This window comes from Acidovorax delafieldii 2AN, from assembly GCF_000175235.1.
Lineage (GTDB): Bacteria > Pseudomonadota > Gammaproteobacteria > Burkholderiales > Burkholderiaceae_C > Acidovorax > Acidovorax delafieldii_B.
On the sequence record NZ_ACQT01000014.1, the window covers coordinates 1 to 47,010 of the forward strand.

A 47,010-nucleotide genomic window follows, 5' to 3' on the forward strand; every position below is an offset into this window, starting at 1 on the left:
CGGCTTCTGCTCCTGCGGCAACCTGCTCCGCAATCGCTACCGCATCAGCGCCAGCAATGATGGCCGTTTGCTTTACGCGGGTGGTAGTGTCCAGCTCGTCAAACAACTTGCCCACCAGCCAATCAGCGTCGTCACCGCGTTTATCAGCGATCAGCGCGCGGTACACCGGCACGAACTCTGCGCCCTCGGGGAACTTGCCCAGAAACCAGCGGTAGCCATCGCTGCACGCTGCCCACGATTTCACGCGGTCTTTGGTGATCTGGATGTTGTTGGTGGTCGCGGTCGAATCAGCCATGCTGGCTCCTTGGGTTACGTTTTGCATTGCGCCTCCTGGGCGGGAAAAGAAAAAGCCCTCACGGGGAGGGCTGTGAAGTCGGTCAGGCGGCTGGCTTTTTCAGCGCAGCAAATGCCATTGCCTGCAGGGCTTGTAGGGTCAGCGGCTTGTGAGGATCGCCCGCTGGGGACTTGCGGCTTCGCACGGTGATGTCTGAATCAAGAACATCGATGGTCCCGGTGTCGCCTGCGGATTCGCCGCTCCAGTGGAGGGTTCCGGTTGCCGTTACGCCAAGCGATTTGAGGTGAGCAAGCAGCCAAGTCAGCCAGGGCACGTAGTCGTAGAACTTCTCGTTGCCGTCATAGACGATGTGGTCCAGCGTTTCCGAAGGAACCCACTGCATGTAGCTGCGCGCCGGGCGGTCCTCGGCGGGGATCGTGTCGGGGTCTTCGTTGGCCTCAAGAATCACAGCTGCCTCGGGCAGAGTGAGCGCGCGGGACAGTTTCAAAGCGCCGCTGAATTTCGTGTCGTAGCCCATCGTGTGCTCCAAAGAAAAAGCCCGCGTGGTGCGGGCTGGTTGGAATAAAAAACCCGCCGAAGCGGGGAAGGGCGCTGTGGGGGCGCCGCTGGAGGGAATGAAGATGGGCGATGGCCCCGGCGCTTGGCCGGGACGGTGGGTTACAACGCAGACTTGGCCTTGCGGCGCACATTGGCATCTGTGTCCAGCGTGGAGGGCTTGCCTACGCGCTTGGCTTGCTTCTTGTCGGGGTTCTGCCGGTCCCACTCCTCCATCACCATGGAGGCGTAGTTGGTGCGCTCTGCCACCTTGCGGCGGGCGGTCAGGTCGGTGACTTTCATGCCGCCACCAGTTGGAAACTGTGTGCCCCGTAGCCGTTGCGCTCTTTCCATTCCTTGCTGGCTCTGGCCGCCTTGCCGATGGAGATCACGGCGGCAGTGCTGAGCTTCACTTTCTTGCCCTGGTATCGCTGGCGCAGCACCTTGGAAGCGCAGATGCAGCCCACGTTGAACTCTTCGCCGCACTCATTGCGCACCATCACTGCGCGTGTCAGGTTGGTCTTTCCGCAGCAGTCGCACACCGGGTAATCGCTGGTGCCCGCAACGGTGAATGTCGTGCCTTCTATTGCCATGTCAATCTCCTTGAAAACCACAGCCATGCACGCAAGGCTCTGGTTTTGCCCCGCGTGAGCAGGGCTGCCGGTTACTCAATCCGGCTCCACTGTGGGAAGGGTTAGGCCCAAGCTATGACGCTCTGAGGCGGTGTGCAGTAGGGCGGCTTCTCCTGGCTATCACGGGGTGGGCGCTCCCGCAGCCATCGGCCAACTTGAATCCCATGCCGTCTATCGCGTGGCTTTCGCGTGCTGTTGCTGTACGGCCGGGTTGTCCGGCTCATTGAGTGGTCATGTGTTCTCCTTCGCAGCGCTTGGCTGCCTGGTGGTTAGGTGCTATCGCCCGCACCGGAAAGGGCGGCTCTTTTGTCTCACGCGGTGTGCCCTGCCGCGTCGTCGGCACCTCGCGGCGCCTTCGCTTACTCCGTTTACCCACTTCGGGGACTGGAGACGGTTTCCCGCGCTGCGCGCTGTTGATCACTGCGTGCGGCTATTGCTCATGGTTAGTTTTTAAGGAACCGTTCCGTGGTGACCGCCGATCCGCTCACCCTGTCGCTGCGTTTTGCTGCGATGAGTGTACTTTAGCAATGCTAAATTTAATTGTCAACAGCATTGCTAAATGAATTGCTAAAATTTCTTCACGCCCAATCCGGGCGGGCAACAAAAAACCGCCTCAAGGGCGGTTGGAAGGTTGTTATGGGAAACGACGAATTGCTCTATGAGCTGCGCAGCCTCGAGGGGCATGTGTGGCGCTTGTATTTGGACGGCCGCACTGAGGGGTTCCCTGCAGGCACTCTGGTGTCCAACTTTGCTCTAGCCTGGAATGCGCGGGTGGTCGGGGAAGTGGAAAAGCAATCCGTCTGCCTCGCCGCACAGTAGACCAAGGCTGAACTCATTGTGCGTAGGCTTGTCGCAGGCTGTGGCGCCAAATTGGGTGGCAAGAGCACTTGCTGCTGGTGTGAAGTACATCTCCACGTTGTCTGCGCGCCTGTCGTAGCGTGAGAACAAGGCCCATTCAGGGCGCGGCACGCCGTGAGCTCATTTGAATGCCCTCTCGGGATGGTTGTTGAGGAACTTCCATCGTAGCCCGAGATGGCCTTTCTTTTTCTGGGCCGCACAGGCGAAAAAAAGACCACCTCAGTGGGTGGGCTGACTTGCACTGGTTTCAGTCATGGCGCACAGTCCCGGCATGAACCACACCGATGTGATGCTCAAGATCGTGGAGATGGCGAAGGTGGGCGGTGCGCTGCCGCCGGAGAGCGCCATCGCGCATGTGGCGGCGCTGATCGATGAGCTTGACGTGTGCTCAGACAGCTATGAGCGGGACATGGAACGCCTGGTGAAGATCGGCGCGACGATCTGGGACTTGCACAGCGGGCCAGGCGGGGCCTACGACCCGACGTGGGTGCCTACGTTCTTGCGCCCATGAAAAAGCCACCCGGAGGTGGCTTGCGCGATAGGCGATGTTCCTTTACATGTCATCGAATTTCAACTGCAACTGGTCACCCTTTACTGGAAACGATCGGTCGAGCATTCGCTTGAATTGGTCCCAGTCATCTGCTGCACGCATGAGGCCGGTTACGGCGTGTATGTGTTCGCTAAGAGCTGGATGCCCAACATCCTCTGTAAGCCACTGGTGATGGGCCGCTTTACGACGGCCAGTATCTTCTTTTGGGTTACGCGCTTCGAGTTCTTTTACAAGTCCAGGAGCGAGTCGTTGGTAGACGATATCCATGGTGTACTTTCCAACAACCCCAGGCTTTCCCCCAGATATGGATGGATAGGTCCAGCCGCGCAGTCGGAACATTTCCTTATAAAAGGTGTCAGGGAAGCGCTTCGCCCACTTGGCAAACTCCTGAAGCAGGTACTTGTCGAGCAGTGCAGACAGTGCCTTCTTATCGCGTACCTCTTGGTATCCAGTCGCTTCATCGACAAGCGCCACAATCCCGATACTTGCGAGAGCTCGCACCAGCATGTCTGCGCGCATCGCGATGTGCTCTTGGCTAGAAAGCAGAACACCTTCGTCCCGCGCTGAAAGGTAGACGCGGCACACCTCTGGCAAAAGCTCAGCTGGGTATCCGAACACGCGGGCCCCAGCGGGGGTGACAAATTCAATTGGTGCTGTCGACCGAGAAACTTCCTTATCAATCAACGGCTTAAGGTTTGCTGCTGCCAAAAAAGGAGGGAGGCTGTCGACTGCTGTTCTCACGCCGTGTCCACCTTTTGCCTTGGCGGCACGGCCCAGGACGGTTAGAAAGCTCTCCTGAGTTAGAACGCGAGTTCCATCCTCAAGAACATAGCAGTCGACAGTCAAATCACCGATCTTGAGCGGGCTCTCCTTCGATCCGTAGATGGCTTGCGGTAGCCCAAACTCTTTTGCCCAGCGCAGCCCTGAAGCGCGCTTCGCGATTGCGCGCCGTGTTTGGGGAGTAAGAGATTCCGCTCTAGCCTTGCCTGCGGCTTGGCGTTTTGGATCCTTTGGCAGCATGTTGCTTCCTTTCTTGAGCATGCATGCACAATGTTAATTCAAGCATTCATGCTTGTGCAAGATATTTGCAAGCATTTCAAGTTGGCGATCCTTTGCGCTTTCGCCAGTCCCAAGGCGCCACAGCCTCACCCCGCAGGCCTTCGCGCAGCCCGCTCCAGCTTCCTGCACTCTCTCACATCCACCAGCGTCTTGAACCGGTGGTCTTCCCGAGTGATCCACTGCATGTTCTCGGGCCGGTCTGCGCCGCCTGCGCATAGTGGAGTGATGTGGTCAACGTGGTATCCAGGGCAGGCCCCGCGCGTGCGACCGGTGGCGGGGTAGGGGTTCTCGGCGCGGAAGGCGCGCACCTGGGCGCGGTCGCGGTCGATGCGCGCCGTAGCGTCCAAGCTGGTCAGGGCCAGCAGAATCAGCAGCCAGCGCATCGGTAACTACTCATCCACCGCAAATTGCGTAGTTCGGTGAGCTTTACAGCTTTCGCCCGTTCCAGCACCACACCACGCGACCCAGAATGTCGATGCGGTGGTCCCCATTGAGCACGTCCACCGTCTTCACCGTGGCGTTATCGCTGCTGATCTCCACAACCCCATCCATGCGCTGGCGCACGCGCTTGATGTAAACGCGGTCGTTGGCGGCCATGACATAGACGCCATCAATGATTTTGGGATCTTTGATACCCGTGTCCACCAAAAGAATGTCTCCGTCCTCAAAGGTCGGGCTCATGCTGTCGCCGTAGGCGTGGATAAAGCGGAGGGCGTTCAGCTTCGTCGGCTGCAGGCGCCTGGCCACCCACTGCTCTGACAGAGCGATCTGACCCACCAGGATGTCATCGTGCTGGATGTCTGTGCCTGGGCCCATGCTTCCCGCGTTGGCCAGCAGGGGGACATGAACCACCGGCACGCCTGGCGATGGTGAGGGGCTTAGGGTTTGGACTGTGGTTGTCTGAGCCGCATCAGCTATGGCTTTCGCAAGCCGGGGGCTGAAGTCTTCAACCCGCACCCCTAGGCCAATCGCATAGGCCGTTGCTGCACTCAGACTGATCGGCCGGTGCCCACTCAAATGCTGCGACAGCATGGATGCTCCGCCAGGTACTTTTGCATCCTTGGCAAATTGAGTTTTGTTGCGAGTACCCAAAAGCTCTTTGAGGCGGGCGCCTTCTTGTTCTGGGGTCATGCCTTCATTCATATAGCAATGCTATTTGCATGAGTGTTTAGCATGGCTTGTGTTTTTACTTTAGCAATGCTAAAGTTCTGCTCATGACCTACCAACAAGCCATTCACCAGGCCTGCGAGCAACTGGGTTCGCAAGCAGGCCTTGCCAAGGCGATTGATGTGGCCCCAGCCATCGTGCATCAGTGGCGAAGCGGGGTTCGCCCTGTTCCTGTTCAGCACTGCTTGGCCATCGAACGCGCCACCAACGGCGCAGTGTCCCGCCGCGACCTGCGCCCCGACGACTGGCACCTGATCTGGCCTGAACTGGCCAACCCCGTGCAGGTGGCATGAGCCATGAACTTCCATCTGTGTTTCGTTTTGCATGCCCAGATGGTTGCTTTTTTTTGCCCTGACAGGGTACTCAAATGAACTCAAATGATTCTTTGCCGGTTGAAGTGCCTCTGTCCCAGGGCACTTTTGCCAAGGTCGATCGCGCTGATCTTCCACTGGTAGCGCAGCACCGCTGGCACATGGTCCGATGCGGGCAGCAGCGCTACGCGGCTACCAACGTGCCGAAGGATGGCGGCGGGTACAAGCGGCTGTACATGCACCGCCTTCTGGCAGGCGCCGATGGCTTGTTGGTAGACCATTTCAACCGCGATGGCCTCGACAACACGCGGGCCAATCTTCGCCCCTGCGACTACACCCAAAACAACCTGAACCGCCAATCCGTTCGCGATCTGGCGAAGGGCGTTTACGCCCAAGGCAGCGGATACGTCGTAAAGGCCAAGGTGAGAAAGCAAATGCACTACCTCGGCTTCTTTGCCGATCTTGCGCAAGCAGAGGCAGCTGCCAGCACTCTCTTTGCCGTCTATGGCAACGATGCCCGATTCATTGCCGGCACTCAAGGAGCGCAGCATGTTTCAGCCTGATACCCAGCACGAATTGGCACTTGCCCGCGCGCCGCAGCGGGCCTCAGTGCCACTCGAAATGATCCGCGCCCAGAAGACGGCCGCAGCAGCTTTCACGCTGGCCTGCAGCGTCTCCGGCCTGGAAGACAAGGAGATCTATCTGGCGTTGGGCATTGACGCTGGGTACTTCTCCAACATCAAGAAGGGCAAGGCCACGCTGCAGGCTGATCTGGTGGCCCAGTTCTGTGAGCTGGTGGGCAACACGATCTATCCCGAGTGGGCCGCATTCCAAGTCGGCTGCACGCTGGTGATGATCAAGACCGAGGCAGAGCGCCGCGCCGAACTGGCAGAGCAGCGTGCCCAGGCTGCCGAGGCTGAAAACCGCCTGATGCGCCAACTGCTGGCCGGGAGGGTTGCAGCATGAAGCACAGCCTCCCCCTCAACGCTTTTCAAAGCGTCAGACCACGCGGCCCCGATCTGGACATCACCGCAGCAGCCCCCCGCAAGACCAACCACAGCCGTGCACCCATTGAGGGCAATGTGCAGCAGGCCCTGGATCGAAACGGCCGCCGCACTGTTTCTCTGGCGCCGCGCGCCATGGGCTCTATCCAAATTGAAAGCCGCGAGCAGTCGCAGGCAAGCGCCGACCGGCGTGCTCGCATCAGCAAGGGAGGCACCAAGTGATGCGCACCAGCCAGCACGACCTTTTTGGCGCGGCCCCAGCTCCGCGCAACTTCGACCAGGAGGCATTGGGCTTCTTGATCGCCTTTGCGCGCAAGCACCGTGGCCAGCCATTCAGCGCTGAGCAGGTCACGCTGGCCGCCATGGACCGAGGCATTGCGCCACCTGATTTGCGCGCCTGGGGCTCGATCTTCACGCAAGCCGCCCGCGATGGGCATATCCGCCGCAGCGATGTGCTTTTCTCGCGCTCGCTGGGCAATGGCTCCTTGTCACCAGGATGGGTTACGACATGACCACCACAGATTACGAACTCGCCCAGTTGATCGACAAGCGCCGCGCATTGTCCGCACAGCTTGCCGGCGTAGAGCTGCAGATTGCCATGGCTGTAGGCGACCGCGATGCAGCCCGTAGGCACCTCAAAGAGATGAACGCGCAGACCGAGGCGCGCAAGGCAGCGCGGCTGGCCATGTGCAGCGCCATGGGGGCGCATTGATGTTTTTGCGCTCGGCTAGGGTAGCTCCCGAAAAGGCGGTCTTCCGGCCCGCTCTGCCGATGTGTCTTTTGCCGGGCATGACGGAGATGCAAATGGCCAAGAGCTATTTTGAGAAGCTGAAAGACCCACGTTGGCAGAAAAAGCGCCTGGAGGTGCTTGAGTCGAGCGAGTGGCGTTGTGAGCGGTGCATGGATGCAGAGAACACATTGCATGTCCACCACCGGCAGTATTTCAAAGGGCGTGAGCCCTGGGATTATGAGGTGGGGCAGCTTGCAGTCCTGTGCGAGGAATGCCACGCAGCCACCCACGAAGATGAGGACAAGCTTTTGCTTGCTTGCTCCTATTGCGTTTCGGACGGCCCGTATAGCCGGGACGTGGCGGCTTCTCTTGTGGCTGGTTTCGCGCGGCAAGAGATGAATTCACAGCATGTCGATGACCCCCATACCTACCTTGTTGGGGCCTTGGCTGCCCAGCTTGCTGATTGGCGCCGCGACTCTTTTAGCTGCGATGAACTGGTGGTTTTGACAGATATTCTTCGCACGGACATGGGCGGATTTCGCGCTGCTGTGCGGGATTTCATCAAGTCCAACGCATCGGACGAAAAGCACGATGCCTAGCAGAATCGTCCGCGATGGAATTCTGACAAGCGAGTCTGTGTGCGCGCTGTCATGGGCTGAGGAAGTCTTCTATCGGCGCCTCATGTCGGTGGCAGACGACCACGGCCGGTTCCATGCAATGCCCAAGCTGCTGCGCGCAGCGTGCTACCCGTTACAGATCGACAAAGTATCCGACTCGGACATTGGCAAGTGGACCACCGCATGTGTGGCAGCGGGCCTTGTAAGGGTGTACCCGGCACAGGACGGGAAGCGATACATAGAAATCGTGAAGTTCAGTCAGCGCGTGCAAAGCAAATCTAAGTTCCCAGATCCAGCAGAAGAGCACGGTAATTCAGACGAAGAAAACGCAAATCCACCGTGCTCCACCGTGGACAACCGTCTAGTCGGAGTCGGAGTCGGAGTCGGAGTCGGAGTCGGAGTCGGAGTCGGAGTCGGAGTCGTTAAAGAAGCTATCGCTTCTTCGTCATCGGCAAGCCGACAACTCGATTGCCCTCATGTCGAATTGATTGACCTTTTTGGAAAGCATCTCCCGATGCTGTCTCAGCCGAAGCCAGAGCTTTGGAGCGGAAAGAAGGCGGATGCAATGCGAGCGCGCTGGAAGTGGGTTCTGACGGCAAAGAAGCGCAACGGACAGCCGTATGCGTCAAGCCGCGAAGAGGCTATCGACTTCTTCGACCGGTTTTTTGGTTACGTCTCGAAGAGTGACTTTCTCACTGGTCGAGACGGCAAATGGACCGGATGCAACCTTGGATGGCTGATGACGGAGGCGAAGTTCTCTGCGGTCATTGAGGGCAACTACGACAACCGTGAATTGGAGGCTGCATGAACTTTGAAGATTTCCCCGTGGAAGCCATCCGGTCGATGGAGGCCGAGGCTGGCGTGATTGGCGCGCTGCTGCTGGACAACGGCAGCTGGGACCGCCTGGGCGACAAGCTCAAGCCCGAGCACTTTGCCGACGAGACGCACCGCATGGTCTTTGCCGAGGTGGCCCGCCAGCTGGGCGCTGGAAAGTCGTGCGACGTGGTGACGGTGGCGATGGCGCTGGGCGACCGCTGCAGCATGGAGCAGGTGCACCAGCTGGCCATGTACGTGCCCAGCTCTGCCAACCTGCGCCGCCATACCGACCTGGTGATCGAGCGCTTCAAAAGCCGCCAGCTGCGCGCCGTGAGCACCGAGCTGCTGGAGTTGAGCCAGGACCACAGCACCAGCATTGGCGACCGCGTGGACCGCGCGCAAGGTCAGCTGGCCAAGCTGATCGACGACGCGCCGCGCGATGAGTGGGTGGGCGCTTACGAGGGGATGACCCAGCACACGGGCGTGCTGGAATCGCGCGCTGATGGCACCAACCGGGCCATGCCGACCGGGCTGGTAGACCTTGATGAATACCTGGAAGGCGGATTGCGCCCCGGCGAGCTGGTGATTATCGGCGCACGCCCGAGCATGGGAAAAACCGCCCTGGGCCTGACCATCGGCGTGCACATGGCTGCCGAGTACAGCGTGGGCCTGCTGTCGATGGAAATGTCGCACAGCGAGGTGAATGACCGGCTGACCGCCATGCTGGGCCGGGTGAGCCTGTCGTCGGTGAAGCGGCCAACCCGCGGCGAGGGACTGGCTTGGGATCGGGTGATGGATGGCGTTGACCGCGCAAAGTCACTAAACCTGCATACATCCGACCAGGGCGGTCTGAACATCAACCAGGTCCGCTCGAAGGCCCGCAACCTCAAGCGCGTGCACGGGCTGGATGTGCTGGTGGTGGACTACATCGGGCTCATGTCCGGGATGGACGCGAAGGCCAATCGCAATACCCAGCTGGAAGAAATCAGCCGGGGCCTCAAGACGCTGGCGAAGGAGCTGGGCATTGCTGTGCTGTGCCTGGCGCAGCTCAACCGCAAGAGCGAAGAACGACCAGAGCAGATGCCCATGATGAGCGACCTGCGGGACTCTGGCGCCATTGAGCAGGACGCGGACGTGATTATTTTTATCAAGCGCCCGATCATGGCCAATCAAGACCTGGGGCCAGCCTGGGCCAGCTACGCCAAGCTGAGTGTGGCCAAAAACCGCCAGGGTCGGTGCGGCTACCTGAATCTGAGCTACATCGGAGAGCAAACAACTTTCAGCGAGTGGGTGGGCCCGCCCCCCAGCAAGGCCATTGCAGCGCCGCAGCGCGCGCCACAGCGCGGTATGCGTGATGTGGAGGACTTCTGATGCAGTTTGAAGACCTCACCATCGCTCACATCAAGGACCGCACCGAAGAAGTGGGCGACTGCTGGATCTGGCAGCAGGGAAGCACGAATGGCTATCCGCAAATGAAGGTTCAAGGCCGATGCTGCAAGCTGGTGCGTCGCATGGTCGTGGAGCTCGATGGCCGACCAGCACAGCCGCGGCAACCTGTAGTTGTCACCTGTGGAGAGGCTAGGTGTGTCAATCCGGCGCACTTGAAAGCGACCAGCATCAGCGATGCAGGGAAGCGTGCGGCAGAACGCGGTGCATGGAAGGGCAAGGCCCGCGCCGCAAAGATTGCCCGTACCCGCCGCGCCAATGTCAACAAGAAGCTGGACATGGACAAGGCGCGCGAAATACGCATGAGCACGATTCTGGGCATGGACCCTGGCGCCAATACCGGCGTGGCCACCTTCATTGGCGGCAAGCTGGCGACCCTGGCCACCATCGCCCCCAACGAGATCGAGCGCGTACTGCGCGAGGTGATGCCAGCCCGCGTGGTGTTCGAGGACTCGCGCCTGCAATCCCACACCTGGACGCGAGGCAAGAGCGGGGCGGCCAGCGCCAAGATGGCCCGCAACGTGGGGCAGGTGGATGCCTGGTGCTTCCTCATCACTGCTGTCTGTGGTGAGCTGGGCATTGCGGCCCACGGCGTGAGCCCGGCAGGGAAGGGGGCCAAGGTCAACGCCGAGCGCTTCGCCGCTCTGACCGGCTGGACGGGTGCAAGCAACGAGCACACCCGCGACGCCGCCATGGTGGCATGGCCGTACCGGGGGGCAAAGTGAAAGCCATGCTCATCAAGTCCCCCAATGGCCTAGTCGGAAGCACTCCAGCCGATCAGGATGCATGGGCCAAGTTCAAGCGCCGTTTGGAAACCATGAAGCCCGGCACCTGGCTCCGGATGGAGTGGAGTCGACCGCGCAATGGCGCTCACCACCGCAAGATGTTCGCCCTGCTGCAGCTGGTGGCCGAGAACAGCGAAACCTACAACACGCCCGAGAAGGCGCTGGTGGCCGTGAAGTTGGCTGCAGGCTACTTTGACCCAGTTCCAGACCCGCGCACGGGCGAAATCGTGCCGGTGCTGCACAGCGTCAGCTACGACGCCATGGATCAGGACGCTTTCGAGGTGTTCTACAGCGCTGCGTTGGACGGCGTGCTGCAGGTCATCCTTCCGACGATTCCGCGTGAAATGGCCGACCACCTGATGGAGATGATCGTGGAGGGTTGGGCGTGAAAAGAACCGGCTTCCGTCCCCGAGCACCCCGCCGTGAGCAACGCGACCCAGACCGCCTGCGCGCCATGCCCACCGTCACCCCCGGCGCCTTCCGCGCGCCGCAGCCGGTGGTGGATGCGCCCGCCTCAGCGCCAAAGGACACGCCCATCCGCAGCCAGGCATACCTCCGCCTGGTGGCCCAACTCCCCTGCAAGCACTGCGGAATCTGTGGTCACAGCCAGGCTGCACATGCCAACACGGGCAAGGGAATGGGCACGAAGGCCTGCGATCTGCAGACCTTCCCCCTGTGCGCAGACCGCCCCGGCCAGCGTGGATGCCACAGTTTTTTTGATCAAGGCGCGCTGTTTGGCAAGGAAGCACGCCGCCTGATTGAGCCTGCGTGGGTAGCGGACACCCAGCGCCGCATCAGAGCCATGGGAGTGTGGCCGCCCGGCTTGCGCTACCCGGACCCGTAGAAAAAGAAAAGCCCGCACAAGGCGGGCCCTCCAGATTCTTGCGAACCGAGCACTCGCATTCTACCTGGAGGACCGACACCATGACTACACCTGACATTGCGGCCGATGCAGGAAGCGAAAAAAAGGACCGCTTTGCGAACAGAAATCTGATCTGGGCCACGATTCTGGAGTTGCGCAACTCCGACCGTCGGATTAACCGCCGCGCCCTGGCAGAACTAACGGGCCTGAAGCCGGGCATCGTGGATGATCACGTCGAGCGATGGATAGAAAAAGACCAGCTGCGCCGCGCCGGAATGGGCGAGCTGGAAGTGATTGAGCAGTTCCCCGCATCACGCCCAGTGAGCGTGACTGGCCTGCGCAGTGGCCTGGTGAAGCTGGAGATCGGCTCTGATCTTTTGGAGCTGACGCCGACCGAGGCAAGGGACGTAGCCCGGTGGTTCGCTGGGTTCCTGCATGAACTGGCCCAGACGGATTCCGCAAACAAGGCCGTGGTGCTCTGCCACGAGCTGGCTAAGGAACTCAAGGAGGCGCGCCGGGAGATCAAGGCGCTGCGTGTGCATGCCGGGGTGGATGACGCGCAAACCAAGCAGATGGCACTGCTTGAGTGATTACCCCCCACTCCGGTTCGACGCCAGGACTGGCACCAGGAACACTCCGGGGTATGGCATCCAAACCAGCGGCCCACACGCCCGCACCCCAAGCCACAAAGCCTGCTGCGCCCAAAAAGCCCGCAGGCTCTGCTGCGCCCGTCAAGCGCAGGACGGACTGGGAGGCTGTAGAGCGGGACTACCGCACGGGGAAGTTCACGCTGCGGGAACTGGAAGCCAAGCATGGGGCCAACAACGCCACGATCTCCAGGCGCGCAGCAAAGGGCGGATGGACGCAAGACCTGTCCAACGCTATCAAGCAGGCAACCAATGCCAAACTGGTTGAGTCGATCGTTGCAGCAGAGTGCAGCAGCGCGCAGCAAAACGCAGCAGAGACAGTTCTTGCTGCGGCAGAGGTCAATACCCGCGTCATCCTGGCCCACCGCACAGGGCTGAATCGTCTCACCGAGATCAAGGGAAAGCTGCTCGCACAGATAGAGCAGGCCGCCGAGAACATGGCGGACTTGGCCGAAGTGATTGAGATGGTCCGAAAGCCGGACGAGAACGGCATCGACCGCGCCAATGATGCACTGAGGAAGGCCATGGGGCGCTCAGCCCTTGTGGATGACCTCAAGAAGCTGGCCGATGTGGACGAGAAGGTGCGCAAGGGTGAGCGCGAGGCGTTCGGGTTGGATGATGGCGGCGAGTCCGACGACGAGGCCAAGGCCAGCCGCATGACCGACGCAGAGCGCGCCGTGCGCCTGTTCAATCTCATGAACGGGGACGGTGCTGCATGACGACGCCTACCGTATCTGAGCTGATGGGGAAGATACAGGCCATGACGACCGAGGCGAAGGCGCTCATGGACACCCTGCTGCTAGCTGGCGATGCCAAGAAGTGGGTTCCACAGCCCGGCCCCCAGCAGTCCGCCTACCACTCCAAGGCCGACATTGTGTTTTATGGCGGCGCGGCCGGGGGAGGAAAGACCGACCTATTGATGGGCTTGGCGCTGACTACCCAAGAGCACAGCATTATTTTCCGGCGCGAGGCAGTGCAGCTGACCGGCATCGAAGAACGGATGACCAAGATCCTTGGCCACCGCAAGGGATACAACTCGCAGACTGGCGTATGGCGCCTGCCTGGCAATCGCGTGCTGGAGCTTGGCAGCGTCAAAGAGCCGGGTGACTGGGTGAAGTACCAGGGGCGCCCGCACGACGCGAAGCTGTTTGACGAAATCTGCCACTTCACAGAGCTGCAATTCCGCACCCTGATCGGCTGGCTGCGCACGGATCGCCCTGAAATCCGGCAGCGCGTAGTGTGCGCTGGCAACCCGCCAACAACGGCTGAAGGGGAGTGGGTCAAACGTTTCTGGGCCGCCTGGCTTGACCCACAGCACCCCAACCGCGCCAAGCCGGGCGAACTGCGCTGGTACGTTACGGACGAGAAGGGCGAAGACATGGAAGTGCCCGGCCCGGAAATGGTCTTGGTCGGCACAGAGCTGATGAAGCCCAAGAGCCGCACCTTCATCCCTTCCAGCGTGGATGACAACCTATTTCTGGCCAGCACGGGCTACAAAGGCACGCTGCAATCACTGCCAGAGCCATTGCGCTCGCAAATGCTGCGGGGCGATTTCAGCGCTGGCGCCGCTGATCCCGCCTGGCAATTGATCCCTACTGAATGGGTCAAGGCCGCCCAAGCCCGATGGCAACCGCGCCAGGACAAGGGACCAATGACAGTCTTGGGACTGGACCCGGCCCGTGGTGGAACAGACAAGACCAGTGTCGCCCGCCGGCATGACTGCTGGTTTGATGTGCTGATTTCCGAGCCTGGCATTGTGACCAAGGACGGCCCAACCACGGCCGCATTCACCGCGCCGCTAGTGCGCAATGGTGCGCCTATCGCCGTGGACGCCATCGGCATTGGATCGAGCGCGCTTGATTTCATCCAAGGGCTGGGACTGCTGGTGTATGCCGTTGTAGGCAGCGAGCGCAGCGACCACATGGACAAGGCAGGAACGATGCGCTTTCGCAACCGCCGCGCAGAAATGTACTGGCGCCTGCGCGAGGCGCTGGACCCCACAGCAGAACAACCTATCGCACTTCCGCCCGACCAGGAGTTGCTGGGCGACCTGACTGCCGTCCGATACAAGGTGGTGACGATGGGGCAGGGCGCAGCCATCCAGATCCGTGACAAGGACGAGATACGCGAGGCGCTGGGGCGCAGCCCAGACAAGGGCGACTCCGTGGCCATGACCTTTTGCGAGGGCATACCACTGCTGGACAAAGGCAAGCGCAAGACTAGCTGGCGCGACCGCCTGGGCATCCACTCACAAACCGCAGGATCGGCCCAGGCCGCATAAGACATGGCGACCTTCAAGAACATCAACCAGGCCGTAACTCCGGGCCATGCCACCGGCGAGAGCCTCGACAACTCCCAGGCCATTGAGAACTGGCACCGCTACCTCTATGCCAAGTGGCGCGGCCACCTCGAATACACAGAAATCGCCCGCCGCAACGAGAACATGTACTTGGGCGGCGGCAAGCAGTGGCTGGAAGAGGACAAGAGCATCCTGCGCAACCAGGGCCGGCCGTTCTACGAGTTCAACCAGATCAAGCCGTCGATCAATACGGCACTGGGCTACCAGATCCACAACCGCATGGACGTTGCCTTTCGCCCGCGCGGCGAGAAGGGCGATGGCAATGTGGCCACGATCCTGAACAAGCTGGTCAAGCAGGTCCTGGACAGCACGCAGTTCCAGTGGCACGAAACCCAGATGTTCGGTGATGGACTGATCGAGCAGCGCGGGTACTACGACCTGCGCATGAACTTCGACAAGAACATCAAGGGCGAGATCGACCTGGCTACCTTGGACCCGCGCGATGTTATCCCCGACCCGGACGCCAAGAGCTACGACCCGGACAAGTGGGCCGATGTGATGGTGACCCGCTGGCTTACGCTGGACGAGATCGAGTCGCTATACGGGCGCAATGCGCGTGACCTTGCCGAGAAGTCGGGCGACGAATCCAGCGACTGGGGGTTCCAGGACGGAGAAACAGAGCGTTCGAAGTTCGGCGGCATCCGCTTCCCAGGCCAGTACGACGCCTTTGGCGCCCACGATGACGGGCTCAAGCGCTTTCGCGTCATCGACCGCCAGCGCTTTGTGTTCGAGATGACCGACTGCCTGGTGTTCCCCGAAGCTGGGAACATCGTGGTGATGGACACGCTGTCGCAGGAGTCGATTGACACGGCCTTGAAGGATGGCGCCGTCAAGGCCCGCCGCATGCACCGGCGCGTGCGCTGGGTGGTGGCGACCTACAGCACCACGCTGTTCGACCAGTACAGCCCTTACGACCACTTCACCGTCATCCCGTACTTTGCATACTTCCGCCGCGGCGAGACACGCGGCATGGTGGACGACGCTATCGGCCCGCAGGAGGTGCTGAACAAGGCGGTAAGTCAAGAGGTCCACATCATCAACACCACGGCCAACTCAGGCTGGACGGTGGAGGAAAACTCGCTCACAAACATGAGCACCGAGGAACTCAACGATGTGGGTGCAAAGACCGGCCTGATCGTGGAATACAAGAAGGGCAGTCAGCGCCCCGAGAAGATCCAGCCCAACCAAGTCCCGCCCGGCATCGACAAGCTGATCGCCATGTCCACCAAGGCGCTCAAGGACGTGACGGTGCCCGACGCCATGCGGGGCCAGGAGGGCAATGCAGTCTCGGGCATCGCCAAGCAGGCCGACCAGTTCGCCAGCCAGCAGCAGCTGGCCGTGCCACTGGACAACCTGACTTACACGCGCAACCTGCTGGCCAAGCGCCTGCTCAAGCTGATCCAGCGCTATTACGACAGCTATCGAATGTTCCGCATCACCGAGACCGACCCGGTGACCGGCAAGCCGATCGATTCCGTGCTGGAAATCAACAAGTTCGACCCGTCCACAGGCGCCTACGTCAATGACGTGACCGTAGGGGACTATGACGTGGTGATTACCGAGCAGCCGATGCAGGTGACGTTCGAGAACAGCCAGTTCCAGCAGGCGCTGGAGATGCGTGAGAAGGGCGTGGCCATCCCGGATGCGACGGTGATCCGCTATTCCAACCTGGCCGACAAGCACCAGATCATGGACCAGCTCGCCGGTCAGCAGCAGCCGCAAGACCCTAAGGCAAAGGCAGGTGCTGAACTCATGGCCGCCCAGGCAGAGAAGGTACGCGCGGAGACCGTCGAAGTGCGAGGCCGCACGATGTACAGCGCCATGCAGAGCGCCCAGGTCGTCGTCGCAGCACCGCAGACCACTGCAGTCGCAGACCAGATGCTGGGCTCGCAGGGGTTCGAAGACCAGGACGCAGGGCCCGCAGTCGCGGCGCTTGCCGGAGGTGTGCCGGCCGATGCTGCACCGCCCGGGCTAATTCCTGAGAACACAGACCCACTCACGCCAGCAAGCCCTGCAATTGGGTTCGCTGACGGCATCGAAACGCCAGAAGCCGATGGCATGCAACCTGGGGTTGGCCAATGAATATCTACATCGACACCGAGTTCAACGACTTCGGCGGGGAAATGATTTCCCTGGGCATGGTGGATGAAACCGGGCGCGATTTCTACGCTGTCCTGAACTGCCAAGACCCTTCGCCATGGGTGGCAGCCAACGTGATTCCCGTGCTTGGGCAGCCTTACGCCTCTCTGCGAATGCTGCAGCAGCGCTTGCAGGCCTGGCTCTCCGCATATCGGACGGTCCACATCGTGGCCGACTGGCCGGAGGACATCGCACATTTCTGCCGAGCCCTGATTACTGGCCCAGGCATGCGTCTGGACACCCCACCGCTGACGCTCGAAGTGCGTCGAGACCTGAACAGCGAGGCATCGGCCATCCCTCACAACGCGCTGGAAGACGCCCGGGCGATCTGGAGCTCGGCACAAAAGACCACCACTGAAGAAGGAAGACCATGACCACCTATTGCGGATCCCGAAGAGTTATTGGCCACGGCGAGGCTGACATTTGCGGCGAAATGGGGCCGGGCGGCGTGCATCAGTGCTACGCCTGTCAGTTGAAGGACCACAAGGCCGAGGAAGTCGCAGGCGCTGCCAACTCTGCCCAGGACGCTCTGGTGAAAGCCATCGCCCGCGTGGCGCATGAAACCGTGGCCGCACACAACTCAGCCTACGGCGACTACACCACGCCGCCGTGGGAGCGACTGGCCGACAAGGACAAGGACCACACCTGCGCCAAGGTGGCGGCGTTCCTCAACAACCCTGAGTTGCACGCAACCGCACACCACGGCACCTCCGTGGCCTTGCTGACCGCCAGCCAGCGCGCGGCAGCCTACGTTTTCCACGGCGTGGTGCATGCCATCGCCCGCGAGCAGAGCCGCGACTGACCTTCATTAATTGACCAACCACTGGAGAGCAACACCATGAACATCCGAGAACTCAAGCGCCGCCTGCAGCCTTACAGCGGTTTCATGAAGTCAGCCGAGGACGACGGCTCCGACCTGGGCGGCGAGGTCATTCAGGTGACCAATACCGGAGACGCCGACCCAGGCGATGACCAGGAAGACCGTGGTGACACCTTCACCCCGGCGGCCGATGCGGACGGCGCCGATGCTGGTGGTGGGACAGACGCTGCCGGAGCTGGAGCTGGAACTTCAAGCGGCGCGGGCGATGCGGATGGCGCTGATGCCAAGCCCGACGCCACGAAGCCATCCGCACGCATCCCAAAGGCCCGCTTCGATGAAGTGAACGACCAGCGCAAGACGGCACTGCGCGAAGCCGAGGAGGCCCGCCAGCATGCCGCCGATCTGGCGCGCGAGCTGCAGGCCCTGCGCCAGCCAGCGACTGCAGCAGCCACAGTTCCGGCTGTAGCAGGCTTCGATGCCGACGCCAAGGAGGTCGAATACACCGAGGCGCTGATGGAAGGCGACACCGCCAAGGCCACCGCCATCCGGCGCGAGATCAATGCCCAGCTGCGCCAGCAGGCTGTGAAGGAGGCACGGGAAAGCATAGAGCGCAACATGTCGCAGCGACAGCAGGAAAGCGCCTTGCAGGCCGAATCTGTGGCCTCCGTGGAAGCCTATCCATACCTTGGCACCGAAGAAGGCGCCGAGGCGCTGGAGTTGATCCTGGCCAGCCGTGATGCGCGTATTGCTAAGGGTGTTCACCCTGCAACGGCTCTGCGCCAAGCTGTAGCAGCCATTGCTCCGCGCTTTGCCCCCCCCTCGGGTATTGCTCACGAAACACCAAAAACCGATGCTCGTACCAGCAACGCAATGGCGCGTGGCGCTGCGGATTCCAACCTGCAGCCGCCCGCAGTCCAGGCCGGTATCGGCAGTCGGGCCACGGCCGGACGGGTCAATGTCGAGACGCTCAATGATGAGCAGTTCGACAACCTGTCCCAGGAAGAAAAGAAGCGTTTGCGCGGCGACTGAAGATCGCCACAGGGGACGGCGGGGACTCACCCTCCCGCCAGTCCCCGGTTAATCCGGGTGCATTCGTCCAGATCAGACGGTAAAGGATCGGCGCCTTGGCTGCCTCAAGTCATGTCTCCGCTATTGGCTGCGTAACGCCTGAGTTTCGTAACCCAATTCAGGAGAATGGCAATGGCCTTTACCAATTTCGCGGCCCTCACGCCGCAGCAAAAGATCGTCTGGTCCCGTGATGTCTGGGCCGCTGCGCGCGACCAGATGTTCATCAAGAAATTCATCGGCTCTGGTGAGAACGCTGTCATCCAGCGCATCACCGAGTTGACCAAAACAGAGCGCGGCGAGCAGGTGCTGATGCAACTGGTGGCCGATCTGACCGGCGACGGCGTGATCGGTGACAACGAGCGCGAAGGCAATGAGGAAGCGCTGCAGTCCTACAGCCAGATCATCAACATTGACCTGCTGACCCACTCGGTGCGCAACAAGGGCAAGTTGGCCGACCAGAAAACGGTCATCAACTTCCGCGAAATGGGCCGCGACCGCCTGGCTTACTGGCTCGCCAACCGCGTGGACCAGCTGGCCCTGTTGACCCTCTCGGGCATCAGCTTCAGCTTCAACAACGATGGCTCTGCGCGTGCGGCCAGCCCATTCCCCAACCTTGCCTTTGCAGCGGACGTTACGGCGCCCAGCTCCAAGCGTGCAATGATGTGGAACGGCACAAATCTGGTGCCTTCGGTGACGGGCAACATCACCACCGCCTTCATCCCAAGCTACAAAATGATCGTGGATGCGGTGGCCTACGCCAAGACCCACTACGTCAAGCCGCTGATGGCCGGGGGCAAGGAGTACTACGTCATGTTCGTGCAGCCGGGCACACTGGCCGCACTGAAGAAGGACGCCGACTACCAGCGAGCCGTGACCAACCTGGCCCTCAAGTCGGGTGAGGACAGCCCGTTCTTCACCGGTGGCACTGTGACCATTGACGGCGTGGTGATCCATGAGCACCGCCTGGTGTACAGCACCAACGGCCTGGCTTCTGGCTCCAAGTGGGGTGCCGCCGGCGCTGTCAATGGCTCGCGCTCCCTGCTGTGCGGCGCACAGGCGCTGGGCATGGCTGACATCGGCGTCCCCGAATGGAACGAGAAGCTGTTCCAGTACGGCAGCCAGCAGGGCATCAACGTGGACAAGATGCTGGGCCTGGTCAAGCCAAAGTTCTATTCGATCTACGACAAGTCGGTCGAAGACTTCGGCGTGCTGACCATCGACCACTTCCTGCAATAAGCAGCCCCGTGAGGCGGGGCTCGCCGCCCCGTCTCCTTGATCCACCTCATTCTTCAAGGAGCCTCCATCATGGCCATCGTCAAACAATCCGCTCGCCAGCACGTCGAGTCGGCCCTTCTCACCATCGCCTTTGGCGACCCAGCCCTGTACGGCACTGCCGAGAACGCCATTGAACTGCCGCCCGGCGCCGAAGTCGTCGGCGGCGAAATCGTCGTGGACACGGCTTTCAACAGCACGACCAACACCCTGACGCTGGGCGATGTCACCACGGCAGCCCGCTATGCCAATGCGGTGGACCTCAAGACCGCCGCCCGCACGGCACTGACCCTCACCGGCTTTCTGACCACCACCACCGAGCGCTTCATCCAGGCCAATCTGGCCTATACCGGCGCTGCCCCTACCGCTGGCTCTGTGCGTATTCGCGTGGACTACGTGGTAGCAGGCCGCGCCCTCATGGCGTGGGGCACGGGCCGCTAACCGCTTTCTCAGTGGTGGGCCCTTCGTGGCCCTTTTATCCCGGAGGTTTCACCGCCTCCGGGTTTTTTGAACCAGAAAAAAAGGCAGCACCATGATTTTCCGCTCCCCGAATGCCGAAGACCTGAACATCGCACTGACCAGTGGCCACACCTGTGTCATCACCCCCGCAGGCAACGATGTGCCGGCCATCTTCCACCGCGAAGCCATCGCCCGCGGCGCATTGCCAGGCGGCATTGCCGTCGAGGAACCCAGCTCCGAGCCCGTGTTCAACCGGCACCAGGCCATTGTCGATGCGCTCAACCAGATGCTGGATGGCGGCGATGAAAACGACTTCACCAACCATGGCAAGCCCGACCTGCGCAAGCTCAATGGCCGCCTGGGTTTCCAGATCGCCCGCGAAGAAGCCGACGCGGTATGGTCTGAATTGACGGCAGCAAAATAATGAACGTCGCTGACTTCATCGCCACGTTCCGCCGAGAAATGGCGGATGCATCAACGCCCTACATGTGGAGCGACGAGGACATTGCCGCGTATCTGGACGAGGCGGTGAAGGAAGCATGCGAGCGTGCTCGCCTGATCGAGGACAGCACCACGCCGGCCGTGACAACCTTGGCTGTGCTGGCGGGGCAGTACAGCTACACCCTGCATCCATCCGTCATCGACCTCAAGCGCGTGACCTACAAAGGCAAGGCACTAACACTCTCCAGCGTCGAGGCCGAGGATCAGAACGAAATGACCTGGGAGAACCGCACCGGAGCCGAGCCGCTGCGCTATATCTACAACGGCATGGGGACATTGCGCTTGGTTCCCATCCCAACGCAGCCATTGACTGTGCAGCTGACGGTATATCGGCAGCCACTGAAAACGCTGACGGCAGACATCGATACGGCCATCCCAGAGATCCCGGCAGTCTTTCACCCGCGCCTGAAAGCATGGATTTACCGCTGCGCCTATCTCAAGCAGGACGCAGACACATTCGACAAAAGCAAGTCGGAGGAGTTTGAGGCGCAGTTCGAGCGCGCATTCGGAACCCGCCTTGACGCCAACATGGCCCGCAAGCGCCGAGACCGTGCGCTGCCAGTGGTGCGCAGCAATTGGTAGAACCCCCCCGGTCTGGGTTGAGCCATCAGCCTGCCCGCTGAATCATCGGCGGCATGGCCACCAAACCCCAAGCAATCGGCCCATTCCCATTGGGGATGGACACCCGAGTCCCAGATTTCAGCCTGACACTTGGGCAAGGTGCTGGTCACCTGCTGCGCGACGCGCTGAATGTGGACGTGACCGAGCAGGGGACGATCAAGACGCGGCCTGGCTACACGCTTGCGCAAACTGGGACAGATTGCCACTCCATGTGGGCCCCCGTTGGTGGGGCCTATGCGCTGTACTGCGACGACGGCGTGATCTGCCGGCTGGATGTATCCGGTGATGGTGCCGTGACGCGGACGACCATCGAGCCCGGCTACGGAAGCGCGACACCGGTGCGCTACGCCCAGGTGAACGAGGCTGTCTATTTCACTGACGGCCTGCGCGTCGGCTCCTACCACCCATCCATCGGACCGACACCCATCTGGGCAGCGGCCATGCTGACGACGGTTGGCGACCAGCAGCTTTCTCCCATGCCGGCTGGCCAGCACATCGCTTACCACTTCGGCCGCCTGCTTGTAGCTGTCGGCTCTGCGCTGATTTACAGCGAGCCTTTCACGCCCCACCTGCGCGACGAAGCCAAGGGCTTTGAGCTTTTCCCGGAAGCGATCACCTGCCTCGTCGCGGTGGAGGCCGGCGTTTTTGTGGTGGCCGGAAATACCTTTTTCATCGCGGGCGGGTTTCCAGCCCAGACAGTGCGCGCGGTCCTCGATTACGGCGCTCCCGACCAGCAGGCAGGCAACCGCCCGGACGGCGGGGCGCACTGGATGAGCGAGCGTGGGATTGTCTCTGTCTCCAAAGACGGCGAGATCGCCAACCTCCAAGAAAAGCGGGTGGCGCTCGACGCCTCTGGTGCCGCTTCCACCTTGTACCGACGTGCGGGCGGCATGGAAACCATCGTCGCGGCCCTCTCCGATCCCAGCAGCACAAGCGCGGGCGTTGGCTCTTACGCCCAGGCGCGCATCGTCAAAAAAGGAACCTGAGTATGTCCTCCACCATCCGGCCCGGATTCATCTATGACCTGGCCATCCGCTCCAAGGCCGACGGCCGCATCCTGCACATCGAGCGTGGCACGCCCAACCGCGTCCCGGTCGAGGGGCTCAACGACATGGCGAACTGCTACCTCAAGGGCAGCGCCGCGCCGGCAGCTTTCTACATTGGCCTGTGGACGGGATCGCACATCCCCAACGGCGACGAGACGGCGGCAAACCTGGCCTCCATGGTGTCCGAAGCAACCGCCTACCTGCAGACAGGGCGCCTTCCTCTGGTGCTCGGCACCGTGGCCAACGGCGCTGTCTCCAACGCCGCTTCTCTGGCGCGCTTCGACATGCAGGGCACGGCAACGATCAATGGCGCATTCCTCAGCACCGTGCAAGCCAAGGGCGCAGACACGGGCAAGTTGGCCTCTGTCGTGCGCTTCGCAAATCCACGCACCGTGGACGACACGGTGTACCTCGAAATTCTCACAGGTTTTCAGTTCGTCTCTCTCTAAGGAGCATTCACCATGGCACTACTTGCATCCACTGGACTGCGCAATAAGGTTCTGGACACAGCATCGGTCAAGAGCATTCTTGCCGGCGGGTTCATCCACGTCTATTCGTCCACAGTCGCCGACATTCCCGCCACGGCAGACGCGGCCATCGACCCGGCAAAGCACACCAAGCTGCTCACAGTGTACGGCGACGGCTTCTCGGCGGGCCTGAACCTCGGCACGGCCTCGGGCCGCGCCATCGGAAAGGCAGCCGGCGAAACCTGGTCCGGTCCTGTGCTGGCCACCGGCAACGCCGTGTTCTTCCGCTACGTGGCCGCGGGCGACACCGGTGCGCTCTCGACCACGGAGGCGCGCTACCAGGGCCGCTGCGGTACGTCTGGTGCGGAGCTGAACCTAAGTTCGTTGGCCCTGACCGCTGGCAACACCCAGGCTGTGAACTTCGCTTCCATCAGCCTGCCGGGGTAATCCAATGTCCATCGTGGTTGCGCCCGGCGGTGCCTACTTCTGGCTGCATTCCACGGCTGGAGACAATGCCCGTGGGCAGTCGATCTCCCACAGCGATGCTGTCGCCTCCGTGGCGGCGGTTGGCTCAAGGGATGTCGCGGACCTCGCCGTCCCCGCAGGCATAGGCACACCGGCGCTCCTTCCTGGGCATCCGAAGAATGACAGTTTCAGCGGTGGCGCATCCAGCATCACCGTTGGGATGACCTATGACAACGGCATCTGGGGCGATGGGACGCCTCCGTGGCTGGCCAGCGAATTCATCGTGGAGCTTCAAGGTGCAGCGGCACCAGACTTTGTGGTGCTCCCGACTGGATCTCCAGCGCTGCCTTTTTCTGTCCATCACTATGTCAGTGCGGACGGAGGGCAGAGCATCACCCTCAGATCTTCGGTGGCTGGCCTCTTGACGGGCCTTGAGCGAATCAAAATCTGGCGCGCAACCCTGGTGCCAGGAACGCCACCAGCCCCATTCTGGACCAGCTTCATCGGTTCCCACGAGGCCGTCTGATGCTCATCAACGATGACACCCAGGGCCAGTCGGGAGCGAAGGAGCGCGACCAGCTCGACGCCATGCTGGCCGTTGGCAACGAGTTCATGACTTACTCGGACGAGACGAGCACGATCCAGCGCTCGGGCGAGTTCGTGCGCATCACCATGGACAGCGCTGCGGAAACCAAGCCGCGCTTCCTGCTGCTGCACGAGACATCGGACGTGTACCGGGTGGACGGCGACACGATGACGATCCTGGACGACGGCGAGTTCTACGGCCTGCCAGCGACCGCTAAACTTCGCCAGCGCACGCGGCTCATGCTTTCCAATGCGGACCAGGACACCGGCGCCGACACCGAGTTCAGGCCCCTGCGCAGCGCGCTGGACTTGGTACGCATGCCGCGCTACACGCAGTTCCACACGCCTCCGTTCGCGCGCCGGCTGTACGGGGTGCACGACTCCAACTACACGGCCATCGCCGGGAAGCGGCGCCTGTTCCCGCAGCCAGACGGCAAAACGCTGGTGGTGCGTGACGTGGTGGAGCGGGGAGGGCGCTACTACTACGGCCAGGGCAAGGCTTCGGCTAACCGAGTGCGAGCGCCCCGCGTCTCGCGCATCGAGGTCATCGAGCTGGACGAGCGCGGAAAGCTGGGCAAAGTGCCCGTGTTTTCCTTCCCGGTGCATAGCGGCCTCGGCGTGGACGCGACGGGCAAGACGCTGCAGGCCGGTCCTTTCGCCTCTGATGCGAGCCTGCCCGTGGCGGACGACCTCTATGTGTACGGGGCTGCGGCTGGCGCCCTGTGGGGCGACGCGCTGAGCCTCACCGAATCGAACGCGACCCCGCTGGGTGGCGACGCGGGCGACACGTTCGCCTTCTGCGAGCCCGCGGTGGCTCCAAAGCCCGGGGCGGGCGCAGGAACCTACGTGTCCATGATCGCGGTGTATGCGGGCGACGATGACGTGCATGACCCGCAGAGTTCTGGGCCCTACCGCCTGACGTGCAAGCGCACGACGCCCGCAGGCGATACGGTAACCAGCAAGATCACTTTCCAGCCCCTCGCGGCGTACCCCAACCACTACCTGGCTGCGCGCGGTATCACGCTGCTGCGCACCAGCCCGACGAATGCGTTGCTGCGCGTGATCGTGCATGTGATGCAGTCCGGCGTGCCAGGAAGCCTGTCGTCACTGGCCGGCGACGTGCTTTTCTTTTGGACGCAGGACAACGGCGCCACATGGACCTACCAGCCCGTGGTAGCCGGGTTCCCGGTGCACACCTACGGCGCGCTGCTCGTGCGCGACGCCACCTCGGTGCTGGTGCTGGGTTCGCCCAGCTCCTACCCAGCCACGGTGCCGGTGTGGCAGATCACGCCGGCAGGGTTCAGCGCGGTCACCACCATCCCATACGCCACTTTCGCGGACGGCCTGATGGACCCAGTGTCGGGTGTTCGCGTGCCGTATCTGGCGTTCGGCTTCGGCGGTGCGGTGTACCGCAAAACGCCGGAAGGAACCAAAAAGCGGCTGTGGATGCAGTTCGACCCGCAGTGGATCTACAAGGACGGCCTGAGCTACGTGCTGGACTACCCCGGATCGCGCCCGATCATTCTGGTGTCGGACGACAACGGTGCTACCTGGGCGCGGCGCCTGCTTCCCACGAAATGGGCATTTTTGGCCGGATTCGTGGTGAGCGTGGACAGCTCCACGCTGGCGGTCCCCATCTATGCGGCCCGCAAGGAGCATGGGAAGCCTGTGCGGGTGACGGTGTACCTGAGCCGCGACGGCGGGGAGACGTGGAAGCCGACCAGGGCGTCCGGCTCGATGCCGATGGAAACCTACGCTGACGGCGACATCCTGATCGGCGAGGACATCATCGGATCGACGCCATCGACGCAGCGCAAGAGCCAGGACGTGGCCAACTGCTGGCTTGAATACAACCGCGGAGAGCTGCACCCCATGCAGGTTCTGCGCGACTCCAAGGGAAATTTCGCGCGCTCCAACCCCGCCCGCCCGTGGATGGTGGACACCACCGTGAAGGAGCCGACCTATGGCTAACACGCTCATCAAGGATATTTTCACGGCGGCTCCCGCTGGCGCGTCAGGCGGCGGCTCTGGCGGCGGGAGCGGTGGAGGATCGACCGGCATCCCCGGCGCAGAAGCCGGCGGCGCGTTCCCGCCGGAAGGCTCCGTGTGCCACGGCTCGATGCAGCTGGCCATCAGCGATCTTTTCAAGGGCTACCAGACCTCTGCGGTCCTGACCCAGGACGGCAAGCGCGTCATCCTGGCGATCGGTCCCTCTGGAGACGTGTGGCAGATCAATGGGGCGGCCTGTGTGAACGGGTATGTCGTCCTCGACTACACGAAGGTCCGCTCTGGCGGGCTAGCGGCTGGATAAGGAGGCCACCGTGCCCTGCGTTACATCGACCGTCACCGACTACACCACGACCCCGACCTCATACCGCCAGGTCACCACCTGCTGGCTGGACACCGGCGGTGGCAGCGACACATACCGCCCACCCACGGGCGGCGGAAGCCCAAGCAGCGGTGGCAGCTCAGGGATCAGCACGGGCCCGGGGCCTGGGTTCGAGTACGACCCAACGAATCCCACGGGGTCGGTGGTGGTGGCCGCACCGCCGCCACCAGACACACCAGCCGCGCCGGCGCCGACCGACGCCAGCATGAACTTCGGATGGAACAGTGGTGCGCACAGCGTAGAGACACTGCCGAGCGACTGGGTTGGGCGCATCGTCTTTGATGTCCCTGACGTGCAGGGCGCCCGCCCAGGTGGTGTGGCAATCGGACTCGCCCCAGTCTCCGCGCTACCGGTCTCTGGCCGCAATGGATACGCCCACCTGCGGTATGGGCTGGTGTTCACTGCCGACGAAGTGCGGGTGATCTCTGGCGGCGCCCAGGTCGATACGGTCCCTTACGTGGACATCTTGGGCGCCCGGATCGGTGGTTACACCGACGAAGTGGAATTTCTGATGTACGGATACCGCTTCGCGCTCAAGGTCAACAGCCTGTACCTCCACGCTGGTGCTTTCTCCATGCCTGGGTCGTATGCCCTGGACGCAACGCTTTTCACGGCGTTCGACGCGGTGGACAACCCCGCGTTCATCCCCGGAGCGTTCGGAGAGGACGGCGTTTTGAGTGGACTGATGTCGGGGTTCTCCATGGTGATGGACGCCTACACCGACTCCAGCCTGGTCCTGCCCATGCAGGGCTTTGCCGCGCAGTTCTCTGAACTGGCGACCTGCAACCTGTTCGGGGAAATGCGCGGGTTCCGCATGGATTCAGGGGTTGGGGAGGGCATCACGGGCACCATGGGGCCTTTCTCCATGGCCATGGCCGACACGGCGACCTACACGACCATGGTGGGCTCCTTCGGGCCGTTCGGCATGGTGGCGGGCATGAGCGAGCCCGACAGCGGCGTGGGCTACTCGGTGCTTTCGGCATCAATGCAGCGCTTTGGGATGTCGATGACGTTCGCGCCAACGGCCAGCCTGGAGGCCTCGATGCGCCCGTTCGAGATGCGCGCATCGTCCGAGTCATCGTATTCCGAGCTGCTGGCGCCGATGCAAGGTTTCCGGCTTCTGGCCTACGGCGGAGAAATGACGCCGCTGGTGCAGGTGATGGAAGTCGTGGGGGCCGGAGCCGACCTGGTGCAGTCCACCTACGTCACGCTGGCTGTCATCGAGCGCATCGACGGGACATCCACGGCGGTGCTGTCGCTCACCATGACCGCGGACGCCGTGGAGCGGATCAGCGCCGAGAGCGAAATCTCCGCGCTGCAGACCTATCTGGCCAGCACCATGGAGCAAGTCGGCGTGCTGGAGCGCGTGCGCGTGGCGGTCCTGCGCGATGCGGGCGGTGCGCCAGGGCCGGCTATCGACGACTCGGAAGCCTGGGTGGTGAACACCGCCTCCAGCGCCACGACCCGATACGGCAGCTATGGATTTAATAGCTTCGCAGCCTTTAGTGGAAAGCATTTCGGCGCAAAGCCAGACGGTGTGTACCTGCTTGAAGGCGCGACGGATGCGGGACAGGCCATCACCTCGGGCGTTTCGCTGGGCCAGCATGACTTTGGCACGCAGGCGCTCAAGCACATCAGCGCGGTGCACGTTGGTGTCTCGTCCCAGGGGTCCATGTTCCTCAAGGTGGGTGACGGGACTTCCAGCTACACCTACCGCGCCCGACGTGTGGACCCGCACATGAAGGTGCAGCGCTTTGACATCGGACGCGGTCTGCGGACCAACTATTTCACGTTTGAGCTGACCAACGAGAGCGACGCCTTCGAGCTTGACTCCGTGCGGTTTGAAGTGCTGGCCAGCCAGCGGAGGATCTGACATGGCGAACGGACGCGCACTCCCATCCGCATTGTTGTTCGACTGGCTCCTGGGCCGGGCATGGAACATGGCGCTCGTGAGCTACGCCAACGCGGAGCGGCTTGGCTCCAATGGGCTTGGCGGTAGTGGACCCCAGGAATCCGGCATAAGCATGGGTGGCGGCGCGCCGTCCATCGAGACATTCCTGACCAAGTACGCCGGCGACGAGCCTGCCGCCTTGGTAGTAGCCCACGACCGCATGCTGGAAGGGCAGATGAAGGAGGTGGCCGACAAATGGTCGGACGAGTTCCAGAAGATCATCACGCTGACGGCGGGTGTGGGGCCTGGGTTCACCGCGGCGGTTGACTGGCTGAACAAGGTAGCGAACGGCCAGGATGGCCTCGGGTATCTCGGGTACAACCACCGGGCGGCGCAGGCCGACTCGTTTGCCGCCCAGGTCGAGTCCGGCGTGAACCAGCGCGGCCTGCCCATGCCCCCAGGCGGCATTGCCGCATTGCGCGGTGTGGCGGCGCGCGAGGCCGTATTGCTGGTGGCCAGGGCCAAAGCCCAGATGCAGGCCGACAGGGTTGCCGAGCAGCACAAGCTGCGCATAGACGCCGTTGAGGCGCTCATCAAGGCGCGCAATGAGGCGCTGGACGCAACCATGGACTACGTGTTCACCCAGGTGCACCTCATGTTCGACGTGTTCGGTCGGAACAACGACTACCTGACCCGCCTGCAGCGCGAAGAACAGTCGATCAAGGCCCGCATGGACATCCGCTCTGCAGAGCTGGCGGGATGGGGCGAGCGCATCCAGACCACAGACGACTCCCGCGCAGCCGCCATCCAGAAGATCAAGTCGGTGACTGCTCGCTCCAACACAATTGACGAGATGACGGCCGAGTCGCACATCAAGCAGCTCCGGCGCTACTCATCGCGCGCCGCCGCGGCACTGAACAGCGCAGGGGTCAGCGTGAACTCCACGGCGCAGGAATCCAACACTATCGACGCGGGAGCATGAGCATGGACATCCCTTCGACTGGCATCGCAGCACAGGGCATCTCTGCGGCTATCGTCTATACGGCCATCGACCGCATCTCGGAGATGATCGGTGTGGCCGACGAGGCGATGCGCGGCAACATCGACAAGGAGATCAACGCCGTATTGCGCGGAATCCCTGGCAGGCCGGATGCCATGGACGCGAACTACGGCGGCGAGTTCTACGCAGCCAAGTCCGCGCTGGCCAAGGCGGACCTGGCTGGCAAAACGCCCGACATCGACCGCATGCCCCTGTTCCTCGACAACGCGGTGGGTTCCTTCTTTGAGGACTACCTCGCCAAGATGGACGCGCTTTTCCCGGGCCTGGGCGCGGCCGGGGCGGACGCCGATGCATTCGTGCGCGCCGCGCTGGCTTCCGCCGTGGGCGTTTCCTACAACGAGCAGGTGGACAGCACACCGGCAAACACGGCGTTTCTGCTGGCCCGCCGGCAGGCCTATGCCCAGGAGCGGCAGGTACTGGACGCTGCGGCATCCGCTGGGCACCGATTCGCCCATGGCCAAGCTCTGGAAGGCCTGGCCAGGATGCACGGTGGCAGTGTGGCCACATCAACTGAGGCCATCACCCGGGCGCATGCCGAGAGGCTCGCGCAGGAGCGCGCGGAGAAAATGCGCATGGCAACAGCATCGCTCGATGCCAGCATGCGCCGGGTCCGAAAGATCCATGAGCAGGTGGCAGAGTCGTTCAAGCTCAAGCTGCGCGCACGCGGCATGTGGATCAATGACCAGAACCAGGTGGTCGATGCCTCCAACAACATCACGGGGATGAACGAGCGGTTCTATGCCCAGACGGCCGAGCTGATGCGCCGCACAGCCACGCGCCGGTTCGGGCTGGATTTTGACGAGAGAGCGTCAAAAGACCGCGCGGAAGTCCTAGGAAAGCTCAAGCTGGCCAATGCGAGCGAGGTGGTTGACCTGTTCGGGAACATGGTCACCACGCTCATGAACCAGGTCAGCGCAAAGGCTGGATACAGCGGCACAGAACGGGATGGGACGGATTGGGACTCCATCATGGCATAGACCCCCCGTAGGGTTAGACCAAATGCGCGCGAACGGTGAGACTGACATAGATCGAATTTCGAAAGGCTACCCATGCACGGCTTCCAGCCCAATGCCGCGCGCCGAATGGCGCAATTGCCATCCCCTGAGCAGAAGCGCTATGCAGATGGTGGCACCGTCCCATACGGCGCACGCGGTCTGGCAGGACTGCGCGACCTTATCCCCAAGGTGCAGGCCATGGGCTATCCACAGGCCGCCCAAGCTCAGGCACCTGCCGCACCATCGGCTTCCGAACGCCTGCGGTCGATGATCCCCCAGGTGGAAGCCATGGGCTACAAGCAGCAGCCGCAGTACCTGGCGCGCGGCGGTGTGGTGCGCGGCCCAGGCACTGGGACCAGCGATTCCATCGAGACCGAGGCCGAGCCCGGCACGTTCATCATGCCGGCCGACAGCACCGAGACCATCGGTCCCGATGCGCTGGAGAAGCTGGGAACGGTTCCGGTGAAGTTGAGCAACGGAGAATTCGAGTTCCCGCCCGAACAGGTCATGGCCTTGGGTATGGCCGTGCTCAAGCTGCTCAAGGACACCACCCACGAGCCGGTGCACGGCGAGGACGGCGGCCAGACTGATGAGGAAATCGGGGAAGGCGCAGCCCATGAGAATGCAGAGGCCGCAGCGGGCGGCGTGGAGGACGACACGGAGGAAGAGGGCCTGTGCTTCCGGCCTGGCGCCCGTGAGCGTATGGCCCAGATGCCCATGGCGTTCGCCGATGGCGGTCTGGTGCAGAACGACATCACCCGCATTGGCAACAGCTACAGCGGGGGCAATGTCGGAGGCAACGTGACGATCAACGGGCAGGCTGGCGCAGGGACAGTCAGCTCTGTTCCTTGGACGAATCCTGCAGCAACGGCCCCTTCGGCTACGTCAGCGCCAGCGGCTACACCGACGGCGGCAATGTCGGCAATGTCTGCAACGACTCCAGCGCCTGCCCCAGCACCAGCGCCAGTGGCGCCCATGGGCTGGGCAGAACGCAATGCCCAGCGCAATACCCAGGTGACGGCCAGCTCCATCTTGGACAGCCCGGAGCGGCGCGCAGCCCAAGCTGCATTGGCAGCACCGGTGGGATTTCAGTCGGCTGAGCAGCGGCTGGGCTCCTACTCTGACCCGCGCAGCTCGCTGTATGACCCCAATCCCTATGCCGCAAACAATGCCGCGAAGCTGGCTGCGCCTGCGGGCTACCAGCCTCGGCGCTACGCCGACGGTGGCGTTGTTCAGGATGACTTGGCCAAGCGCCTCGAGCAGACACCCGTCGGTGGGCCTGTCGGTTGGACGGGAGGCGGGCGTTCGGCTGCATCGGCCCCGGTGGCTGCTGCGGCCGTTCCTGCAGCGGCGCCTGCGGAAGCACCAGCTCCGGCACCATCTCCTGCGCCAGCTCCATCCGGCGCCCTGAGCCGCGCCGCTTCCTTGGCAACGCCAGCACCAACTCCAGAGACAGCAACGCAGGCTTTGAGCACGCTGGCAACCCAGGGGTTCACCCATAGTGGCCAGAGCACGGGTGCTGCCGATGGTCTGGCGCGCCGTGGCGCCGCAGATGCCATGGCGCTCATGCCAAATGCGCCACCACCCGTCCAGGCACCGGTGATCCGCAACAGCACGAACGACTGGGCGGCACGCAAGGCTCTGGAGAACCTTGCCACTTCAGCATCCAGCATCACGAACGACCGGCGCTGGGGCGGAGAGGGCGCGAAGTCGCAAGATCGCCTCGCGCTCCAGCAGGCGCAGGCCACCGACGCGGCCCTGCAGATGGCGGCACCGCGGCTGGCCGAGTCCGCCATGCGTGAGCAGGGAGATACCCAGCGTGCAGGCCTGAGTCTCTCTGCCGCAGCAGCCAACGGGGCCGCCGATCGTATGGGAGCGATGGACCGCACGCTGATCACCGAGCGCGGGAACAACACGCGGGCTGGCATTTCGGCGCTCGCTGCAGTTGAAGCGGCTCGCACTAGGGCTGAATCTGCAGGTGGGAAACCACTTGCCGGGCCAGTGCTCAAACAACTTACGGAAGCGCGCGACAACGCTGTAACCATTGGGAACTTGAACAACACGTTCAAGCCGGAATTTGCCAATAAGGGGATTATGGGTGTCGGAGCCGATCTTTCGTTGATGGGCAAATCGGTTGTAGGAATCGACAAAGATGCCGTGGACTGGTGGAAGAACTATCGCAAGCAGGCGGAGCTGACCGAGCGCCACGCGCTTTTCGGTGCATCCTTAACCCCTGGCGAACAGGATTCATGGAGGTCCGCCGATATAGGCCCAGGCATGCACCCCGATGTAATCAAGAAGAACCTCGCAACCCGGGCCGCGCTGTCTTCGAAGATTTTCGGTAACACGCGGCAGGATCTAATCGACGCAGGGCATAGCGAAGAGCGGATTAATGCGATTGCTAACCGGGAGGCGGGCGCGTCAGCGGCTCCAGCAGTGGCCAACCCGCAGCCAGGAAAGCCCGCGGCGGCCGGGGCAAAGCAGCCAGCTAATCGTCCATCCTTGGATACCTTCTGGAGCAAGTAATGGCCACATTCGATTCTGATGCTGCACGCAAGGCTGGATATTCCGATGCAGAAATCAACGATCACATGGGACAGTCTTTGGGTTTTGATGTGGCTGGGGCGCGCAAGGCGGGCTACTCCGATGCTGACATTGCCGGGCAACTGCGGACGCCGCGTAAACCGGCGCCAGGCGTTTCCGAGAGTTTCGGCATGGGAGCGCTTCGTGGCGCCAAGGACGTGATTGACACTGGCGCCCAGCTCTTGGCCACAGGCTTCGACAAGATCGCAGGCACCAGCGAAGGCCAGCGTGTGGCAGACATGAATGCTGCCGGAAAGAAGGAATTCGACGCCCAGTACGGAAAGGACAACACGGCGGCCAGTCTGGGAAGGGTAGGGGGCCAGATAGTTGCCACATTGCCGGTGGGTGGCGCGCTGGGCGCCGGGGTGAAGGCTGCCGGTGTTGCGGGTATTCTTCCCAAGGCAGCAATCCCGCTGGGCGAGGCTATCGCAACAGGCGGAATGCGTAGCGGGCCACTTGCGGCAGACGCATCACTTGTGGCAAGGGCAGCTGACATGGGCGTAAGGATGGCAGGTGGTGCTATTGCTGGCGGCGCATCCGCTGCTCTTGTGGACCCAGACTCTGCGGCGCTTGGTGCTGGTATCGGCGCAGCACTACCGCCCTCCCTTGCCGCTGCTGGCAAGGTAGGACGTGTGGTGGGCTCTGCAGTCGCGCCATTCACGCAGGGAGGCAAGGACAAGATCGCCGGAAGTGTGTTGCGCCAATTTGCAACTGACCCCGACGCGGCGCAGACCGCGTTGCGCGCTGCGCCCGAGGTCGTCCCAGGATCTGCACCCTCTACCGCTGCAGCGGCCGGGGATGTCGGATTGGCAGGGCTGCAGCGAACTGTCATCAACAGGAACCCGGTCTTGGCCGCAGAGCTTGCGGAACGCGCCACAGCTCAGAACGAAGCAAGAACCCGAGCGATTGAGGCAATTGCTGGTAACCGCGGAAAAATCGCTGCTGCGGAGGAGGCGCGCAACCTTGCGACGGGCGCGATGAGAGAGGCGGCTCTTGACAGGGCGGGGGATGTGCCAGCCAAAACATTGATCGGAGGAATCAACAGTCTGCTGGCGGACCCAAATAATGCGGGGCTTTTGGCGCAGCGTGCTCTGCGTCAGTTTCGAGGGCAGATTGTTGGCGCATCGAAGAATGACGCAATTAATGCGAGGGCACTATACGCAATCCGGAAGGACATCAATGATGCTCTCGGAGGAAAGCTACAGGGAGAATCAGGCAATCTGAAGAACGCTAGATCGCAACTGATCGGTTTGAAGGACATGATCGATGAATCCATTGAAGCAGCATCTAATCGCGTTGCACCATCGGCAGAGCGTGGGATTGCCAGTGCGGGCGAGCGCGGGATGGCGCCCCGCCAAGCAGGCACGGCCTCTGCGGATAACGTGACTGGCGCGCAGCCTGCGGCGTCGTGGCGGGAGTACCTTCGGCAGTATTCTGAGCAGTCCGTTCCAATCGACCAGATGAAAGCCCTCGAAGATGTAATGAAGCGCGTGCAGACGGGAGCGATGGATACACGCGGCAACTTGGTGATGAGCAGTGCGAAACTGAACAACATCCTCAAGAATGAGGGGGACGATTTGGCGCGCACTCTGACGCCGGAGCAACTGCAGACGCTCCGGAACGTGCAAGCTGACTTGAATGCATCTACCCTGGCCAGCACCGCAGGTAAGGCGGTAGGCAGCAACACGGTGCAAAACCTGGGGAGCGACCGGTTTCTTTCTGAGGTCGCAGGCAAGCGCCTGGCCGGGAGTGGCCTGGCTCAGGACACCCTTGGGAGGGTTGCCGGGTTCGCTGCCAAGCGGTCAAACGCAGCCATCGAGGATCGGCTTGGAGAGGCGATGCTTGACCCAGGCACCGCTGCGCTGCTCATGGAATTGGCGAAGCGGCCGGATCTGCTTCAGCGGCTGGGGCAATCCCAGGGGGCTAGTTTGGCGGCGCGGGCGGCGCCTGTGCTTCTTTCAAATGGGCAGCGGTGATACATTGCACACAGACAGACTGGAGAATTCTGTGGACGATTTTCGCGAATCACAAAGCAAAGAGCTGAAGGAGCTTGGGCATATCGCCCTCAACACAAGCTTGTTGTCTGACCTTCTTGAGCAGGCATACCCTGTCATAAAAGACAGAGTAGAAATTGGGTTCGCTGATTTAACTTCCGAGGTGAAGTCGGTTCGCGGCACCTTGCAGGCGATCTTGGTCGCTCTCGTTGTGATCGCCATCATCCTTCTGATGAAATGACCGCCTTCCTATGGTTCAAGGTCGGCTGCTTTGTGGCCCTTGTGCTCTGGGAATTCGCCAAGGGCGTGATGCAGGGTATTCGCGCTGGGCGTTGAGCAAACTCGTTCGGCTACCTAGGGCAGGACTGTAGGCGCTGGGAGTGCAGCGACATTGCCAACGCTGCTACGCCCGTGGCGAACTTTGCGAGAGGATTCTTGCGGCAGTAATTTTCAACCCAAGATAGCGCCTGATTCGAGCTTACAGCAGGGAAAATCTCGCAGGTATTTGGTGTCAGCATGTTGTACGCCGACTGGAACCCTGATACGAACATGGTGTACCCGTGCATGGCGTTGACATATCCGGGAGTGCCAAATCCGTAAGTCTTCGCTTGGGATATGGAATTTACGAACTCTGGGCATTCGACGGACCCAACGCCACCCCCGTGATAATACTTTCCCGCACTGTCAGCGGAATGTGCGACTGAGCATGCAGCAATCGCCGCTGTGCAAATGATCTTCATGGCGAAGCGCATAGTTTCCCTCCTGCCCCAACTCTAGCAGGGCAGGAAGGAGCAGGGCGCCTCACTAAGTCAGGGGTGACTTAGCTGGCGGCGGGGCGCATTCTTGCTACGTGCGACTCAGACAACTTCCGCTGAGCAATCTGGAGCGCAATCTCGGCCTCTTTCAGCTTTATCTGGGCTCGCTCTGCTTCGTCAAGCGCCGCCAAACGCCGCTCTTTCATTTCACGAGCGGCTTCAGAGCGCGGATCTATCTGCGAATACCCGTGCTCTTGAATCACCAGTGCGTCATATCGCATGCGGGCCCTGGAGAACTCGTCCCGCGCTTGAGCTACGTGGTTCTGGGCCATGTGGAAGTCCATCTGCGCGATGGATATATCAAGCATGGAATTCAGATCCTCATGGTCTCTCGCTGGGAACACCGAAGCCGCAAAGCTCGCCTCAAGGCGGGCGACGATTTCAGCGTTGAACGTTCTGGTGTTGGCTTTAGCGGCCTGGTGTATGCGCGCATGAAGTTCCGGCGGCACACGCAGCGCCGTGCGGATGTAGTCGTCTTGAGTAGCCATTGGCTACGAGTTTAGGTCATGGCTTCAAAATAAAGTTGACATCACTTTGAAGCCTGGCATAATTTTGGACAGCTTCAAAGTGAAGCCAGAAAGGATCGAAGATGCAAACACAAACGCAGATGGGAAGCCTCAAGCCCTTTGGCCTGCGGATACCGGATGAGATGAAGGCCTGGGCCATTGGGCAGGCCAAGAAGGAGCGCATGAGCCTGAATTCCTGGCTCCTACGACTGCTGGACGAGAAGCGCGAGGCACAGCATGACGACGCAGCGCACTGAAAAAGGCGAAGCCCCGGTGATTGGACCCACCGAGGCTTCAGGTGAAGCAAACCCTCTACAAAAGGAAAGCAACATGGCAGATTCTACGCAACACAATGCAACCCGCGCAATCACCGTGCCGTTTCACGGCGCGGACCTGTATGTGGTTGAGCACAACGGCCAGCCATACACCCCAATGAAGCCCATCGTCACGGCAATGGGGCTGGACTGGGGTAGCCAATTCCGCAAGGTTGCAGCCAACGAGGCGCGGTGGGGTGTTCTCGAATTGAGAATACCTTCGACGGCAACTGTTGTTGATTCGACAATAGTTGGGTCTGCCGATGGCAAGAGCCGGGAACTGACGTGTATCCCCGTGCGCAAGGTGGCCGCATGGCTTGCCACGGTAGAACCTGGCAAAGTCAAGAACCCAGACGTGCGCGCCCGCGTCATCCAGTACCAAAACGAGTGCGACGATGTTCTCTGGCGATACTGGAATGATGGCATCGCAATCAACCCGCGTGCGCTGTACTCGGTGAACCCAGGCGATGTGCTGACCAAGGCCGAGGCCGACACCCTGCGCCAGACGATTGAGGGCATGGCAAAGAAACTGTCTGCCGACACCAATGTGCAGGGCAAGTTCATCATGCAGGCGTGGTCGAAGCTCAAGAGCCACTTCCATGTGAGCTACCGTGAGATCCCTCGCCATGAGCTGACCGAGGCCATTTCCATCGTCAACCGCCACACGGTTGAATGGGAGCTGGTAGACGAAGCGCCAAAGGCTGGCACCGTGCAAGAAATCGTTGCCGACTGGGTGAAGAAGATCGAATCACCCAACGGCTACCCAGCCGTGTTGTTTGAGCCGATCGTCGAGGCAGTGCAGCGCAAGATCGGCCATAGCCAGCCTGCCCAGTCCGACGCAGCGCGCACCAAGGCCGCATTCGATGCGGCGTCACAAGCCGCCGCATCAGTTCAAAGCGCGGTGTTCAACGCCGTTCTGTCGGGCAACGATGAATGGAAATACAGCCGCTGGGTGCTGGCCTTCATTGACGACAGCGCCAAGGGTTCTCCGGCCTACGTGCGCCAACTGGAGCATGGCTCATTCACCACCACCTGGCCCCGCTTGGTGCGAGATGTGGGAACTGGTGAGTGCATGAGCACTACCGCCGAACTGCTGGACATGGCCTACGCCTGCATGCAGCGCCTGGCCCAACGCGGCGCAACGACCCGCCTGGCTGCGTAGGCAAGGCTGTCCAAAAGGCAGGCCCTCAAACGAGGGCCCTGTTTAACCCCCGTGGGGTTTGGTCGAGATTGCTGGTCAGTGCACTATCCACGCAGAAGCTCTTCGCTTTCTGCAACTGAAATTACGCCAACCATAGAGAAAGCCAAAAATGGACAACCAACAGCAAACCATCCAAGGGGCCGACCGTGAAGTCCCAGCCTACGTCCTCATGTATCAAGCAATGCAGGAGGCGCAAATAAAGTTGCCGTCAAATCCCGCAAAACTAGAGCCTTGTCAGGATGGCCCAAAACCCCTGGCCCAGCCATAATCTGGCCTAGCAGTTGGTCATAGTAAGTCCGCACCTTTTCAGGTTCTGGGTGCGCATAGATCAGTGCTTTGATGGCAAGGTGAGCAACGGAAACCTGCAAGTCCAAGACTTCGACTTGGCTCAGGCGAGCTACCGCTTCAAGTGCCGCCTTCTGCTCAGGTGTTTTCATGGGGAGCCCTCTCGGGAGAAAGTTGGGGAACTTTCATCCTACCCGAGGGGGTCCCCCGTGATGTTCTGGATGTGGCGCTGGGATTTAGACTGCTCTTTTCCCGTTTGGCGCAGCAACGACCCCCCAGTAGGGTTCGACACCACACCCTGCAGTCAGAACACTGCAGGGCATGACTACCCCCGTCAAGCACAAGATCACTATTTTGCAGGGTACGACCCAGCGGATTCCGCTGTCGCGTCAGTACGTGCCCTATGCCATCACTGGCAATGAGTGCGCGGGCTACAAAAACGCCTGCACCGGGGCGCCAGTCCCGCCCACCGATTTCCACGACGAGGACTACACGGGCTGTGAAGCCCGCATGCAGATGCGCGCGGAGATCGACGGACCGGTGCTGTGGGACATGTCCACAACCAACGGCCGCATCGAGCTGAGCGGCAAGACGCTGACCCTGGTATTCGACGCGGTGGATTCCTCGGCTTTCACATTTCACGAAAGCGGCGCCATGGGCCAGGTCGAAGTGACCCGCCCCAACGGTGACGTGGAGCGCCACTACGCGCTGACATTCGTTCTGGACCGGGAGAGCACCCTGTGAGCCAGAGCGTGTTGGTCCGGACGCCGAACACCACTGCGGTGACCGTAGTGAATGAGCGTGCGGTGGTGGTGTCGCGGCCGGACCCGTTCTCGACTGTGGTTATGCGCGGTGTGCCCGGAACCGGCGGCGCGAGCGGTGCCCTGTTGGCGGTTAACCGGCTGAGCGAGTTCGACACAGAACAGAAGAAGGCAGACGCCAGGGCAAACATCGGTCTGGCCGTTATCGACGGCGGAACATTTTTCTAAGGAGTGGCCACCATGGCACGCATTCAACTCAAACGCGGCCTCAAGGCCAATCTCCCATCTACCGGCATGCTGGCCGGTGAGCCAATGGTCACGACCGACCGGGGCACGCTGCACGTTGCAACGGATGCATCGACAAAGATTCCGGTGGTGCCTGCAATCGACGATCTGGCCACGCTGGCGGCTATTTCCGGCACCGATGACCTGCTGATAGTGCACGATGCCAGCGAGGCCGCAGGCCAGAAGGAAAAGAAGATTACCTTCAATGCCTTCAAGGCGGCGCTGAACATCCCTGAGGGCACTGCAGATGAGAAAGTTGCTGTGGTGTCCGGGGGAACGAGCGGCTTCGTGTGGGGTACGGACGGTACCGACGGCGTCATCCGCATGAACTCCAGCCTGTCCTGGACGAAGGATGCAGGCAATGCCTTCGTCACCCTGGCCGTGGGCGACATCGACTGCGGCACGTTCTAGGGCGCAGCGATGCCGTCCCTCAAGATCAAGCGCGGCACACGGGCACAGCTCGATTCCGCTGCTGCGGCCAGCGGGCTGAATCAGGGCGAGCTGTACCACGTCACCGATGAGTCACGGATTGCGGTGGGAACCGCAGCAAATGCCTACAAGGCCATGATGCGCGAGGATGATCCAGTCGTTGCCTCGCAGATTCACGCCGCCACCAGCAAAGCCACGCCAGTCGATGCTGATGAGCTGGGCTACCTGGACAGCGCAAGCGGCTTTGGACTTGTCAGGATGACTTGGGGGAATTTGAAAACGTGGCTGAGTGGATTGTTCGTCGGCAAGACTGGTGCTCAGACCATGGCGGGTAACCTGAGCATCACAAAGCCCGATACAACCGCAGCACGAGTACAAACACAAAACACGTTTGGGTCGGGAGTGTCCGGCATGGGTGGGGTAAACGCCTATGAGGTCGGGTCCACGAGTTCAACTCCGGTACATATTTATGCAGGCGGCCTCATACGTGCAGTGGTCGATCCAACATCCGGCAATCTCACTATGTCGGGCGGCGCGCTTGGCTACGGCCCCGGCGCAGGCGGTACGGCGACGCAGCCGACGAGCAATACCACGGGGGTGGCGCTCAATAAGCCCAGTGGGCAAATCACCATGTCGGCGCCTATGGCGGCTGGCGCGACTGCTGTTTTCGCTGTCAACAACTCGTACGTCACACAGCAATCCGTGATCGCGCTAACGCTTGGTCCGGGGCTGGTTGCCGCTTATTCGGTGGAAGCTGACATGAACACCGGCTATTTCCGCCTCTACGTCCGCAACGTCCTGGGCGCTGCAACGACTGCGCCCGCCGTAATCAATTTCGCCGTGCTTGCTGGGAGTGTGACATGATCCTCAAACAACTAATCAAATACACCAACGCACCAGCTCTGGAGGCAACCTGGGTTGATGAAAACGATGTGGTCATCAAGTGCCACGCTTACAGCAACGGGCAGATGGACATGCTGCGCGCAGACCTCGGGGCAGATGCTGTAGAGCATGAAGCGCTGATTGCTGAGATTGAGGCGACGTATGTGCCCACTGCAGCACCATCACAAGCTGAACTTGATGCAATTGTCTCCGCTAAGATCGAAGCCCTCTGGCAAGCCGCAGACAAATACACGTCCAGCTACATCAGCGGCGTGGCCATTGGAATTTTGACCATTGGCGTCATGCAGAAAAAGCCTAAAGCGCTGGCTGTCAGCGCATGGTCATCCTCGGTATGGACTGAATACTACGTACGCAAAGCACTGGTGACTTCGAACAGTGCAGACAACCACGATTTTTCCAGCTTCGGTCCAATTCCATATTCTGTGCCTGAACTGCAAGCAGAGGCAGGACTGTGAACGAACCATGGACCGGTTAGATCCTTTCGACCCTGTCGGAAACCACATCTAAGCCGTATCCCCCCACTCTGGTTCGACCGCACATGTTATGCCCGGAACACTCCGGGTTCATGAAAACAGAAACCATCGACACCCTTGCCACGGCTGGCAGTCGTACCACCGGCGGCGGCGCTGTCGTTGGGTTCCTTGGCTGGCTGGCATCTTCCCAAGCAATCGGGCTTTTCGGCATTGGAATCGCGTTGCTTGGCGCCTTGGTGAGTTGGTACTACAAGCGCGAAGCAAACCGCCGCCAGACTGACGAGCATGCCTTGCGCCAGCAGGAGCGGCAGATACGCATCGACATCATGCGCGCCAGCGGTGTGATTCCACCCACCAGCGATACCGACCTAGGGCGCCTGGAGTTTGACGAATGAGCGCGAATATCCAGCCAAAGGTGATCTGGGTTGCGGCCCTGGGCGGTTTCGTGACGCTGCTCTCACCTGCGCTCATCGACCATCTGCAGCAGTGGGAAAGCGGCAAGGCCCGCGTGCTGGTCGTCTATGCGGACAAGCTGGCCGGCGGTATCCCGACCGTGTGCAACGGTCTCACGCGCCACGTCACCAGCACACCGATCGTCGTTGGCGAGCACTGGACCGACGAGAAGTGCGTGGTGGAAGAAGCCAATGCCCTGGAGCGTGTTCAGCGCGCTGTGCTCCCCTGCTTCAAGCGCCTGCCGCCACCCAGCGTGCTCGACATGGCCAGCAGCCACGCCTGGAACCTGGGCGCCAGCGCCACCTGCGGAAGCGGGGCCATGGCCGCATGGGCCCGTGGTGAGTGGGAGCGCGGGTGCCAGCGCATCAGCCGCGGCGATGACGGCACGCTGGTCTGGAGTTTCACAAGCCGCATAGACCCCAAGACCGGAAAAAAGGTCTTCACGTTCGTTCAGGGCCTGGCCAACCGGCGAGCCGACGAGACGCAGAAGTGCGGAGCGGATCTATGAGCGTCATCCCCTTTAAACGCCCAGAGCTGGAGCAGCAGCATGGCGCTGGCCAGGCCTTCTGCATTGGCTGCCGTCACGAGTGGGCCGCAGCTGCGCCCACGGGCACAACGCAGATGGAGTGCCCAGCCTGCCACGCCCATTTGGGACGCTGGAAGTTCGAGTTCTACCCGGCCGAAGGCCAGATGGTCCGCGAGTGCGGCTGCGGAAACCAGCTTTTCTATCTCACGCCGGACGGCCACCTGTGCGCCAACTGCGGCATTTATCAGAGGTACTGACCATGACAAAAGACAAGAGGCTGTTCATCACCATTTGCACGTACCGCACGCTGATCGTCCTCGGGGTAATTGCCTGCTTACTCGTTCCGATGGTTGGCTGCACTGTGGTCCCCGCCAGCACCGCCCGCAGCGCCTGTGAACTGCTGCAGATCGCATCTGCCGAGGCTGACATGGCCCCGGCCTGGTATGTCGAAGCCGGCGACCTGCTGGAGTCCTGCGGACGGAAAGGCGCGAAATCGGAAGCGGCAACGCGCGCCTGCTTTGCCGAGGCGCGCAACGGATACCGCGACAGCAAGGAATGCGAGGCCGCGCCATGAACCCAATTCTGTTCGCCATGTGGTGGTACTGGTGGAGGGGCTTGTGATGTTCGACAAGCTCAAAGCCTACGGCGCCATAGCTGCCGCCCTGGTGCTGGGCACCTTGCTGGTGGTGCAGACCGTACGCCTGCACAGCGAACAAATCGCGCACAAGGATCTGCAGGCCAGCACTGCAAAAGCCACCCTGAAACGCTCAGAGGCAGCCCGCGCCGACGAGGTAAAGACCGCCGGCAAGGAATCCACCCATGCCCAGGACACACAGGAGAACTCCGATGCCTTCACGATTTCGCAACCCGTGCGCGATGCCATTGCTCGCGCTGATCTTGCTGTTGCTGAGCGGCTGCGTCTCGGCGCCGAGCGCAGAGCCGCCACTTATCGCGCGCAAGCCCAAGCCGACGCCGCTTCCCGCAGCGATCTTGCAAATCGACTTGAAGCCTTCGACCGCCACATTGTCGAGGGGGCAGCAGTGGTTGCAGAGCACAGAGCAGCTCTTACCAAGCGAGACGCCGAAGTAGTCCTGCTGCGCGGCCAGATTGACACCGACCGGGCGCTGATGGAGCCCTGACAGAACCCGCCCCGGCCGGCTGCCGGGTCAACACCCTGAGAACACAATGACCCAATTTCGCAAGAAGCCTGTCGTCATCACGGCAATCACCTTTGACCAGCTCGTGGCCCACGGCACGGAGCGATGCAAGGCCGAAGGCCGCGAGTCGAACATCGTGAATGGCATACCATGGTCGTTCAGCTACGCGGGCCAACCGATTACCCACGAGAACGACGACTGCTACCTGATCCCCACGCTGGAAGGCACCATGAAGATGGGCCGCGATGACATGCTCATCACTGGAGTGAAGGGCGAGATTTACCCTTGCAAGCGCGACATTTTCGAGGCGACTTATGAAGCAGTGCCGGATGTCGCCAGCAATGAAAGTTCGCATGACTGGCGCCATAGTTCCTCGTATGGCGGGCAACTCTGTGCCGATTGTGGCGCCGTGAAGGGCTCTCGCCGGGGTGGATTGGAATGCCGCGACCCACATGCTGGTGTGACGCCTGTCGCGCTCCCCGTGGTGGACCCCGGCCAAGACTCCCTGGAACGCGAGATCCAGGCAAAGGCCAGCAATGGCCCGAGCGTGACTACTTCGGGCATTGAGGCCGAGATCGCACGCGAGCACTTCTTCACCGCGGAGCAAGGCGCATCCCATACGGATGCTGTGGCCAAGCCCTACGACTTCGGTGATACCTGGGCATCGAGCCGCCTGGACGCCGTGACCTTCTGCGTGCTGGTGCTGCGCAACGGCACCAAGGTGGTTGGCGTCAACTACGGCGCCATCGACCCGGCGCAGCACAGCACCGAGCGCGGCCGCCAGGATGCGCGCGCCCAGGCCGTTGGCAAGGTGTACGAGCTGCTGGGCTTCCGCCTGCGCGACGAACTGGCCCGCCCGGTGCTCACCGATGCGGATGCCGCTGCGGATCTTGCCGGCACCCCACGCCCAAGCCAAGCAGGAGCGGGCAATTGATCCCCGGTGCACTGGTGGCCGTTGCGGCCGTGGCGATCATTGGTTACGTGGTGTCTCTTTCATTGGGGCGTAACCCTTCCCGCGAGTTGCTGACCATCGCCGTCATTGCCCTGTTCGCGTCCTGCACCACCGCATCCCATGAACTGCCAAAGGGCAGCCTCGTGAATATCGAGGTCAGCCGATAGGGGCAACCACCCTTGAGATTCCCCGCCACGGCAAGGGGCCACCGCCGGTAGCCACGGCACCACTTTCTGGAGATCCATCATGACCCGCTCCCGTATCCTGTTTTCCGCTCTCGCCGCCGCTTTTCTGGCTGCCGCCTATTCCGTGTCCTACGCTGCAGACCGTGTGGTGTCCGCCGTGAGCTATGGTTTTGACTGCCTGCTCAGTGCCTGGGTGGAGCCCTTTAAGCCGCAGGCCAAGGCACCGGGCCAGGAGAAGCCGCGCGTGGCGTTGGTAGCAGCCAAGGCGTTCGTGCTGCGCGTGCTCAAGCGACGACCAACGGTGCATCCTTCCTGGCGGATGTGCCCGTCGATCTGATCTGCTGAATCCAGTTCGCCAATGAAAAAGCCCGCGCAATGCGGGCTTTTTTGATACGCAAGATCACATCTTCAAACGAAAGAATGCGCCCTAAATAGCTGATTGAACATACAGCTTTGCGTATCGGGAAACGGCCTGCAGACCGCATAGATACTGGATTTGCAGAACAACTTAGAAGGCTATTGCTCTATCCAGTTGAGCTACGGGCAGCAGACGGCGCTGAGCATCTGGCAAACGGCGCCAAGGCGCTGCCAGGCATGCGACCTGAGGGGGTGGATCATAACCCGTGCCTTGCGTGGCCTTGCCCGCTCGGGGACGGGCCGGGGGCTTTTTTCACCCTCTGCGGAGAATGCCGTTATAACGGGGCCATTGCCCACCCACAGGCCACCTGGCCGCATGCACCATGCCGCACAGCGTCAACCTGATCAACACCATCGCTGCCGCGCTGGGCCTGGCCCTGGTGCTGGGTTTTGCGGCAACGCGTGCAAGGCTGCCGGCGCTGGTGGGCTATCTGCTTGCGGGCGTGGTGATTGGCCCGTTCACGCCGGGCTTCGTGGCCGACGCGGCCATGGCCAGCCAGCTGGCCGAAATTGGCGTGATGCTGCTGATGTTCGGCGTGGGGTTGCATTTCTCGCTGGGCGACCTGCTGGCGGTTCGCAAGATCGCCGTGCCGGGCGCGGTGGTGCAGATTCTTGTGGCAACCGCGCTCGGCACGGCGGTGGCATCGTGGTGGGGGTGGCACTTGGGCGCGGCCCTCGTCTTTGGCATTTCGCTGTCGGTGGCCAGTACGGTGGTGCTGCTGCGGGCGCTGGAAGCACTGGGCATTCTGGACACCTACACCGGCCGCATCGCGGTGGGCTGGCTCGTGGTCGAGGACCTGGCCATGGTGCTGGTCCTGGTGCTCCTTCCTCCTCTGGCGGGCAGCCTGGGCGGCGTCGCGGCGGCGCCGGGGGCGGCCAGCGTCTGGTCCACCCTGGGCTGGACGGCGTTGCAGGTGGGCGGGTTTGTGGCACTCATGCTGGTGGTGGGGCGGCGGGTGTTTCCGTGGGTGCTGTGGCAGGTGGCGCGCACGGGTTCGCGCGAACTGTTCACGCTGTGCGTGGTGGCGGCGGCCGTGGGCATAGCCTTCGGGTCTGCGGCGCTTTTTGGGGTGTCGTTCGCGCTGGGGGCGTTCTTTGCCGGCATGGTGATGCGCGAATCGCAGTTCAGCCACCGTGCGGCGCAAGAGTCGCTGCCGCTGCGCGACGCCTTTGCAGTGTTGTTCTTCGTGTCGGTGGGCATGCTGTTCGATCCGTCCGTCATGTGGGAGCGGCCCCTGCAGGTGCTGGCTGTGGTGGCCATCATTCTGGTGGGCAAGTCGCTGGCGGCTGCCGCGCTGGTACTGGCGCTTCGCTATCCGCTGCACACGGCGCTCACGGTTTCTGCAAGCCTGGCGCAGATTGGTGAGTTCTCTTTCATCCTGGTGGGGCTGGGCACGTCGCTGGGCCTGCTGCCGCGCGAAGGCGCCAGCCTGGTGTTGGCGGGGGCCCTGTTTTCCATTGCGCTCAATCCGCTGGTGTTCCGGGCAATGGCGCCGCTGCAGAAGTGGTTGCTGGCGCGCTCGGCGCTTGCGCGGCGGCTCGAGCAGCGCGATGACCCGTTGGCCGAGCTGCCCAGCACCACGGACGAGCGCTATCTGGCGCGCCAGGTGGTGCTGGTGGGGTACGGCCGCGTGGGGCGGCGCATCGCAGCCGTTCTGGCTGCGCACGACATTCCGCTCGTCGTGGCAGAGCACAACCGCGAGGTGGTGGAGCGGTTGCGTGCCAGGGGCATTGCGGCCGTTTTTGGCGATGCGGTGGACCCGGCCGTGCTGGTGCAGGCCCACATTGCGCGGGCCTGCATGCTCGTCATCGCCGCGCCCGACACGCTTGACGTGCAGCAGATCATCACCACCGCGCGCATGCTGAACCCCGCGATCGAGACGGTGGTTCGCAGCCGTGGCGAAGAAGAGGCGCGCCGGATCGAGAAAGACTGCGACACGACGGTGTTCGTGGGCGAGGAAACGCTGGCCCAGGCCATTGCGGGCCATGTGCTCGCCCGCGCCGCAACGCGGGCCGCCCGTGCCACGTCGTCAGGTGGACTGCCGGGATCGACCTGAATTCCGGAGAAAATTGGCTGTAGCGCTTATGCAGCAAGCGCCATGCGCTATTGTTTTTGAACGGATTGCCGGGCACTTGGTTGCGTCGCCAGTGTGCACACCTGTGGGTGGCCAGAAGAAATTCGCACGCAACGCTGTGGGAGGGGCGTGCGGCGGCAGGGCAACAGGGGGCGCCTGCGGTAACGTTTTTTGGTCGAATCGTGCTGCAGCGCTTATGCATCCGGCAGGGAGTGCTCTTGTCTTTGATGAGATGCTCCCATGCTT

At 61.9% G+C, this 47,010-nt stretch carries 61 protein-coding genes and 1 pseudogene; 53 read left to right on the forward strand and 9 right to left on the reverse strand.

Annotation, left to right across the window (positions count from 1 at the left end; translation table 11 throughout):
• The 4 genes and pseudogenes from ACDELDRAFT_RS04085 to ACDELDRAFT_RS04100 all read right to left on the reverse strand — a co-directional run.
• Window positions 1–295: pseudogene (locus tag ACDELDRAFT_RS04085) on the reverse strand (hypothetical protein); the annotation flags it as partial.
• Window positions 296–377: 82 nt separating this feature from the next.
• Entirely contained in the window at window positions 378–812 is a 435-nt protein-coding gene (locus tag ACDELDRAFT_RS04090; RefSeq protein WP_005793738.1) for a hypothetical protein, read from the reverse strand.
• 140 nt (window positions 813–952) lie between these two features.
• Window positions 953–1,132, reverse strand: a complete 180-nt coding sequence (locus ACDELDRAFT_RS04095; protein WP_005793739.1) for a hypothetical protein — start codon at window positions 1,130–1,132, stop codon at window positions 953–955.
• Window positions 1,129–1,422 (reverse strand): hypothetical protein, encoded by a 294-nt coding sequence (locus ACDELDRAFT_RS04100; protein ID WP_005793742.1) that lies wholly within the window; start codon window positions 1,420–1,422, stop codon window positions 1,129–1,131. The genes ACDELDRAFT_RS04095 and ACDELDRAFT_RS04100 overlap by 4 nt, the downstream gene beginning before the upstream one ends.
• Window positions 1,423–2,001: 579 nt before the next feature.
• On the opposite strand from ACDELDRAFT_RS04100, the gene ACDELDRAFT_RS04105 reads away from it, so the two are divergent.
• Both ACDELDRAFT_RS04105 and ACDELDRAFT_RS04110 read left to right on the forward strand, forming a co-directional pair.
• Window positions 2,002–2,280, forward strand: a complete 279-nt coding sequence (locus tag ACDELDRAFT_RS04105; protein WP_157764885.1) for a hypothetical protein — start codon at window positions 2,002–2,004, stop codon at window positions 2,278–2,280.
• Between the two features lie 310 nt (window positions 2,281–2,590).
• A complete protein-coding gene (locus tag ACDELDRAFT_RS04110) occupies window positions 2,591–2,830 on the forward strand; it encodes a hypothetical protein (protein ID WP_040328045.1) in 240 nt (79 codons plus the stop codon).
• Between the two features lie 42 nt (window positions 2,831–2,872).
• On the opposite strand, the gene ACDELDRAFT_RS04115 is transcribed toward ACDELDRAFT_RS04110, so the two are convergent.
• From ACDELDRAFT_RS04115 to ACDELDRAFT_RS04125, 3 genes are all read right to left on the reverse strand, one after another.
• Window positions 2,873–3,910 carry a P63C domain-containing protein gene (locus tag ACDELDRAFT_RS04115; RefSeq protein WP_198403210.1) on the reverse strand — a complete coding sequence of 346 codons (1,038 nt, stop codon included), beginning with the start codon at window positions 3,908–3,910 and terminating at the stop codon, window positions 2,873–2,875.
• Between the two features lie 104 nt (window positions 3,911–4,014).
• The gene (locus tag ACDELDRAFT_RS04120) at window positions 4,015–4,311 is read right to left on the reverse strand and encodes an HNH endonuclease signature motif containing protein (protein WP_005793747.1); all 297 of its coding nucleotides are present in this window, start codon (window positions 4,309–4,311) and stop codon (window positions 4,015–4,017) included.
• Window positions 4,312–4,354: 43 nt separating this feature from the next.
• Window positions 4,355–5,071, reverse strand: coding sequence for a LexA family transcriptional regulator (locus ACDELDRAFT_RS04125; protein ID WP_232504715.1), 717 nt, complete (start codon window positions 5,069–5,071; stop codon window positions 4,355–4,357).
• Window positions 5,072–5,142: 71 nt separating this feature from the next.
• Between ACDELDRAFT_RS04125 and ACDELDRAFT_RS04130 the strand changes: the two genes are divergently transcribed.
• The 35 genes from ACDELDRAFT_RS04130 to ACDELDRAFT_RS04310 all read left to right on the forward strand — a co-directional run bounded on the left by ACDELDRAFT_RS04130 (window position 5,143) and on the right by ACDELDRAFT_RS04310 (window position 35,268).
• On the forward strand, window positions 5,143–5,388 hold the full coding sequence (locus ACDELDRAFT_RS04130) for a transcriptional regulator (RefSeq protein ID WP_005793750.1): 246 nt from the start codon (window positions 5,143–5,145) through the stop codon (window positions 5,386–5,388).
• Window positions 5,389–5,462: 74 nt separating this feature from the next.
• On the forward strand, window positions 5,463–5,969 hold the full coding sequence (locus tag ACDELDRAFT_RS04135) for a hypothetical protein (RefSeq protein WP_005793751.1): 507 nt from the start codon (window positions 5,463–5,465) through the stop codon (window positions 5,967–5,969).
• A complete protein-coding gene (locus ACDELDRAFT_RS04140; RefSeq protein ID WP_005793752.1) occupies window positions 5,956–6,372 on the forward strand; it encodes a transcriptional regulator in 417 nt (138 codons plus the stop codon). The genes ACDELDRAFT_RS04135 and ACDELDRAFT_RS04140 overlap by 14 nt, the downstream gene beginning before the upstream one ends.
• Window positions 6,369–6,632, forward strand: a complete 264-nt coding sequence (locus ACDELDRAFT_RS04145; protein WP_005793754.1) for a hypothetical protein — start codon at window positions 6,369–6,371, stop codon at window positions 6,630–6,632. Before ACDELDRAFT_RS04140 ends, ACDELDRAFT_RS04145 begins: the two co-directional genes overlap by 4 nt.
• Window positions 6,632–6,922, forward strand: coding sequence for a hypothetical protein (locus tag ACDELDRAFT_RS04150; protein ID WP_005793755.1), 291 nt, complete (start codon window positions 6,632–6,634; stop codon window positions 6,920–6,922). Before ACDELDRAFT_RS04145 ends, ACDELDRAFT_RS04150 begins: the two co-directional genes overlap by 1 nt.
• Window positions 6,919–7,122: a hypothetical protein gene (locus ACDELDRAFT_RS04155; RefSeq protein ID WP_005793757.1), complete on the forward strand. Its 204-nt coding sequence runs from the start codon at window positions 6,919–6,921 to the stop codon at window positions 7,120–7,122. The genes ACDELDRAFT_RS04150 and ACDELDRAFT_RS04155 overlap by 4 nt, the downstream gene beginning before the upstream one ends.
• Window positions 7,123–7,214: 92 nt before the next feature.
• On the forward strand, window positions 7,215–7,739 hold the full coding sequence (locus ACDELDRAFT_RS23560; protein ID WP_157764887.1) for an HNH endonuclease: 525 nt from the start codon (window positions 7,215–7,217) through the stop codon (window positions 7,737–7,739).
• Between the two features lie 118 nt (window positions 7,740–7,857).
• Window positions 7,858–8,565 carry a hypothetical protein gene (locus ACDELDRAFT_RS25550; protein WP_232504716.1) on the forward strand — a complete coding sequence of 236 codons (708 nt, stop codon included), beginning with the start codon at window positions 7,858–7,860 and terminating at the stop codon, window positions 8,563–8,565.
• On the forward strand, window positions 8,562–9,944 hold the full coding sequence (locus tag ACDELDRAFT_RS04170) for a replicative DNA helicase (RefSeq protein WP_005793761.1): 1,383 nt from the start codon (window positions 8,562–8,564) through the stop codon (window positions 9,942–9,944). Before ACDELDRAFT_RS25550 ends, ACDELDRAFT_RS04170 begins: the two co-directional genes overlap by 4 nt.
• A complete protein-coding gene (locus ACDELDRAFT_RS26075; RefSeq protein ID WP_005793763.1) occupies window positions 9,944–10,744 on the forward strand; it encodes a hypothetical protein in 801 nt (266 codons plus the stop codon). Before ACDELDRAFT_RS04170 ends, ACDELDRAFT_RS26075 begins: the two co-directional genes overlap by 1 nt.
• A 5-nt stretch (window positions 10,745–10,749) precedes the next feature.
• Window positions 10,750–11,193 (forward strand): DUF1367 family protein, encoded by a 444-nt coding sequence (locus tag ACDELDRAFT_RS04185; RefSeq protein WP_100084402.1) that lies wholly within the window; start codon window positions 10,750–10,752, stop codon window positions 11,191–11,193.
• 65 nt (window positions 11,194–11,258) lie between these two features.
• Window positions 11,259–11,648 (forward strand): DUF968 domain-containing protein, encoded by a 390-nt coding sequence (locus ACDELDRAFT_RS04190; RefSeq protein WP_100084398.1) that lies wholly within the window; start codon window positions 11,259–11,261, stop codon window positions 11,646–11,648.
• Window positions 11,649–11,728: 80 nt separating this feature from the next.
• Window positions 11,729–12,256, forward strand: coding sequence for a hypothetical protein (locus ACDELDRAFT_RS04195; protein WP_005793767.1), 528 nt, complete (start codon window positions 11,729–11,731; stop codon window positions 12,254–12,256).
• Window positions 12,257–12,309: 53 nt separating this feature from the next.
• Complete coding sequence (locus ACDELDRAFT_RS04200) at window positions 12,310–13,032, forward strand: hypothetical protein (RefSeq protein WP_005793768.1); 723 nt, start codon at window positions 12,310–12,312, stop codon at window positions 13,030–13,032.
• A gap of 41 nt (window positions 13,033–13,073) precedes the next feature.
• Window positions 13,074–14,594: a terminase family protein gene (locus ACDELDRAFT_RS04205; RefSeq protein ID WP_232504717.1), complete on the forward strand. Its 1,521-nt coding sequence runs from the start codon at window positions 13,074–13,076 to the stop codon at window positions 14,592–14,594.
• 3 nt (window positions 14,595–14,597) lie between these two features.
• A complete protein-coding gene (locus tag ACDELDRAFT_RS04210; RefSeq protein ID WP_005793771.1) occupies window positions 14,598–16,754 on the forward strand; it encodes a portal protein in 2,157 nt (718 codons plus the stop codon).
• Window positions 16,751–17,185, forward strand: coding sequence for a hypothetical protein (locus tag ACDELDRAFT_RS04215; RefSeq protein WP_005793773.1), 435 nt, complete (start codon window positions 16,751–16,753; stop codon window positions 17,183–17,185). Before ACDELDRAFT_RS04210 ends, ACDELDRAFT_RS04215 begins: the two co-directional genes overlap by 4 nt.
• A complete protein-coding gene (locus ACDELDRAFT_RS04220) occupies window positions 17,182–17,613 on the forward strand; it encodes a hypothetical protein (RefSeq protein WP_005793775.1) in 432 nt (143 codons plus the stop codon). The genes ACDELDRAFT_RS04215 and ACDELDRAFT_RS04220 overlap by 4 nt, the downstream gene beginning before the upstream one ends.
• Before the next feature lie 36 nt (window positions 17,614–17,649).
• A complete protein-coding gene (locus ACDELDRAFT_RS04225; RefSeq protein WP_005793778.1) occupies window positions 17,650–18,660 on the forward strand; it encodes a hypothetical protein in 1,011 nt (336 codons plus the stop codon).
• A 171-nt stretch (window positions 18,661–18,831) separates the two neighbouring features.
• Window positions 18,832–19,935: a N4-gp56 family major capsid protein gene (locus ACDELDRAFT_RS04230; protein WP_005793780.1), complete on the forward strand. Its 1,104-nt coding sequence runs from the start codon at window positions 18,832–18,834 to the stop codon at window positions 19,933–19,935.
• 69 nt (window positions 19,936–20,004) lie between these two features.
• Window positions 20,005–20,412, forward strand: a complete 408-nt coding sequence (locus ACDELDRAFT_RS04235; protein WP_005793781.1) for a hypothetical protein — start codon at window positions 20,005–20,007, stop codon at window positions 20,410–20,412.
• Between the two features lie 91 nt (window positions 20,413–20,503).
• Entirely contained in the window at window positions 20,504–20,854 is a 351-nt protein-coding gene (locus ACDELDRAFT_RS04240; RefSeq protein ID WP_005793783.1) for a hypothetical protein, read from the forward strand.
• Complete coding sequence (locus ACDELDRAFT_RS04245; protein WP_005793785.1) at window positions 20,854–21,513, forward strand: phage adaptor protein; 660 nt, start codon at window positions 20,854–20,856, stop codon at window positions 21,511–21,513. The genes ACDELDRAFT_RS04240 and ACDELDRAFT_RS04245 overlap by 1 nt, the downstream gene beginning before the upstream one ends.
• Before the next feature lie 53 nt (window positions 21,514–21,566).
• Window positions 21,567–22,538: a hypothetical protein gene (locus ACDELDRAFT_RS04250; RefSeq protein ID WP_040328056.1), complete on the forward strand. Its 972-nt coding sequence runs from the start codon at window positions 21,567–21,569 to the stop codon at window positions 22,536–22,538.
• Window positions 22,539–22,540: 2 nt separating this feature from the next.
• A complete protein-coding gene (locus tag ACDELDRAFT_RS04255; protein ID WP_005793788.1) occupies window positions 22,541–23,047 on the forward strand; it encodes a hypothetical protein in 507 nt (168 codons plus the stop codon).
• A 12-nt stretch (window positions 23,048–23,059) separates the two neighbouring features.
• On the forward strand, window positions 23,060–23,512 hold the full coding sequence (locus tag ACDELDRAFT_RS04260; RefSeq protein WP_005793790.1) for a hypothetical protein: 453 nt from the start codon (window positions 23,060–23,062) through the stop codon (window positions 23,510–23,512).
• Window positions 23,513–23,516: 4 nt separating this feature from the next.
• Window positions 23,517–24,056 carry a hypothetical protein gene (locus tag ACDELDRAFT_RS04265; RefSeq protein WP_005793792.1) on the forward strand — a complete coding sequence of 180 codons (540 nt, stop codon included), beginning with the start codon at window positions 23,517–23,519 and terminating at the stop codon, window positions 24,054–24,056.
• Entirely contained in the window at window positions 24,056–26,086 is a 2,031-nt protein-coding gene (locus ACDELDRAFT_RS04270) for a sialidase family protein (protein WP_005793794.1), read from the forward strand. Before ACDELDRAFT_RS04265 ends, ACDELDRAFT_RS04270 begins: the two co-directional genes overlap by 1 nt.
• On the forward strand, window positions 26,079–26,426 hold the full coding sequence (locus ACDELDRAFT_RS04275) for a hypothetical protein (RefSeq protein WP_005793796.1): 348 nt from the start codon (window positions 26,079–26,081) through the stop codon (window positions 26,424–26,426). The genes ACDELDRAFT_RS04270 and ACDELDRAFT_RS04275 overlap by 8 nt, the downstream gene beginning before the upstream one ends.
• Window positions 26,427–26,436: 10 nt before the next feature.
• Complete coding sequence (locus ACDELDRAFT_RS04285; protein WP_005793799.1) at window positions 26,437–28,377, forward strand: hypothetical protein; 1,941 nt, start codon at window positions 26,437–26,439, stop codon at window positions 28,375–28,377.
• 1 nt (window position 28,378) lies between these two features.
• Entirely contained in the window at window positions 28,379–29,377 is a 999-nt protein-coding gene (locus ACDELDRAFT_RS04290; RefSeq protein ID WP_005793800.1) for a hypothetical protein, read from the forward strand.
• Window positions 29,378–29,379: 2 nt separating this feature from the next.
• A complete protein-coding gene (locus ACDELDRAFT_RS04295) occupies window positions 29,380–30,432 on the forward strand; it encodes a hypothetical protein (RefSeq protein ID WP_005793802.1) in 1,053 nt (350 codons plus the stop codon).
• A 72-nt stretch (window positions 30,433–30,504) separates the two neighbouring features.
• A complete protein-coding gene (locus tag ACDELDRAFT_RS25330; protein ID WP_005793804.1) occupies window positions 30,505–32,976 on the forward strand; it encodes a hypothetical protein in 2,472 nt (823 codons plus the stop codon).
• Window positions 32,976–35,009, forward strand: a complete 2,034-nt coding sequence (locus ACDELDRAFT_RS04305; RefSeq protein WP_005793806.1) for a hypothetical protein — start codon at window positions 32,976–32,978, stop codon at window positions 35,007–35,009. Before ACDELDRAFT_RS25330 ends, ACDELDRAFT_RS04305 begins: the two co-directional genes overlap by 1 nt.
• 31 nt (window positions 35,010–35,040) lie before the next feature.
• Window positions 35,041–35,268, forward strand: a complete 228-nt coding sequence (locus ACDELDRAFT_RS04310) for a hypothetical protein (protein ID WP_157764897.1) — start codon at window positions 35,041–35,043, stop codon at window positions 35,266–35,268.
• A 579-nt stretch (window positions 35,269–35,847) separates the two neighbouring features.
• On the opposite strand, the gene ACDELDRAFT_RS04315 is transcribed toward ACDELDRAFT_RS04310, so the two are convergent.
• Window positions 35,848–36,330: an Arc family DNA-binding protein gene (locus ACDELDRAFT_RS04315; protein WP_005793814.1), complete on the reverse strand. Its 483-nt coding sequence runs from the start codon at window positions 36,328–36,330 to the stop codon at window positions 35,848–35,850.
• Between the two features lie 101 nt (window positions 36,331–36,431).
• Here ACDELDRAFT_RS04315 and ACDELDRAFT_RS24940 point away from each other — a divergent pair, with 101 nt between their 5' ends.
• Complete coding sequence (locus ACDELDRAFT_RS24940) at window positions 36,432–36,605, forward strand: hypothetical protein (RefSeq protein ID WP_005793816.1); 174 nt, start codon at window positions 36,432–36,434, stop codon at window positions 36,603–36,605.
• A gap of 73 nt (window positions 36,606–36,678) precedes the next feature.
• Window positions 36,679–37,824 (forward strand): phage antirepressor N-terminal domain-containing protein, encoded by a 1,146-nt coding sequence (locus ACDELDRAFT_RS23570; protein WP_081470082.1) that lies wholly within the window; start codon window positions 36,679–36,681, stop codon window positions 37,822–37,824.
• Window positions 37,825–38,030: 206 nt separating this feature from the next.
• Here the strand turns inward: ACDELDRAFT_RS23570 and ACDELDRAFT_RS24945 are convergent, their stop codons facing one another.
• Window positions 38,031–38,300, reverse strand: a complete 270-nt coding sequence (locus tag ACDELDRAFT_RS24945) for a hypothetical protein (RefSeq protein WP_157764899.1) — start codon at window positions 38,298–38,300, stop codon at window positions 38,031–38,033.
• Window positions 38,301–38,469: 169 nt separating this feature from the next.
• Here ACDELDRAFT_RS24945 and ACDELDRAFT_RS04325 point away from each other — a divergent pair, with 169 nt between their 5' ends.
• From ACDELDRAFT_RS04325 to ybaL, 14 genes are all read left to right on the forward strand, one after another.
• Window positions 38,470–38,892: a hypothetical protein gene (locus tag ACDELDRAFT_RS04325; RefSeq protein WP_005793820.1), complete on the forward strand. Its 423-nt coding sequence runs from the start codon at window positions 38,470–38,472 to the stop codon at window positions 38,890–38,892.
• Window positions 38,889–39,137, forward strand: coding sequence for a hypothetical protein (locus ACDELDRAFT_RS04330; protein ID WP_005793821.1), 249 nt, complete (start codon window positions 38,889–38,891; stop codon window positions 39,135–39,137). Before ACDELDRAFT_RS04325 ends, ACDELDRAFT_RS04330 begins: the two co-directional genes overlap by 4 nt.
• A 12-nt stretch (window positions 39,138–39,149) precedes the next feature.
• Entirely contained in the window at window positions 39,150–39,605 is a 456-nt protein-coding gene (locus tag ACDELDRAFT_RS04335; RefSeq protein WP_005793822.1) for a hypothetical protein, read from the forward strand.
• Between the two features lie 9 nt (window positions 39,606–39,614).
• Complete coding sequence (locus ACDELDRAFT_RS04340; RefSeq protein WP_005793823.1) at window positions 39,615–40,487, forward strand: hypothetical protein; 873 nt, start codon at window positions 39,615–39,617, stop codon at window positions 40,485–40,487.
• On the forward strand, window positions 40,484–40,981 hold the full coding sequence (locus ACDELDRAFT_RS23575) for a hypothetical protein (protein ID WP_005793824.1): 498 nt from the start codon (window positions 40,484–40,486) through the stop codon (window positions 40,979–40,981). Before ACDELDRAFT_RS04340 ends, ACDELDRAFT_RS23575 begins: the two co-directional genes overlap by 4 nt.
• Window positions 40,982–41,091: 110 nt before the next feature.
• Window positions 41,092–41,394, forward strand: a complete 303-nt coding sequence (locus ACDELDRAFT_RS04350) for a holin (protein ID WP_040328065.1) — start codon at window positions 41,092–41,094, stop codon at window positions 41,392–41,394.
• Entirely contained in the window at window positions 41,391–41,960 is a 570-nt protein-coding gene (locus ACDELDRAFT_RS04355; RefSeq protein WP_005793828.1) for a lysozyme, read from the forward strand. The genes ACDELDRAFT_RS04350 and ACDELDRAFT_RS04355 overlap by 4 nt, the downstream gene beginning before the upstream one ends.
• Window positions 41,957–42,235: a hypothetical protein gene (locus ACDELDRAFT_RS04360; protein ID WP_005793830.1), complete on the forward strand. Its 279-nt coding sequence runs from the start codon at window positions 41,957–41,959 to the stop codon at window positions 42,233–42,235. The genes ACDELDRAFT_RS04355 and ACDELDRAFT_RS04360 overlap by 4 nt, the downstream gene beginning before the upstream one ends.
• Before the next feature lie 2 nt (window positions 42,236–42,237).
• Window positions 42,238–42,552 (forward strand): hypothetical protein, encoded by a 315-nt coding sequence (locus tag ACDELDRAFT_RS04365; RefSeq protein ID WP_005793832.1) that lies wholly within the window; start codon window positions 42,238–42,240, stop codon window positions 42,550–42,552.
• 46 nt (window positions 42,553–42,598) lie between these two features.
• The gene (locus tag ACDELDRAFT_RS04370; RefSeq protein ID WP_005793834.1) at window positions 42,599–43,117 is read left to right on the forward strand and encodes a hypothetical protein; all 519 of its coding nucleotides are present in this window, start codon (window positions 42,599–42,601) and stop codon (window positions 43,115–43,117) included.
• A 46-nt stretch (window positions 43,118–43,163) separates the two neighbouring features.
• Window positions 43,164–44,069, forward strand: a complete 906-nt coding sequence (locus ACDELDRAFT_RS24950) for a Gp49 family protein (protein WP_005793836.1) — start codon at window positions 43,164–43,166, stop codon at window positions 44,067–44,069.
• Window positions 44,066–44,254, forward strand: a complete 189-nt coding sequence (locus tag ACDELDRAFT_RS04380) for a hypothetical protein (protein WP_005793838.1) — start codon at window positions 44,066–44,068, stop codon at window positions 44,252–44,254. Before ACDELDRAFT_RS24950 ends, ACDELDRAFT_RS04380 begins: the two co-directional genes overlap by 4 nt.
• 79 nt (window positions 44,255–44,333) lie before the next feature.
• Window positions 44,334–44,609: a hypothetical protein gene (locus ACDELDRAFT_RS04385; RefSeq protein WP_005793840.1), complete on the forward strand. Its 276-nt coding sequence runs from the start codon at window positions 44,334–44,336 to the stop codon at window positions 44,607–44,609.
• 403 nt (window positions 44,610–45,012) lie between these two features.
• Entirely contained in the window at window positions 45,013–46,746 is a 1,734-nt protein-coding gene (gene ybaL / locus ACDELDRAFT_RS04390; protein WP_005793842.1) for a YbaL family putative K(+) efflux transporter, read from the forward strand.
• Window positions 46,747–47,010 lie beyond the last annotated feature (264 nt).

Bases quoted from the DNA above. Each gene is read 5' to 3' on its own strand.
- ACDELDRAFT_RS04090 (WP_005793738.1), bottom strand. From the start codon at position 812: ATGGGCTACGACACGAAATTCAGCGGCGCTTTGAAACTGTCCCGCGCG.
- ACDELDRAFT_RS04095 (WP_005793739.1), bottom strand. From the start codon at position 1,132: ATGAAAGTCACCGACCTGACCGCCCGCCGCAAGGTGGCAGAGCGCACC.
- ACDELDRAFT_RS04100 (WP_005793742.1), bottom strand. From the start codon at position 1,422: ATGGCAATAGAAGGCACGACATTCACCGTTGCGGGCACCAGCGATTAC.
- ACDELDRAFT_RS04110 (WP_040328045.1), top strand. From the start codon at position 2,591: ATGAACCACACCGATGTGATGCTCAAGATCGTGGAGATGGCGAAGGTG.
- ACDELDRAFT_RS04115 (WP_198403210.1), bottom strand. From the start codon at position 3,910: ATGCTCAAGAAAGGAAGCAACATGCTGCCAAAGGATCCAAAACGCCAA.
- ACDELDRAFT_RS04120 (WP_005793747.1), bottom strand. From the start codon at position 4,311: ATGCGCTGGCTGCTGATTCTGCTGGCCCTGACCAGCTTGGACGCTACG.
- ACDELDRAFT_RS04125 (WP_232504715.1), bottom strand. From the start codon at position 5,071: ATGAATGAAGGCATGACCCCAGAACAAGAAGGCGCCCGCCTCAAAGAG.
- ACDELDRAFT_RS04130 (WP_005793750.1), top strand. From the start codon at position 5,143: ATGACCTACCAACAAGCCATTCACCAGGCCTGCGAGCAACTGGGTTCG.
- ACDELDRAFT_RS04135 (WP_005793751.1), top strand. From the start codon at position 5,463: ATGAACTCAAATGATTCTTTGCCGGTTGAAGTGCCTCTGTCCCAGGGC.
- ACDELDRAFT_RS04140 (WP_005793752.1), top strand. From the start codon at position 5,956: ATGTTTCAGCCTGATACCCAGCACGAATTGGCACTTGCCCGCGCGCCG.
- ACDELDRAFT_RS04145 (WP_005793754.1), top strand. From the start codon at position 6,369: ATGAAGCACAGCCTCCCCCTCAACGCTTTTCAAAGCGTCAGACCACGC.
- ACDELDRAFT_RS04150 (WP_005793755.1), top strand. From the start codon at position 6,632: ATGCGCACCAGCCAGCACGACCTTTTTGGCGCGGCCCCAGCTCCGCGC.
- ACDELDRAFT_RS04155 (WP_005793757.1), top strand. From the start codon at position 6,919: ATGACCACCACAGATTACGAACTCGCCCAGTTGATCGACAAGCGCCGC.
- ACDELDRAFT_RS23560 (WP_157764887.1), top strand. From the start codon at position 7,215: ATGGCCAAGAGCTATTTTGAGAAGCTGAAAGACCCACGTTGGCAGAAA.
- ACDELDRAFT_RS25550 (WP_232504716.1), top strand. From the start codon at position 7,858: ATGCCCAAGCTGCTGCGCGCAGCGTGCTACCCGTTACAGATCGACAAA.
- ACDELDRAFT_RS04170 (WP_005793761.1), top strand. From the start codon at position 8,562: ATGAACTTTGAAGATTTCCCCGTGGAAGCCATCCGGTCGATGGAGGCC.
- ACDELDRAFT_RS26075 (WP_005793763.1), top strand. From the start codon at position 9,944: ATGCAGTTTGAAGACCTCACCATCGCTCACATCAAGGACCGCACCGAA.
- ACDELDRAFT_RS04185 (WP_100084402.1), top strand. From the start codon at position 10,750: ATGCTCATCAAGTCCCCCAATGGCCTAGTCGGAAGCACTCCAGCCGAT.
- ACDELDRAFT_RS04190 (WP_100084398.1), top strand. From the start codon at position 11,259: ATGCCCACCGTCACCCCCGGCGCCTTCCGCGCGCCGCAGCCGGTGGTG.
- ACDELDRAFT_RS04195 (WP_005793767.1), top strand. From the start codon at position 11,729: ATGACTACACCTGACATTGCGGCCGATGCAGGAAGCGAAAAAAAGGAC.
- ACDELDRAFT_RS04200 (WP_005793768.1), top strand. From the start codon at position 12,310: ATGGCATCCAAACCAGCGGCCCACACGCCCGCACCCCAAGCCACAAAG.
- ACDELDRAFT_RS04205 (WP_232504717.1), top strand. From the start codon at position 13,074: ATGACGACCGAGGCGAAGGCGCTCATGGACACCCTGCTGCTAGCTGGC.
- ACDELDRAFT_RS04210 (WP_005793771.1), top strand. From the start codon at position 14,598: ATGGCGACCTTCAAGAACATCAACCAGGCCGTAACTCCGGGCCATGCC.
- ACDELDRAFT_RS04215 (WP_005793773.1), top strand. From the start codon at position 16,751: ATGAATATCTACATCGACACCGAGTTCAACGACTTCGGCGGGGAAATG.
- ACDELDRAFT_RS04220 (WP_005793775.1), top strand. From the start codon at position 17,182: ATGACCACCTATTGCGGATCCCGAAGAGTTATTGGCCACGGCGAGGCT.
- ACDELDRAFT_RS04225 (WP_005793778.1), top strand. From the start codon at position 17,650: ATGAACATCCGAGAACTCAAGCGCCGCCTGCAGCCTTACAGCGGTTTC.
- ACDELDRAFT_RS04230 (WP_005793780.1), top strand. From the start codon at position 18,832: ATGGCCTTTACCAATTTCGCGGCCCTCACGCCGCAGCAAAAGATCGTC.
- ACDELDRAFT_RS04235 (WP_005793781.1), top strand. From the start codon at position 20,005: ATGGCCATCGTCAAACAATCCGCTCGCCAGCACGTCGAGTCGGCCCTT.
- ACDELDRAFT_RS04240 (WP_005793783.1), top strand. From the start codon at position 20,504: ATGATTTTCCGCTCCCCGAATGCCGAAGACCTGAACATCGCACTGACC.
- ACDELDRAFT_RS04245 (WP_005793785.1), top strand. From the start codon at position 20,854: ATGAACGTCGCTGACTTCATCGCCACGTTCCGCCGAGAAATGGCGGAT.
- ACDELDRAFT_RS04250 (WP_040328056.1), top strand. From the start codon at position 21,567: ATGGCCACCAAACCCCAAGCAATCGGCCCATTCCCATTGGGGATGGAC.
- ACDELDRAFT_RS04255 (WP_005793788.1), top strand. From the start codon at position 22,541: ATGTCCTCCACCATCCGGCCCGGATTCATCTATGACCTGGCCATCCGC.
- ACDELDRAFT_RS04260 (WP_005793790.1), top strand. From the start codon at position 23,060: ATGGCACTACTTGCATCCACTGGACTGCGCAATAAGGTTCTGGACACA.
- ACDELDRAFT_RS04265 (WP_005793792.1), top strand. From the start codon at position 23,517: ATGTCCATCGTGGTTGCGCCCGGCGGTGCCTACTTCTGGCTGCATTCC.
- ACDELDRAFT_RS04270 (WP_005793794.1), top strand. From the start codon at position 24,056: ATGCTCATCAACGATGACACCCAGGGCCAGTCGGGAGCGAAGGAGCGC.
- ACDELDRAFT_RS04275 (WP_005793796.1), top strand. From the start codon at position 26,079: ATGGCTAACACGCTCATCAAGGATATTTTCACGGCGGCTCCCGCTGGC.
- ACDELDRAFT_RS04290 (WP_005793800.1), top strand. From the start codon at position 28,379: ATGGCGAACGGACGCGCACTCCCATCCGCATTGTTGTTCGACTGGCTC.
- ACDELDRAFT_RS04295 (WP_005793802.1), top strand. From the start codon at position 29,380: ATGGACATCCCTTCGACTGGCATCGCAGCACAGGGCATCTCTGCGGCT.
- ACDELDRAFT_RS25330 (WP_005793804.1), top strand. From the start codon at position 30,505: ATGCACGGCTTCCAGCCCAATGCCGCGCGCCGAATGGCGCAATTGCCA.
- ACDELDRAFT_RS04305 (WP_005793806.1), top strand. From the start codon at position 32,976: ATGGCCACATTCGATTCTGATGCTGCACGCAAGGCTGGATATTCCGAT.
- ACDELDRAFT_RS04315 (WP_005793814.1), bottom strand. From the start codon at position 36,330: ATGGCTACTCAAGACGACTACATCCGCACGGCGCTGCGTGTGCCGCCG.
- ACDELDRAFT_RS24940 (WP_005793816.1), top strand. From the start codon at position 36,432: ATGCAAACACAAACGCAGATGGGAAGCCTCAAGCCCTTTGGCCTGCGG.
- ACDELDRAFT_RS23570 (WP_081470082.1), top strand. From the start codon at position 36,679: ATGGCAGATTCTACGCAACACAATGCAACCCGCGCAATCACCGTGCCG.
- ACDELDRAFT_RS24945 (WP_157764899.1), bottom strand. From the start codon at position 38,300: ATGAAAACACCTGAGCAGAAGGCGGCACTTGAAGCGGTAGCTCGCCTG.
- ACDELDRAFT_RS04325 (WP_005793820.1), top strand. From the start codon at position 38,470: ATGACTACCCCCGTCAAGCACAAGATCACTATTTTGCAGGGTACGACC.
- ACDELDRAFT_RS04335 (WP_005793822.1), top strand. From the start codon at position 39,150: ATGGCACGCATTCAACTCAAACGCGGCCTCAAGGCCAATCTCCCATCT.
- ACDELDRAFT_RS04340 (WP_005793823.1), top strand. From the start codon at position 39,615: ATGCCGTCCCTCAAGATCAAGCGCGGCACACGGGCACAGCTCGATTCC.
- ACDELDRAFT_RS23575 (WP_005793824.1), top strand. From the start codon at position 40,484: ATGATCCTCAAACAACTAATCAAATACACCAACGCACCAGCTCTGGAG.
- ACDELDRAFT_RS04350 (WP_040328065.1), top strand. From the start codon at position 41,092: ATGAAAACAGAAACCATCGACACCCTTGCCACGGCTGGCAGTCGTACC.
- ACDELDRAFT_RS04355 (WP_005793828.1), top strand. From the start codon at position 41,391: ATGAGCGCGAATATCCAGCCAAAGGTGATCTGGGTTGCGGCCCTGGGC.
- ACDELDRAFT_RS04360 (WP_005793830.1), top strand. From the start codon at position 41,957: ATGAGCGTCATCCCCTTTAAACGCCCAGAGCTGGAGCAGCAGCATGGC.
- ACDELDRAFT_RS04365 (WP_005793832.1), top strand. From the start codon at position 42,238: ATGACAAAAGACAAGAGGCTGTTCATCACCATTTGCACGTACCGCACG.
- ACDELDRAFT_RS04370 (WP_005793834.1), top strand. From the start codon at position 42,599: ATGTTCGACAAGCTCAAAGCCTACGGCGCCATAGCTGCCGCCCTGGTG.
- ACDELDRAFT_RS24950 (WP_005793836.1), top strand. From the start codon at position 43,164: ATGACCCAATTTCGCAAGAAGCCTGTCGTCATCACGGCAATCACCTTT.
- ACDELDRAFT_RS04385 (WP_005793840.1), top strand. From the start codon at position 44,334: ATGACCCGCTCCCGTATCCTGTTTTCCGCTCTCGCCGCCGCTTTTCTG.
- ybaL (WP_005793842.1), top strand. From the start codon at position 45,013: ATGCCGCACAGCGTCAACCTGATCAACACCATCGCTGCCGCGCTGGGC.